Genomic DNA, 57,413 nt, shown 5'->3' with positions numbered 1-57,413 from the left:
GCTGAATTTACTGCAATCCACCGTGTCCCACCAGCTTAGATTTTTGAAAAATCTTCGGCTTGTCAAATCGCGCAGAGAAGGAACATCGATTTATTACTCTCCGGAGGATGAACATGTTTTAGATGTTCTTCAGCAAATGATCCATCATACACAGCATGATTGAAAAAGACATCCTTGCTTAACTCGCTGCTAGCGGGCAAGGATGTCTTTTTCTTTATTGTGTCCGTGCTGTTCGAGTTCGTTTCTGCTGAGCTTGATGACAAAAGAAGAAAAACCGATATAATAAACGGCTATCAGAAAACAGACGCCAATTGTCAGAGGGTCCGTTCCGATTGACTGACTGTATGATCCAAGGCGGTTTAGATCAGGTGAGGTAAGATAAAGCTCCGTTACTCGATACAGAAATCTTGATAGAAATAAAGTTAAGAGAATCACCTCTACCCAAATATGAGTCCGAAAATAGATCTTTCCTCTGCGTTTTTCAAAGGAGATGTTTTTCTTAGCGAAAAAGACAAGGAGCCATCCGCCAAGAATGCCCAAAATGAGATATCCATATAAAAAAGGGTGAATGGCGCTGAAGATTGAAAGGCCAAAAGCAAACAGCGAGAAAAGAATGATACGGGTGAACAGCCAGCGGGGCTTCAGCGGCTGGTATCCGATGGACCTTTTAATTTTTTTATACAGAAAAAAGATGATGATCATGGCAGGATAAACGCTCTGAAGTGTAAGATGCATGATGTGAAATCCCCTCCGTTGAGAAGTGTATGCTTATCCGGTCAGAAATAGTAGCTGAAATAAATACTGAACACAAAAAGAAGGGGAAACCCCTGTTTTCATAGCATATGCAAGGTGTATTCCGCCGCATAATAGATATGCCCAAGCTTTATCAAAATGTTATGATTGTTTTGTTGGAAAATACAAGAAGAAAAGGTGCGCAGAATGAAACTGGAACGTTTGTTAGCGATGGTTGTGTTATTGATCAGCAAAAAACAAGTGCAGGCTGCAGAGCTTGCTGAGCTGTTTGAAGTATCTGTCAGAACAATTTACCGTGATATTGAGACAATCAATAGGGCTGGTATTCCGATTGTGACCTCACAGGGTTCCGGGGGCGGAATTGGCATCATGGAAACGTATCGGCTTGAAAGAGAGTGGCTGAAGGAGGAGGAATTGTTTGCAATTGCTTCCGCTTTGCAGAGCGTTTCATCTATGTATGAACCCGTTTCTCACAGCACAGCCTATCAAAAAATCAAACACCTTATACCTGAGCAATCTGCTCAAGCATTTAAGCACCAAACAGAAAAATGGTTTATTGACATGACGGCTTGGGGCCATACTGAGGATCAAAAGACGCTTCGTGAGAAAATCAGCGCCGCCATCGATCGGTTGTCAACGATATCTTTTACATATACAAGCGCAAGCGGGGAAACTCTTCTTCGTGAAACTGAACCTTATACATTGGTTTGCAAGGCGGGGCACTGGTATTTATACGCTTATTGCTTGGTGAGAAATGATTTTCGTTTTTTTAAACTAAACCGGATGAAAGATCTGGCTATCTTACATCAGACATTTATCAGAAAAGACATTCAGCTGGACACTTTGCCATGGGATAAGAATTGGTACCAGAAGGGCCGTTTAACTGAATTGGTTATTCTTGTTCAGCCGGCAGCACGTCAGCGTATAGGTGAATGGTTCGGATATGATGTCCTTCACTGTGAGGAAGATGAAATCTGCCGGGCAGTGATTTCACTTCCAGAAGATCAATGGCTGATCGGTTTTTTGCTCCAGTTCGGAAAGAATATTGAGGTTCTGCAGCCTCTTCATATACGGGATAGAGTAAAAGAAACCATTCATCACATGCAAAAAATATATGAAACCTGACACACTGCTGTCAGGTTTCTTTGTCTATAATCTTAAAAAAAGGAGGAGATCGTATGGGCTTTTCACATATAACACACTTAGACCGGAAACGATTTGCCGGACTGTCACAACGGACAAGCAACGCACTGGAAATGACGGAAGAAAGGAGGATTCCGGAACTGTGGGACCAATTCTGGAAGCAGGATATGAGCGCTCTTTTAACACAGGCTGAAAAAGACAAGAGCATTATTGCCTTATATTCGAATTATGAACAAGAGACGAATGGGTTTTATACGTTTTCAGTCGGAACGTTTCAGGAATACGACGACATTCTTCCGGGACCATATGAAAACATTGATTTGCCGGCTTCCGCTTACGCCGTTTTCACTTCCAGAATCGGTCCTATTGAAGAGATTGTGCTTGAAACGTGGAAGGAAATTTGGACTTGGGATAAGCGGCATCTGCGCACGTTTACAGGTGATTTTGAGATGTATGATCAAAGTGCCGCAGTGCCACAGCGAGCACAAGTTAACATTTATGTAGCGATAAAAAAATAATAAACTCTTGAAAAACTAATGGTGTTAGTTAATAATAAAACTAACGCCATTAGTTTTTGTTAGGAGGGTAAAAAGATGAGAATTACTCAGTACCAAACGGTTTGGCAGCTGACTTTTTTTCCAGCATTGTTTCCGGTTAATTGCTATTTAGTAGAGGAAGAAAACGAAGTCACCCTTATTGATGCCGCACTGCCAGGCAGCTATAAAGGGATTATTCAAGCTGTGAATCAGCTTGGAAAACCGCTTCAGCATATTTTACTGACTCATGCACATGGGGACCATGTCGGATCACTGGATACATTGGCACAAACATTTCCGCATGCAAAGGTCATGATCTCGGAACGGGATTCATTCTTGCTTCAAGGTGACACATCCTTGCGGCAAGATGAGCCGCAGACGCCTATAAAAGGAGGTATTCCGAAACACATACAAACAAAGCCTCACCAACTGCTGACGGGCGGTGAAACAATTGGTTCTCTGCTTGCCATTCCAACACCGGGCCATACACCGGGCAGCATGTCATTTCTTGATACAAGAAACGGCACTTTAATAGCAGGAGATGCGTTTCAGTTGCGCGGAGGAATCGCTGTATCAGGTCAGATAAAATGGACGTTTCCTTTTCCCGCTTTCGCCACATGGAATAAGGAGGAGGCCATCAAAAGTGCACAATTGCTCGCCGATAAGGCGCCTTCCTGTCTCGCTGTCGGACATGGAAATTTCCTGAGATCACCCGCAGAGCGGATGAGACAGGCGATCCAAAAAGCAAAGAAAGGATGATGAGCATGTCACCGAGAATAGGTTTGACCCAAAAAATGATTGTAGACGCTGCAGCGGAGATTGCCGATCAGGAAGGGGTAAATGGTGTCTCACTTGCGGCACTTTCTAAAAAAATGAATGTGCGCCCCCCGTCATTGTATAACCATATCAACGGGCTGCAAGCGATCAGAACAGAACTTGCTGTCAGAGGACTGACAAAGCTTTTTGATCAAATGGCGGACTCCGTAACCGAACGAAAGGGAGATTCCGCTATGCTTTCTTTAGCACATGCATATGTTGATTTTGCAATTGAAAATCCCGGATATTATGAAGCGGCTCTGCTTAAGGTTCAGGACAAACGGACGGAAATCGTCTCTGACCAAATTGTCTGTCTTGTGACGAAGCTGCTCATTGAAAACGGCTATGCAAGTGAAAAGACTGCCATTCATGCGACAAGGGGGCTTAGAAGCCTGCTGCATGGCTTTACTGCTTTAATCGCAAAAGAAGCATTTGAACGTGAAGAGGACATTTTAGAAAGCCTGTCATTTTCAATTCGGACATTTTTGTCGGGATTATTAATAAACAATAAAAATATTATGTAAACAAATAAATGGATGTCTTATATTTCTGAATATTGTATAATATCAAGGGAGTATACATAGGGGAGAGGCATTATGCAATGGATGACATTCACAAGATTGAACGGTTAGCGGCAGCTTCATGGCCGGCTTATTTTCAAAAAAGCATAGGGCAATGGCTTCTCAGAGCGAATTTTGGCGTAACCAAAAGGGCAAATAGCGTATGGACGTCTGCGGATATGCCTGAAGGGGATTTTCAGCTAGAGGCCGAACTTTTTTATCAAAGTTTAGGCTTACCTGTTTGTTTTCATATTAGCAACGCATCACCGAAAGGGCTTGATGACGCATTGGCAGACAGCCGTTATGAAAAGGTAGACGAGTGCTTCCAGATGACAGCGTTGTGCCGGTCAATTATGAGCCGAACAAATGATAACAGCCGATTTACATACAAGTGGGAACAAGAGCCATCATCTGTTTGGATAGATGAATTTATTCAATTAGAAGGGTTTTCACCCGAGCGTCACAAAGGTTACAAACACATTTTCGAACGCATGCCGCCGTGTAAAACTTTTTTCAAGATGTATGACAAAGAAAGCCTGACAGCGCTTGGCACGGTTTCTGTCATTGATGGTTATGGCGGACTTAGTAATATCGTTGTAGCTGAGGAGCACAGAGGAAAAGGGGCAGGAACCCAAGTGATCAGGGTGTTGACTGAATGGGCAAAAAACAACGGAGCGGAACGCATGTTTTTACAAGTGATGAAAGACAATCTGGCGGCAGTTTCTTTATATGAAAAGATCGGATTTTCGCCTATATCGGAACACCATTACCGGATTAAAAGATGACCATAGGAAGGGGTTTGCTGATGGACTCGCTTCAAGAGATGATTTGCGAAAAACGGACATACACACGCCTTTATCATTCACATAATCACGCATACAGCCAATTTCTTTTTCCGCTTGAAGGGAGTATTGATCTTGAGACTGAAGAGCGCCAGGTGAAATTAAAGCCAGATCATTTTTTATATATTCCGCCGGAGTGTGAGCATCGTTTCCGTTCTATCGGAAGAAATGAATGTCTTGTACTGGATGTTCCGCTTCATGCAATGAAAATTGATGAGTATCGTGCAGGATCGGGAATTGAAGCTGCACTCGATCCTTTCTGGTCTTCGATCAGGTACTTGCTGACAGAGGAAGCAAAGGCCGGAACAGCCAACTCGCTTCATATGCTAGTACAATACATAAAAGAAAAGCTTCAATCCCATAACTATGCCTCAATTGCATACATTCACAGCCATTTATTTGAGCGGCTGACGATTAAGAAGCTGGCAGAAATCGAGCATTATCACCCAGCTTACTATTCAAGCTGGTTCAAAAAACAGACAGGGAAGTCCCCGCAGAACTATATTGCCGACCTTCGCCTTGAGGAAGCAAAACGAATGCTGATGGAGAGAAATGAAACCCTTACCGTCGTGAGCGAGGCGCTGGGCTTTCAAAACCTTTCTTCTTTTACAAGATGGTTCACGAAAAGCACAGGAATGCCGCCCCGCCTGTATCGAAACACCTTATATTCGGATAAAAAATGATGGCTCTTTAGTTAAAAGAATATTGTATATCTCCTTTACAATAGGAGAAAAAGGAGTTATTGATATGGCAGTTAATGAAGACTTTGAGAAATTGGATATCAGAACGGGAACAATTGTAAAAGCGGAAGAATTTCCTGAAGCAAGAGTACCGGCAATCAAGCTTGTGATAGATTTTGGGACTGAAATCGGCATAAAACAATCGAGCGCACAAATCACGAAGCGTTACAAGCCGGAAGGTCTCATCAACAAGCAAGTCATAGCAGTCGTGAACTTTCCGCCCCGCCGAATCGCCGGATTTAAATCGGAAGTCTTGGTCCTCGGCGGCATACCCGGCCAGGGCGACGTCGTCCTTTTGCAGCCGGATCAGCCTGTCCCAAACGGCACAAAAATCGGATAACGCAAAAAAAGACGTTTGCCTAAGGCAAACGTCTTTTGCGTATTGAGGCGATGCACCACACGCCACATTCGTGTGTGCCGTAAAGGCATGTACATCGGCTTACACAATTCAGCTCATCGCTATATGAATATAGCATGGAGGGCGAAGGAATGCAAGGATTACTTTGTTTTTGTGATTGAATTTGTCCGTCTAATCAAGATCTTATTATATGAAATGTAATAATCTTTTAGTACAGAAGGTGAGCATGATCTAAGGTAAGCGATTGACCTCATAAGCAACACGTATTCCAGATTCAATCGCGCCTTGCATCCACGCATGAGTGAGTGAGGCGTGTTCTCCGGCGAAATGAACTCTGCCCTCAGGGACAGGAATATAGGGATACAGCTCTAATTCTTGTCCTGGTTCGAAAGCTGTAAAACCTCCCGCAGAATACGGGTACTGGCTCCAGCTAAAAGAAGTGCCAGACACAAATTCAGACCACACAATATCACCATAGATTTCAGATAAATTCAGTAAAGTATACTGGATTCGCTCTCCTTCTGAAAGACTGTCCCATATCAGTGCCTCATCAGCCCAAGTATAACTTGCCAGAATGACGGCATGTCCATTTGCTCCAATATTTCTGCTTGGATAATACGAAAAACGAATCGGTAGATCAGTAATAGATTTGCCGCCGCGCTGCCCGGCTTTTTCCCAAAATCGGCTTTTAAACTCTATGCCGATTTTTGTTGCACTGATATAGTTTAGCTCACGGATTGCCCTTCGTTTATAGTACGAGAATGAATGGTATGGTTCGACTTTTACAAATCGCAATGTTGAAAAAGGAATGGTTACAATAGCGAGATCAGCTGTGAATGATGTGAATTCTGCCGTTTGTTGATGCTGACAATGGATCGTAACACGATTTTCCCCCTGAGAAATTTTCATCATTTTTTGATGGTATAGAATGTTTGTTTTTAATTGAGGAAGAAACGCGTGAGGCAGCAGATCCATGCCGCCAGTTATCTCATAGAAGTGAGCGGGCGATGAAAAAAAGATAGATTCCCGCAATACTTCAACAAGGGACATCCCCATATACGCTTCCATATCCAAAAGTACACCAATCATATCGATCGCGCCATATGAAAAATACGTGTTTAAAAAAGAGCTTAACGAATGATTTTTGTATTGTTCTTCGACAATCCGCCAATTTCTCGCTGGATTTTGATTGATAAAATTTAGAATAGGCTGCAGTAAAGAAAGCATCAGCTCTTCAGATGTTTTCCCTTGTTCATTTGGTGCAACTGGGTATCTCAATATTCCAGGAGCTCGTTCAAAAACTTGGAGACGTGTTTTGATTCCATTTGCATAAATGATGTCCATCGGGGTTCTGTTGAGAAATACATTTGTTGGCAATTTGAATTTTTTTATATATTCTAAGGTTAACGAATGGTTATTCGGTATGCGCATCGGGCCAGCGTTAAAATACAAATCATCACTAAAGGGAGCTCTCAAAGTGCAGACACGGCCGCCCGCTCTGCCGCTCGCTTCGAGAATCGTTACTTTGTGACCGGCATTTTTCAGCAATGATGCTGATACAAGCCCGGACAATCCAGCTCCTACAACAAGAATATGCTTTGGATGCTGGGATGCGCTAAGGCCATTTCTAATGATCTTTACCATGTCATCATTCATTAGAGAATTCAATTTTTGGAGGCACCTCTTTTTAGAATTTATTGCATTATATTCGCTGAAAAGAGCACCTATCACGATCTGTTCACATCTTTTGGAATTTGAAAGGTTATTGTTAAAAGGAAATAAAGGGGTGATGTATGTGACTAACTTTGTTCATAAGACGGTAAATGGCTTGAAAAGTCTTTTGGATGAAAAAGGAGCCATTCAATTGTTTTGTTCTGAAGGGGATATCATGGAGTTCCTTGTTACATTTTCACAGGACAAAGCAACCCTGAATGACATTCAAAGCCTTGAAGCTAAACATCAGATTACCCTTCCAGAAGATTATCAGAAGTTCATGACACTGCATAACGGCGCGAAAATTTTTGAGATTCTTTCTGATGGGGAGAATATAGGTGGAGGACTTCAGCTATTTAGCCTTGAAGTGATTGAAGAGGAGTTAAAATATGAGGATTTGTTTGAAGATATCAATGGTATTCCAATTGGCTACTTATTGGAAGAATGCCATTTAATGATTGATAAAGATAAAGTGAACCAAGGTGATCCCAACTATCTCTATATATTTGAAAGTGGTTTAGAATATAATCCATTAAATGTAAACTTTGAAATATTTTTAGACCGGTATATATTGGCCAATGGAGAACCTTTTTGGGATTGGCGCTACTATACCGCAGAAAATTATTATAGAACAAGATAGTGTGTGATGTATAAGACAGTCATTTGGGCTGTCTTTTTCTGTTATTCAAATAGATTACTGTGGTAAAATTTACATAGAGTAGTCTAGGAAGGAGAATGATATGAAGGTATTTGAGGCTGATTCATTACTCTTTGAGGCCGATAAAAGAACCAAAGAGTTTAAGGAACTAAGGTCGCAAATGGTGAAGCTAAGAAAAGCTTTTCAAAACGTAGCTAACCTAGATGACAGTGAATTTTCAGGCAAGGGTGCTGACAACATTAAAGCATTTTATCATGGTCATGTCGGTGTTACCGATCAATGGATTGATTTAATTGACATGAAGATTGCTTTCTTAAGCAGCATGTCTGCAAAACTTGAAGATGCTAAGATGTCTGATGCTTACATAGAAGAATCCTTTTTAGAACACGAGTTGGCTAACGCCTATACAAAATCAAAATCCATTATGTCTAAACAGAAAAAAGCAATGAAAGACATATTAAACGACATCAATGATATTCTTCCCCTTGAAATATTCTCAACAGAAGACTTCAAAGACAAACTTTCTTCTGCAGATGACAAACGTGAAAAAACAATCGATAAGCTAAACAAGCTTGATGAGGATTTTAAAACAGAATACGCTGAAACAGAGCCTAACGAACAGTTCATCCAGCAAGATTTTAAAAAGCTGCAGGAATCAACAGGCAAAGGGAAGAACGCCACTCCGATTCACTATAACGCCAAAGCGTATAGAGAAAGTGACATACATAAGAAAAAAGGCGACATAGAGAAGCATTCTGAAGCTTACTTAAGCGTGAAGAAAGAAGAAGCAAAGGAACGTGAAATCAAGGAATTAAAGAAAAAACTTAATGACGGTGTCTAAGACCCTGATGAATATTTAGAGATTGCTAAGAAAGTAGGGTACGAGAATCTGGAGCCAGCTCAAGTACAGCTTGCAATGCAAATTGAACAAGCGAAGCAACTAGAAGGAGCAGGAGAAATCACTTGGGATATCGTAAAAGGTGTAGGAGTAGGCTTATATGATGTAGGAAAAGACACTGTAACCGGCATATGGGACTTCATCACCGATCCAGGAGAAACACTCTTAGCGCTGGGCAATGCAGTTATTCATCCAGTGAAAACATATGATGCCATTTCAGTAGCCATAGAAGAGTCATATCAAAAGGATATGGTGAATGGAGATGCCTATTCTAGATCAAGATGGGTTACCTATGCTATTGGTTCAGTGGCTGTAGCTGTTGTTGGTACAAAAGGTGCAGGAGCCATTAACAAAGCAGATGCAACGGGGAAGGTCATAAACAAAGCAAGTCAGGCAGGGAAGAAAATAAAAGACGTCAAGATTCCAGATTTGCTGCCTTATAATCCTAAGTACGACTTTGCTATGGCAGGGGGCGTGCCATACAATGTGGTTGATAGCCAAAGCCTTATGAATGAACTTTTGACTAATGCGAAGAAAATACCGGATGGAACAAGAAAACCGTTTACTGGCCAAAAGATAAGCCCCCCTTGGCTAAATAAAGAAAAGTATGAAGCATATGAAATAGAGGGGAAGGTAAAGGCGAAGGGGAAAGTTAAAGATGTAAGCCGTAGAGTGTATACTATGAAAGATATTGATATTAATCAAAAAACAGAATTCGGTGTTACAAATCTTCAGCTTATGAAAAACGGGAATGCCCCTTATGCAAAAGACGGTACACAGATTAATTTACATCACTTGATTCAAGAAGAACCTGGCCCAATGCTTGAAATCCCGAATAGCTTACATACAAAATATAGTGATGTCATTCATCAGCTAAAGTCTGATGGTGAAAGTTTTAGAAATGATAAGGTTTTAAAAGCACAATACGAGAGTTTTAGAAAGAGATATTGGAAGTGGAGAGCGAAACAATTTGAAAATGAGAATTGAGGTGTTTATATGATTTATTCGAAGGTTGAGAACTTTATTAATGAAAATAAACAAAATGCTATATTTACAGAAGGCGCAAGTCATGAAAACATTGGTCGCATTGAAGAAAACCTCCAATGCGATCTCCCCAACAGTTATAAATGGTTTTTAGAAAAATACGGTGCTGGTGGTTTATTCGGTGTTTTAGTTTTAGGCTACAACTTTGATCATGCATCAGTTGTAAATAGGACTAATGAATATAAAGAACACTATGGCCTTACTGATGGACTTGTGGTTATTGAAGATGTTGATTACTTTGCTTACTGTCTAGATACAAATAAAATGAAAGACGGAGAATGCCCTGTAGTTGAATGGGATAGGGTAGTTGGTTATCAAGATACTGTTGCAGAAAGCTTTATTGAATTTTTTTATAATAAGATTCAGGAAGCGAAAGATGATTGGGAAGAGGATGAAGACTGGGACGATTAAGTAAAAATATTGCAATTGCTCAATAGATACACTTGAGTTGCACATCCTCAATCTAAATAAAATAATGGTTTTATCCATAAAGCAATTGTATTCAAATAACATTTCTATATGGTTATAATTAGGATAAGGATTATGCTTTTTAAGGTATAAAAAATGCATAAAATAAAAAGACTAGGGTGCTATCAACACCCTGTCTCTGTACTAAAGATACCCACTAAAGGGCTTGCTCGATGTGATTTCTTGGTAGACCTATCCCTTCAGGTTCTTAGGCTCAAGGGAGGTCTATTTTTTATTTATATATGTCAACAGGGCAATTACAAATGACCCGAATGCAAGCATTAGCATTAATGCCTGGATGTTGACATAGCCTCACCCTCTTTCATAGGGGATGAGCAAGACTCCCTTGAGTGAGCAAACTTAATGTACAGGAAATATTATACTATACTAAATCCCCTTGACGTTGTAAATTCAAACAATATATTGACAACAGCATTTAATAGAATTTCTATTAACATCAATTACATTTGAAATGACAGACACATATGGTAGTTTGCGACTCGCAAAATTCAAGGCGTAATCCTAATTCAGCTATTGAGTAGGATTGTTAAAAAGTGTTGATTTGTTATTTTCAAAATGAAAAGTGAGGATTGTATATGAAGATTGTTAGCCAAGAAATTCAAGATTTGTCCATTAAATCCTTGGAATCAACTTTTAGTAAACTTTCAAATGCTTATAAAAGTACGACAGAAAAAGGTTCAAACACAACTCTTGTCAAAAAGAGACTAAACGCAGTAAAAATTGGCTTAGAAAGCCTAAAAGGTACCTGGAATGGTGAAAATTTTTGCTATGAGCAAGAAATCATATTGACTTCTAAAGAAGTTCTACAAGATATCATTCCATTTATTGAAAAACAAATAGCAAAAGCAAAAGAAGGCAGGTCTCAAAAAACATTAAATGAGCGTCGCTTAACTGCACTAAAACTGGCAATCGAATCTTTAGAGAACCGTCTTATTTGAGAAAATTAATTGTTCCAGAATCGGGTGCGTTACATAAACAAGATTGAAGGAAACCCTATCTACTATGGTTTCTTTTTATTTTTGCGTATTTATCAATATTAAAATTTGACAGAACCTTATTAAATCATTTAAGGGATTGTCGATATTTAACATGTGTAAAAATGGAAAAGGCAATACGATTATAAAAAGCTCTGAGAGGATCGTGATTATCGGTGGTAAATGTAAACTCAAGCGATCTTATTTATAATCCAAAATTCTTAGCATTTTGCAGCTTGGCTACAGAAGGATACGGGGGAAATAACTCAGCTCCCAGTAGATCCATTGGTTTTAGTGAATTCTGTGAAAAACTTGAGAAAAATGAAGTAGTTAAACCCGAGAACAAAAAAAGCTCACCTGACCTAAATAAGTCTTTAGATTATTGGAAATCAAGATTTAATCCAGGAGGCAAACTTTCTGCGCTAGATTCGCAGGTATTAGATATTATCAAAAAAGCTTATAACTTTAATAAAGATAATATGCTGTTGCGAAATGAAGCAGTTAATGCGTATAAAAATTCAAATTAATTATGAGACAGAGCCCAGCTTAATAAAATGCTGGGCGTTTTACTTATTGGGGTTATTTGCTTGCGAATACTCTCGATGTTCTTTCTCCAATTTTAGTATTATCAATAAAGGAGTGAGTCGATATGTTTAGGGATCGGGGAACAATCAATGGATATCAATGATGCTTCCAGAGCATTTAATACAGCTTAAACAAGATTTGATTGATGGATCAAAAATTGAGATGATCAACAAATTGAAGAGATGGGCGTTTTCGTTTCTGAAGCACTTGAATTTTGAAATTCAAACTTTTCAACTATGGATTTGTTTGAAAATGCCGTTGGCAGAGTTCATTCCATTAATTTTGAACAACATAAGCTTTACGTTAAAGATCAACATAACAACACAGTATATATCAACATGAATAACATCATAGGAGTTACATACAATGATTGATTACTCACAATTTCTACGTAAGAATATACTTTGTGTTTTTATACTTCTGGATCGGCTGTTGCAATGGGGCTTAATCCTTGAACATAGTATCTTGCTGTTGTAGGAAATATGGAGAGACAGGGAAGTGTAGTGTCAGCTGCGTCTCCTGCGTTTAAAAAAGAAAAACAGGATCGAGACTTTTTGAGATGCCTGAAGATCAAGAGTGCACATTTACAGTTCCCGAAAAACCATTGTCCACTGCAATATCATAAGCTGATTTCTTTTCTTTGGCCAGATTAAAGTAAGCTAATTCGTTTCCTTGCAGGCCTTCAATAACAAATACATTATCATGGTCAAGGTTGAGATCTAAAAGCATATTTTTGCGTTCACTGAGTGGCTTATTAGCGATTGAATACCCATCAAATTACATCAAAGACACAGTAAACTACCTTATGGACTGATTTTTTGGACATGAAACGTTGCACTGCAGCTTCAAAGTCAAGAGCACCACCTGGGTCAGCTACAATGATTTCACAATCTCTACTGAATATCTCCTTTATACGCAATGGTTCAATGGGGATTAATTACAGATATTACTCCATCTGAATTAGAAACAAGAATTGTGATCCTACGAAAAAAGGATCAGGATATGGTGGAAGAAGACCACTTATAATGTGTTTCTAGGTATTTGTAATTAAATTACAAATACTTTTAATATTTGCTCATGAATTCGTGGTATTATACTGAAGGGGACGATCAAAAGCTTTGGCGTTAGTAATTAAAAATGTTTTAAATGTATACGAGTGCTACCTCAAAGTCGGAAAAAATATTATAGGAGGTAACATATGTTTAAGTTTAAAAAGAATTTCTTAGTTGGATTATCGGCAGCTTTAATGAGTATTAGCTTGTTTTCGGCAACCGCCTCTGCAGCTAGCACAGACTACTGGCAAAATTGGACTGATGGGGGCGGTATAGTAAACGCTGTCAATGGGTCTGGCGGGAACTACAGTGTTAATTGGTCTAATACCGGAAATTTTGTTGTTGGTAAAGGTTGGACTACAGGTTCGCCATTTAGGACGATAAACTATAATGCCGGAGTTTGGGCACCGAATGGCAATGGATATTTAACTTTATATGGTTGGACGAGATCACCTCTCATAGAATATTATGTAGTGGATTCATGGGGTACTTATAGACCTACTGGAACGTATAAAGGTACTGTAAAAAGTGATGGGGGTACATATGACATATATACAACTACACGTTATAACGCACCTTCCATTGATGGCGATCGCACTACTTTTACGCAGTACTGGAGTGTTCGTCAGACGAAGAGACCAACTGGAAGCAACGCTACAATCACTTTCAGTAATCATGTGAACGCATGGAAGAGCCATGGAATGAATCTGGGCAGTAATTGGGCTTACCAAGTCATGGCGACAGAAGGATATCAAAGTAGTGGAAGTTCTAACGTAACAGTGTGGTAACAGATCATCTTTAATTAGGGGTAGCTAACGGGCTGCTGATCGTTCCTTGAGAAGTTTTATAATCAATGATTATTAAAATCGTTAGTAATGGTTAAAGGTTGTTTTCTACTAGGTGAACGGCCTTGCAATTGCTGGAGGTAGGGTATTCTCCATCTGGTTTTATAACTTTTCCTATAGGTTAATAGAATGGTATTTAAATGAGAATGTTATCAATTTTTTGTAGTCAGCGCTTGCTCACAACAGACACCTTTACATAACCCTTCTTTATCAAACATAAGCCTTATTCAAAATAAAAATATCTAGTAGTTAACCAGATCCTCATAACTTTACACTAGTTAAAGGTGGGACTGTTAAGAACAAAAAGTCTAATTTATGAATGGGGACTCTACGAACAAAGCAAGTAAGTTCAAAAAGAACCCAACTTTAGGATTTCCTTAGAGGATTGAATCAGCTCAAACCAAGTTTTTTAATGCGACTAGCTATGGAAATTAAGAAAAGAACCTGGGCAATTTCACCAGGTTCTTTTTATATTGCACAAAAACAGACACGGTGATATAATCACACTACGTGCGCTTTCTAGTTAAAAGGTTATAGATATCCATCTTATAATTTTATTATATCCTGCTAGGAAGCTCTTGTCAATATTTTTTTGAAGGGGAGATGTAGAATGAGTTCTTTGGTTCTCGGTTTACATGAAATTGAAAAAACACAGCTTTCGCTCGTTGGAGGAAAAGGGTTACATTTAGGGGAATTATCAAAAATTCAAGGTATACAAGTACCAGAAGGATTTTGTGTCACAACAGTAGGATATCAAAAAGCCATCGAACAAAACGAAACGTTACAAGTGTTGTTGGATCAATTGACCATGCTAAAAGTTGAGGACCGAGATCAAGTTGGTAACATCAGCAGAAAGATTCGGCAAATCATTATGGAAGTAGACATCCCTTCCGATGTTGTGAAAGCAGTGGCTCAATATCTCTCCCAGTTTGGCGAGGAACATGCCTATGCCGTGCGTTCTAGTGCGACTGCTGAAGATTTACCTCATGCTTCTTTTGCCGGTCAACAAGACACCTATTTAAATATTATCGGCGTCGATGCAATCTTGCAGCATATCAGTAAATGCTGGGCGTCCCTATTTACGGATCGCGCGGTTATTTACCGTATGCAAAATGGATTTGACCACAGCCAAGTCTATTTATCCGTTATCGTTCAAAGGATGGTTTTCCCTCAGGCTTCGGGGATTTTATTTACCGCTGATCCGATTACCTCAAGCCGAAAGGTGTTATCCATCGATGCCGGTTTTGGACTTGGTGAAGCACTGGTTTCCGGCTTGGTATCTGCCGATTGTTATAAAGTACAGGATGGGCAAATCATCGATAAGAGAATAGCAACTAAAAAATTGGCTATCTACGGACGAAAAGAAGGCGGAACAGAAACACAGCAGATCGATTCTGATCAGCAAAAGGCTCAAACACTGACTGATGAACAAATTTTACAGCTGGCACGCATTGGAAGAGAAATCGAAGCTCATTTCGGCCAGCCGCAAGATATCGAATGGTGTTTGGCCCGCGATACTTTTTATATTGTACAGAGTCGTCCAATCACTACTTTATTCCCCATCCCTGAAGCGAGTGACCAAGAAAATCACGTCTATATTTCTGTTGGTCATCAACAAATGATGACGGATCCCATAAAACCACTGGGATTGTCTTTTTTTCTGTTGACGACTGCTGCACCCATGCGTAAAGCCGGTGGAAGGCTATTTGTTGATGTCACACATCATCTGGCATCCCCTGACAGCAGAGAAGTTTTCTTAAAAGGCATGGGGCAGCACGATCAGCTCTTAAAAGACGCACTTATGACCATAATAAAGCGACGAGATTTCATAAAGTCGATACCAAATGATAAAACAGCACCAAATCCCAGCAGAGGCAATGCAGATATGCCGGCTCAAGTTGAAAACGATCCGACAATCGTGTCTGATTTGATTGAGAGCAGTCAAACATCGATAGAAGAGTTAAAACAAAACATCCAAACGAAATCAGGATCAGATTTATTTCGTTTTATTCTGGAAGATATCCAGGAATTAAAGAAGATTTTATTTAACCCAGAAAGTTCGGTTGTGATTCGAACTGCTATGAATGCTTCATTATGGATTAACGAAAAAATGAACAAGTGGTTAGGTGAAAAAAACGCAGCAGATACGCTTTCTCAATCTGTACCCCATAATATTACTTCAGAAATGGGTCTTGCGCTATTAGACGTCGCAGATGTGATTCGTCCTTATCCAGAGGTAATTGATTACTTACAACATGTAAAAGATGATAACTTTTTGGATGAACTGGCTAAGTTTGATGGCGGAAGCAAAACCCGAGACGCGATCTATGATTATCTCAGCAAATACGGAATGCGATGTACCGGAGAAATTGATATTACAAGAACTCGATGGAGCGAAAAACCAACTACACTTATCCCAATGATTCTTAATAATATCAATAACAGTGAGCCAAATGCCAGCCATCGGAAATTTGAGCAAGGGCGACAGGAAGCTTTGAAGAAAGAGCAAGAGTTATTAGATCGATTAAAGCAATTACCGGATGGTGAACAAAAAGCCAAAGAAACAAAACGAATGATAGATATCATCCGAAATTTCAGCGGGTTTAGGGAATATCCAAAATACGGCATGATTAATCGATACTTCGTTTATAAGCAGGCTTTACTGGAAGAAGCCGAACGACTCGTAGAAGCGGGCGTTATTCGTGAAAAAGAAGATATATACTATCTCACTTTTGAAGAACTTCACGAAGTCGTACGCACACATAAACTGGATTATCAAATCATCAGTACACGAAAAGACGAGTACACATTATATGAAAAACTATCTCCACCACGTGTTATCACGTCTGATGGTGAAATCGTTACAGGTGAGTATAAACGAGAAAATCTCCCAGCCGGAGCGATTGTAGGTCTACCTGTTTCCTCCGGAGTGATAGAGGGGCGAGCGCGTGTCATTTTAAACATGGAAGATGCTGATTTAGAAGATGGAGATATATTAGTTACCGCCTTTACCGATCCAAGCTGGACACCATTGTTTGTATCCATAAAAGGCCTAGTCACCGAAGTTGGGGGACTGATGACACATGGAGCTGTTATAGCCCGTGAATATGGCTTACCTGCAGTTGTTGGCGTTGAAAATGCTGCCAAGCTGATAAAAGATGGGCAACGAATTCGCGTTCATGGTACAGAAGGCTACATTGAAATCTTATAATGTCTGATGGGTGTAGAGAGCCATCAGATATTCCCCACCAGCCCTAACTAGAAGTTGGGAGGCTGCAATTGTACCGAATGATAAAGTTCCCGTTGAACTAACGAAGATCGATAGCACATTAAGAAAAGCTGGAACCTCTTGGGGGAGGTCTGGCTTTTCTATATAAAATTGGCGTAGTGTGCAAAAGCCGCATTTTGCGGGCGGCGCTTCTTTAAAGTGAATTGTTTATTACCTGCATTTAAACTTGTATTTGTGCTTAAAACAAGAGAAAAAGGAGCTAAAAAGCTCCTTTATAAATTTAAACAACTTTTGTATAAATAGCCGTGTAAAACCCGATTGAGTAATCAAAATAATGACGTGTAAGCGTATAAGTATAACCGTTGTATTCTATTGTTGGCTGGAAGTCCATTGGCAGAGGACTAATGCGGTATATAGTGTCATAATCATATTCATCACTTTTTACTGCAACCTCAGACGAAGTGCCAGCAGCCATTGCGGGAACCGCGGATATGAGCATGCCAAAGGATAAAGCAGAACTCGATAAGATTTTCCTAATCTTCAATTATACCAACTCCGTTTACAATTTATACATATATTATGTTGTAATTGGAAGTTATTTTGAAAGTGAATAATGGATCATAAAAAGTAAAAATCTCGATTTTAAAGGGAGCAAATATATGTATAGTAGACGACAGTAATGATAAGTATATTTATGCTGGAACCCAAAAAGAAGCAGCATGCAATAATGAGTTTGAAAGCGGAATAAGAGTAAGGGTATGGTTCGAAGGCAACCACATACAAACATTTGAGAAAGAACAAAAAGAAGTAGATCCGTTTGGTGAATGTCCCTGTTGTTTATTTTAAAGATCAAAAAGAGTTTAAAATGGGCGGTATTACATTAATGACACGCCACAATGTTGCTATTTACGAAGACAAAGATCGGAAGAAAAAATTGGTTCAGATAGTTTTATCATTATAGATAGAGGTGGCCCAAAAGCACTTAGAAATAAGCTTAAACAAAAAATCCTCCCACAAAGGGAGGATTACTATTACATATTAACTAAAGTGTAAGTCAATGAAACAATGAATAAAAAATACGAAATATAAGATATTGCTTTTGAAGAACTTGTTTTATGTTTTTGGAATGTATAGATAAGTGCAAAACCCAGGAAGAACTGTTACAAACCAAGAAGTGTATTGTGGAAAGAGGGCGACCACCAATACCATGATTGTTGAAAAAATAAATGAAGAGTAATGAGTTACTTTATGATCATCATTCAATGAAATCACCTCTACGAATTTTTACCCGATTTAGTCTGTGTATTAACAGCTTGTAAAAGATTCAATATGAGAAAATGAAGAAGTTTCTGGATAGGTTTACACTACAGTTTATTGATATGTAGTTATGGAGTGAGATTGTTAAACATGACGGGAGGGAGAAAGGTTGCCGAAAATTGGAGTAAGCTTGATAGTGCTCATTATTTTTCTTGCAGGCTGCAATAAAAGTGAACAAAACGGTGACGAAACAAAGATGCAGAGCCTAGTAGGCTATGTCGTGCTTAAAGACAATGAAAGGGCAATTCTCATTACCGATACAAAAGCTCCAGTAAAAGAAGATTACGATCTTTCTGAAGGACAACTTATGAACAAGTTTAAAAATAACATAGTAATTGTAGGATTAAGTGAGATTGATAACACAGATGATCTCAAAAGAGGTGAAAAAATAAAAGTGTGGTTCCATACACTTAAAGAGTCAAATCCACCAAGTGCAACGATACAAAAATATGAATTATTATAAAAAAAATTGTTGAATTCTCATATAGATAACCTCTGAGACAACAAATGTTGTTCTATTGCATTGAAACTGCCAGTGACCAATATCAAGTTCAGTTATGTTAATTCAAGTGGTTTGATATGTTAGTGTCTTCGAACGAGACGAAATATTGGGAAGAGAGTCCGAATATCAATGAGTATTACAAATTGGTCACAGAATAAGAGACTTAAGAGAGTTGTCTGCATTGTATGTTTACTTGAAGGAGAAGAAAATGGATTTTAGGGTGCTTAATCTTAATTCTTGTCAGGTCAAACTTTACTTGTTCCATAGAATGAAAACTTGCCGTTAATTATAATAACGTTTAATTTTGTGGTGTTTAAATATCTGATTCTAGAGGTCTTATGAAAGAACCGTTCATCAAAAAATGAACGGTAGGAGTTAAAAAAGTAATGTCTTTTCCTTTGTGGCAAAAGGCTAAACACTTTATTTGAGATCGTTAAGGACGACTTTTGCAGCCTCAGCGATAAGAGCATTATCATAATTAGCATCTTTCATAAAGCGGTTTGACAGAATTGCCACAACAATAGGAGCTCTGTTTGGCGGCCAAACGATAGCAATGTCGTTTCGTGTCCCGTAACTTCCGGCTCCGGATTTATCGCCGACTTCCCATCCTATTGGAGCGCCTGCCCGAATCAGTTCGTCACCAGTAGCATTGCCTCGCATCCAATCGGTTAAGATCGTGCGTTTGTCAGTCGTGAGCGTGTTATCTAAAGTGAAGGCTTTAAGATCGGTTGCCAGTGCTTTTGCGGTGCTGGTGTCACGAATATCACCAGGAATCGCAGAGTTTAGATCCGTCTCGAATCGTTTAGCTTTCGTTACATGATCCCCAATCTGTTTCAGTGACTTTTCAAAACCTTTAGGGCCGCCAAGCTGTTGCAACAAGATGTTCCCAGCGGTATTATCGCTGTAACGGATAGCCGCTTCCGAGATTTCTTTTAGGCTCATGCCTGTATCTAGGTGTTTCTCTGTGATTGGAGAATATGTAACAAGATCGTCCTTGCTGTAGTGGATGACTTCATTAAGTTTTTCAATTGAGTTTTTCTTCAGGACAGCAGCTGCGGCTAGAACTTTATAGGTTGATGCGTAAGCAAATCGTTCATTCGGCCGATAGGCGATTGTCTTGTTTGAACCTGTATCAATTGCATAAACACCAAGCCTGGCATCAAATTTTTTCTCAAGTTGAACAAATTTTTTATTCGTTATACAGCTTGCCATGTTTGTGTCTTCTATGGATTTTGCTTCGGCATGTGTTGAGGTGAAAAAAGGTGTGAAACCAGTAATGCTTAAACATAAAAGCCCAACACATATTCCGAATTTTATTGACGCTTTATTTTTCAACTTCATCAGGCCTCCTCATTCAAATGATTTTGTATTACCTTTGAAATGTTTCCCATGACAGTTAGTGTAACAAACCCCTTTGCGGTAGTAAACATAGAATCAATTTATCTTATATTTTTATAAGTTGGGAGAACAAGGGCATAAGAATAGAATCAACAAAAAAGCTGACAATGGCTGTCAGCAAAGTCATCTATTAGAAAGCTTTATCAATTGTGATTGGAGTTTATTGGATGCAAACGAGAAAAGTTTATCTCTACGTATTTCACACAATGTCAGACTGGGAATATGGATATTTAATTGCGGAACTAAACTCAGGGAGATACTTTAAACAAGATGCAGCATCTTTAAAAGTAGTTACAGTAGGGGTTAATAAAGAAATGATAACTACGTTGGGAGGATTAAGCATAAAACCAGATATTTCTCTTGACGAATGTACTCTTGGGAGTCAAGATCTTATCATTTTACCCGGAGGAAACACTTGGGGAGAAGATATTCATCAGCCGATCTTGAAAAAAGTTGGCGACGCTTTAAAGCTCGGCACGACTATTGCTGCAATTTGTGGGGCAACCTTGGGCCTCGCGAATGAAGGATACTTAGATTCGAGAAAGCACACAAGCAATGACCTAGAGTATATGAAAATGGTCTGCCCTAATTACAAAGGAGAAACACTATATGAAAAGGAACCAGCAGTATCTGATAAAAATTTGGTTACTGCATCAGGAATTGCTCCTCTGGAATTTGCAGTAGAAGTATTGAAAAAATTAGATGTATTTGCACCAGATACATTGCGTTCATGGTATAAGCTGAATAAGACTCAAAAGCCTGAATACTTCTTTGAGCTAATGAATACAATAAATCGATAGAAAACACTTTAGCAGTTTTTTGTAGTGCTCCTGAACTTATGGGAGCATTTTTTATATGTGTCTAGGAGCTATATAAAGAAATGCAGAAACTTTTAAAAAGAATATAGATTGGTAAGCCTTATTTCGAATAGAGTTTGATTTGGGTTAAAACTGTTCTTATTAAGGCTCATTTCATGGTGCTAAAGATTCATTTGGAGAAGACTGTCTTGATCAGAAAAGACCCTTCCAATATATTGAAGTAAAAGATATCGGGAGGAACTCTTTTGAAAAAGATGTTGATGTTAGCTTTTACATTTCTTTTGGCTTTGACTATCCATGTAGGGGAAGCTTCGGCCGTTATCGTGAAAGATGAGGAGAAAGTGAGTTTTACAATGACAGAGAATGAAAAATGGTTTATGAAGTCTGATAACCTAAATTCAAACCATTGGACATCTCACTTTGGGTACAGATTCACCATTTTCGATACTGGAGGATGTACAATTAACGCAAGAATCATGCGAATGACTTTGTCAGGATATGAAATAACCGTTAGTGAAAAAAACTTCTCGGGGGATCATTTTGATTTTAGTGCAACTGATCGAGTTGAGACGATGCCTTATAAGACTCATTATTTGATTTTGACAAAAGATCCAGATTGCGGAGATGTTAAAGTAAAAGGTCTATACGGTTTTCAGTTTGATCAGCCAGAATGGTAATAAAAAAGTATCTGGATTCTCACCAGCCTAAACGCCAGCCAAGCTAATGTCTACATGCAGACATTAGCTTTTTTCATTGTTTAATAGGCTGTCGTCAGGATTCTAGAAGACTTTCTCGTAATAGTCGTCTCCTGTCACATGAAGCCCAAATGACAGGGGAAATGTATATCATTCACACTTTCCGTCGTGAAAATGTAAATGTATTCATAAAAATCCCGCAGCATATCAGCAGTGCGCCGAGGATAATATTGATGGTGATCTGTTCGTGCAATTGCAGCCATCCAAAGAATAGGGCCAATACGGGAACAAACATTAATGCCATGGATGCTTTTGACGCTTGGATTTGATTGAGCACCCAAAACCATACGACAAAGGTAAAGCCGGTGGAAAGCAAGCCATTAAACAGCAATGACCACACCGCCTGATATGTCCACTCGGCTGAAGGGACCGCCTCAAATATAAAGGAAAACACCAATAACATGACGGCTCCCATCATAAGGTGCCAGGCATTCATGTGAATAATATCGATATGCTTGAATTGTAGCTTGCTGAACACATTCGCGATTCCCCAGCTAAGCGCTGCCGCAAGTACGCACAGCTCCCCAAATAAAGCGCTTTGATCGATATTGAGCATTTCCTTTCCAAATATAAATAACAGTCCGAAGAGGCCGCAGACCAGTCCCATCGTTTTATACACATTCATTTTCTCGTTTAATGAAAAATGGCTGATCACCGTAACAAATATAGGCATTGTATATACCAAAACAGAGGTTTTCCCTGAATCGACAAACTGCATTCCATACGTCAAAATCCCCATATAGCCCAGCCCCATCAACAGGCTCATGATGATATAGCTTTTGAGATGTTCTTTTTGAATTGAAAGCTTTTTTCTTTGGATGAAGAGAATGAGAAATAAAGGAACTGCTCCGATGAACAGGCGCAAACCCGAAAATAAAAGCGGGGGGATGTCATGAATTCCTACTTTCATCGCAACCCAAGTATAACCCCAAATAAGTGTGACAGATATGATTCCCAGCATAACTTTTACCATAATGAAGCCGCCTTTCTTGTTAAAATATCGTGCTGGTTTCTATCATATGTTACATTTATGTATAACTGAAATACATTTTTATTATTGGGGGTATAACCAAATGGTTATGAACATGAACCATCTTCACATATTTGTAAAAGTCGGGGAGAAATTAAATATTACAGAAGCGGCAAAAGAATTGTTCATCTCTCAGCCGGCGGTAAGTAAAGCGATAAAAAACCTGGAGAGCTCACTGCAGCTCAAATTATTGATCAGGGATAAACATCATGGTTTAATGCTGACTGACATCGGAAAAGAAATATTGCTGCTGGCGAGGCAAATGAAGGGAATTGAAAGCAAAATATATCAAGTAGCCAACCGGGAAAACAAGCTGTTAAACGGGAAGGTGAAAATTGGTTCATTTCCTGCAGTTTCAACAAATATCATGCCACAGGCGATTGCGGCATTCAGATCAAACTACCCGCTGATCCGCATAGAATTGATCGAAGGAACCTCTGACCAAATAAAAGGATGGGTTGAAGATCGGACGGTTGATATCGGGATCGCAGCATCTCCATTTGAACCGTTTGAAAATCAGCTATTGTGTAACGACTATATGGTGGCCGTCATCCCGCCGCAGCGTGACGAATTAAAACTTGAAAAGCATGTCGACCTTGAAACATATCAAGATGACCTCATTTTTTGTAAAGGCGGTCATGAAATCGCGATGTCAAACGCATTTTCGCAATACAACATCGAATTAAAGGAAAACTTAACTGTGCAAAATGCCGAAACCTTGATTAATATGGTCAAAAATAACTTGGGTATCGGCATCATTTCAAACTTTACACTTTCATCCGTCCCGCATCAATTGATTAAAAAGGACATCTTTCCTAGGGTTACACGCGATATTGGCGTCATCGTACATTCATTTGAAGAGATAACGCCGGCGGCGCATGAGTTTGTCAAAGTGTTGAAAGCAGTTGTAATCTGAATCAGTTATCGTGTTGCGATGAAATTTGAAGAAGATGAATACTCACCGGCAGAGTTACATAAAAGAAAAAAGCAACCATTTGAACGTTGCTTTTCACTCTATTTGGGACCTTGTATGCGTATGCTAAGAAAAAGATTCATCCATCTCTGCCTTTGTGGGACTCTGCTCCTTAACTTGTTTTAATGATGCTACTATAAGAAAGCTAACAATCACTAGCAAGAGCCATGAACTTACCTTTCCAAGGTGTACGAGACTCCATGTATCGATTTGGTTTGGATATTTCCAAGCTCCAAAAAACGTAGCGATATTTTCCGCTATCCATATAAAAAATCCGATGAGTACAAAAGAAAGTGCGAGCGGCATACGGTAACGAGCTCCATTCACCTCGTATGTAACCCATGTTTGCCAAAAGACAATGATGACAAGCCCTGATAACCACCATCGAATGTCTATAGAAAAATGGTGGGTGAAAAAATTCAAATAAATCGCTGCGGCAAGCGGAACAACTGCAAAAAAAGACGGCCACTTAACCAGTTCAACCTTAAGCCTTCTCCATGCCTGGCACAAATAACTGGCTACACTTGCGTACATAAAGCCGCTATACAAAGGTACTCCAAATATTTTGGAGTATCCTTCTTCTGGATAAGACCAGGAGCCCATATGGACTTTAAAAAGTTCCAGAGCAAGCCCAATAAGGTGGAATAATGTGATCACTTTTAATTCATCCCGTGTTTCAAGACCGGAACGCACCATCCACAATTGCATGAGAACGCAGATAATGAGCAGCCAGTCATATCGCGGCAAGAAGGGCAGTGGGATGATTTGCGTAATAGCCAAAGAGGCAAAAATAACGGCAGGAAACAAACATGAAAGGGCTTGTTCCCAGCCAAAAAGAACGATTTGTTTTATTGCTCTCATGATGTATGCCTCCTCCATAGTTGTGTTCTTCGTGTATGGAAGGGACGCTTAGTATAGCAGCTAGATGGATATAAGTTTATGTCCATAAGCTCACCGCCAATCACTTTATTTTTCTGTTGATCTTACATATTTTTTACGAATCCTGTGTGTCTTCATCACTTCGGTATTCCAATATATCCCCGGGCTGACATTCTAAAGCCTTGCAAATCGCTTCTAAAGTTAATAATCGAATAGCCTTTGCTTTTCCGTTTTTCAATATCGAAAGATTAGCCATGGTGATGCCAACTCTCTCTGAAAGCTCTGTTACGCTCATTTTCCTCTTAGCAAGCATCACATCAATGTTGATAATAATCGCCATGTCATCACCTCAGACCGTTAAGTCATTTTCTGATTTTATATCTATCGCTTCTTTTAACAGTTTTTGAAGAACAGCAGCAAAGACCGCAATCACCATTGAAGCAAAAATAATAACCAATCCGATCACAATGATACCCGGGGCGTCGTCTATCTCGGCCATCAGATAAAAGACAGGCATGCCTGCTGCGTAAAAGATACTGATAGTGACTGCGCAGTATTTTATATTCTTCAAAGCTCTTACAGACAAACCCGAGAAAGCTTTGTTTTTGTCAATATAGCTTAAAAGTTTGAACGCTTGATAAAGAGCAAAGTAAAAAGGTATCGCCGTTACATACAAATAGATGAAAACGAGATATTTTATATAAGCGATATTTGGAAATAATTCTGCTGAATAGTTGGCTATCTTAGGCACTAAAAAAATGCATAAAGCAAGAATTGGAATTCCAATAAGAACCAAAGCTATCTTTAAAAAAATTGTCGACATTCGATTCATAACAAGCACCTCATTTATTTGTTGTCTAATTGAATGTAACAAAAAATTTATCGTTTCTCAATAAAAAAATATTGATATGGATTGATTTGCTGTTGTTATAGGAGACCCTTTTCATTTTTGACAAGACAAAAAAGCATCCCTCATCACTGGGAGATGCTGAACTACTTCAAACTTGCCGACTGAATGAACCGTTTGCCTCAGTGAGCTCAGGGATCGGTGTGAACATAAAGCTAAGCTCTTTTATGAAGGTTTTTATCAACGTCTAAAGATTCAAACAAACGATGGGAAGAAATACATCAAAGGATAAGCGGCTGTTCATACTAATGATCGGGAGGTAAACCGACTTATGATACAAATTTTGATACAAATTTTGATCACTGGTCTTTTTTTATTGGCTCAGCCGAGTGAGCCGCAGGACAGTTTAACGGTCACACAGCAAGGACGGACGATTGCCACTGTTAACCGTGAAGACTTTACAATGCCTCTTCCCGGCACTCCAATGGTTGACTATGAAAAATACAGTAAATTCATCAAACAGCTTGATCAGAAAGTGTACCGTGAGCCGATAAATGCTGTCCTTAACGATCATGGAAGCATCGTCCCGGGCAGGGTTGGCTACAAACTGTATCAACAGGCGTTTATGGAAAAGTTTTATGCGTATTTTTATGGGCAAGGTCCCTCCAAGATAGAAGTGCCGGAAATGAACATTTATCCGAAAGTTGACAGCGAGCTGCTAGCTCACATCAGTACGCAGCAGCTTGGTCAGTACGTGACGTATTTTAACTCAAGCAATAAAAGCCGTTCACACAATATTTCTCTTTCTGCAAAAGCAATCGACAATCACGTTGTTTTCCCTAATGAGACGTTTTCGTTTAACCAAGTTGTGGGAATGAGAACTCGGAACAAAGGATATAAAAGTGCACCCATTATTGTAAAAGGGGAGTTGTCTGAAGGTGTAGGAGGAGGAATTTGTCAGGTGTCCTCAACTCTATTTAATGCCGTTGATCGTGCAGGACTGCAGATCGTTCAGCGCTATTCTCATACTAGAAGTGTACCATATGTACCGCCCGGACGGGATGCGACGGTAAGCTGGGGAGGTCCTGACTTTCGCTTTCAAAACCAATATAACCAACCAATCTTAATTCGGGCAAAAAGGTATGGGGGAAGTATGATTATTACGCTATACTCTTCTGATGTGATAAACAGCAAATTGAGAAAAATCCCCAAGGCTCCATCTCGGATACCGAAAGAAATAAATGCAGAGCAGTAAAAGACAAAACCTCAGGTAAGGTTTTGGTTAAGAGAGCTTGTAGATTGCTCAAAATCAATTCTTTAAGGAGCAGCCAGTGAAAGGAAGGAGGGATAAATGAAGTGAAAAGGGTATTATTTTCTGTAATTGTTTTTACAGCAGTTGGATTTACGTTTTGCCAATCAAAAGCGCATGCCCTGACTTTTACGGTGTTGCCTATTACACAAAAAACAGACCAGTGGTCAGTAAAAGTAAGTGAAGCAAAAAATGTAAAGGAATTTGCGAGACCTCAAAAAGGAGAATATCAAGTATATTCCTTGGAAGTCAAAAATATAGGGGAAAAAGCAGCTACAGTGGATGTGCAATTGTATAGAAATGACCCTGATTCAATCACAAGGTTTTCACTTTTTGGATGTCCCGATGAAAATTGTGTCAAACCAAAAGAAGATTCTAAAATGTTAGCTGAAAGTTTAAATGATGGCTCACCGCTGAAGTTCAATCATTTTATGCTGGCAGATAAAGCCTCTGAATTAGAAGTTGTTATAATTTGGACACAGAAGGGGCAAGAAGGACGCAATTTAAAACAGACCTTTAAATTCACTGAAGATGGCGTTAATTAGACAGTAAAGATAGAATGGCTTTGATGATTCGATCTCTTACTTTGCCTGAGGAAAAAACGAAAATAATTGTTGGAAAACCATCGTAGCTGAGTCAAATGTCAAAGTGACTGTGATTTATGACTATAGAGAAGAACCAGAGGAGGCTTTTTGGATACACTTATCCGATGGGAGTGAAATGTTTGTCGATGATCACAAAGTCTTTATGGAATACGAATAGAGACTTTGTGACTGACTGCGCATTTCAGCGTAACATTTTACTGATAATGACAGTGACACCTAAACAAGTGCAGCCCGTTTCGTTATTAAAAATCTTTAATTTCGAAATTTTCAGAGTTCAATTTCAGTCAATTCAGTTATCATCGAAAGAAGAGGAACAAAAGTCACCAGCTATTTGGACAACTTTTAGCGTTTTTTTGATGGGAGATTTGTGACTCACGAGATCATGAGTATAAATAAATTTGAAAAATCACTTAATAAACTCTTGTTAGCTTGATTTTTCAAAATAAAAAGCCCATTTTAAAACAAAATTGTATGTAAGGCGTGATATACGGTTAAATTTTGTCTCTGAAAGAGCTTTAATTTAAATTCGAAGTTTTTAATTTTCCTTTTAGTAACATTTTGATCATATTTTCCTACTAAAGAGTTAGGGAAGTGGGGAAAAGCATGAGAAAAAAGAACAATATTAAGAAATGGCTATTGATCATTGCTGGATTCTTGATCATCTGCATCATCACATTATTTGTAATGGTATCAGGAAACAAAGTGAAATATGAGGGCAGCGGGAAAAGCGGACTGTGGATGTCTAACCTTGAAAAATCAGACAAAACTTCAATTGGACCTAATTATTTTCTAAATCTATATTGGCAGGGGAGTAAGAAGGACGAAAAGAGGACTGTCATAGAAAAAATCACCTTATACATAGATGGTAAAATGTATGATGACAGGGAAAATTATGATTTGTCAGAATACACAGGTGATGAAATGCCAGGTGGGGGACGCATGGAGGACCATATTGCCACCTTTGATTATATGCCTGAAGATGAAGTGATAGGACATGATGTATTAGTGAAAGTGGAGTGGAAGACAGGCCAGAAAAAACAGACAGAAGAAATCAAATTACATAAGAAGCCATGGTATAAAAAATAGCTTATTTGATGTATTTGTGATCACATTGGTGGTCACTTTTTTATTTGCGGATTCCTAGGCACAGCAATCTAAGATTCTGCATAGGCTGAAATAAAATCTTGTTCATTTCTAAAACGAGGTGCATGCTGTTGGAACAACAACCAATCAATCATGATGACAGAAACGTGCCGCAGCCTATTCGAAGTGATGGAGCTGGAGCTATTGATGCAGGCCCGCGAAATATAATACGGGATATTCAAAATCCGAATATACTTGTTCCGCCTGTTACAGATGAGGGTATGATTCCTAACTTGAGATTTTCATTCTCAGACGCTCCCATGAAATTAGATCACGGCGGATGGTCAAGAGAAATCACCGTAAGACAGCTTCCGATTTCGACTGCGATTGCAGGTGTAAACATGAGCTTAACTGCGGGAGGCGTCCGCGAGCTTCATTGGCATAAGCAAGCGGAGTGGGCTTATATGCTTTTGGGACGGGCACGTATCACCGCTGTTGACCAAGACGGACGAAATTTCATTGCTGATGTTGGTCCCGGCGACCTTTGGTACTTCCCAGCAGGAATTCCGCATTCCATACAGGGATTGGAACACTGCGAGTTTCTGCTCGTATTCGATGATGGAAACTTTTCTGAGTTTTCAACGTTAACCATTTCAGATTGGCTTGCACACACACCAAAAGACGTTCTATCTGCAAATTTCGGTGTCCCGGTGAATGCTTTCAACTCTCTTCCGTCTGAGCAAGTCTATATCTACCAAGGGAATGTGCCGGGATCAGTCGCGAGTGAAGACATTCAGTCACCATATGGAAAAGTCCCCATGACCTTTAAACACGAGTTGTTAAATCAACCCCCAATTCAAATGCCAGGGGGGAGTGTACGAATTGTGGATTCTTCTAACTTCCCAATTTCAAAAACGATAGCCGCTGCACTTGTTCAGATTGAGCCTGGCGCGATGAGAGAGCTTCATTGGCATCCCAATAGCGATGAGTGGCAATATTATCTAACAGGACAGGGACGAATGACGGTATTTATCGGAAATGGGACTGCCCGCACATTTGATTATAGAGCAGGCGACGTGGGATACGTGCCTTCTAATGCTGGCCACTATATACAGAATACTGGTACAGAAACATTATGGTTTTTAGAAATGTTCAAAAGTGACCGTTATGCAGATGTGTCACTCAATCAGTGGATGGCATTGACGCCTAAAGAATTAGTGCAAAGCAACTTGAATGCTGGATCAGTCATGCTTGATTCTCTGCGTAAGAAGAAAGTGCCTGTTGTGAAATATCCCGGTACGTAAAGACTGAACCGATCACACAGTGGTCTTAAAGTAACTAGAGCTGAATTTTGGCCTGTGTTTTATCAAATCCCTATATATACGTTATGTAGGGTTTTTCTGCTTGAATCGTATTGTAATGAGCTTTAAAATGTTAATGTGGAAATGATAACCACCCGCTAATGGAAATTCAATGGCCGATTTCTACCAGTTTGATTGGCTTTAAAGGAGGACAAGAATGAAAGCATTCATATTTTTATCCAGTTTGACTGCTATTGGGAGCTCTATAATGGGGCGATGGTTAGGGATGCTGGATGATTCTTATGCTGTTGGCGATGCTTGGTTTATAGGTGTTTTAGCTGGATTGATTTCACTTCTAATATTGATTGATAGTCAAACGATGACAAAGAATTACATAGTAAGTTTAAGTACGATACTAGGCATTCTTGGAGTGGGATTTATATATTTTCCAGCTGCATTCATCAACATATTATTAAGTATTACACTGGATAAACAAAAGAAAGAAGACCTTCATGTAAGATGAAAGAAATTTCATTTAATTCTTAGGAGGGAAAGTGTATGGATGTACCTCTATGGGCTTATATCATATTTGCAATCACAGGTGCGGCAGGTTTCATAAGTTTAATGTGGTTCAGTTTTTTTGCTGACAAAATAGAAAAGTGAAGCGATTTTATAAAAATGTAAACTATTTTATATGAAAGGGATAACATTGCTTATTTAAGTTTACATAATAAAATTATTTCAAACTGATGATAAAATAACTAATTGATCTATGTACTAAATATACATAATTACTAGAGGGATTGGCACCTAAGGAACACAGCTATTTGACAAGTTCTTGCTAGAGAATTTCAATCACTACATATGATTTTCTGCATCAAGAAGCTCAGCTGAATTATTTTTGGGTGAATTTACTAATGATGAAACCTGGTATGCTTCCATGTCATCAGCATCATAAGGCAGCAGCAAACTTTGCAGATAATCAGGGCTTGTATTTTTGGGGTTAAGCCACTCCTTTTCATGATCATGGGCCAATATAACCGGCATTCGGTCGTGTATATCTTTCATGAACTCATTAGGCTCAGTTGTTATGATAGTGCAGGTATAAAGAGGGTCTCCTTGATGTGTGCTCCACTTTTCATATAAGCCAGCAAACGCAAAAAGAGCAGATGATTTCAATTTGATCCGCATTGGGATTTTGGTTTTGGAATCAAGCCGTTTCCATTCATAAAAACTGTCTGCTGGTATGATGCAGCGTTTGCTGACAAGCGGTCTTCGAAAGGCCGGTTTCTCGGTAATTGTTTCGGCTCGAGCATTGATCATTTTATAACCGATCTTTTCATCTTTTGCCCAAGGTGGAATAAGTCCCCATCTAAGCTTGCCTAAGCGATTATTTGATCCATCATTGATGATTGCAAGGATGTTTTGTGATGGTGCGACATTATAGCTTGGCTGGTATTCACCTTTAGGAAAAAATTGATCGATGTCAAATTGGTCAATAATATCATCAAATGCAGAGTACAAAGTAAACCTGCCGCACATATCCATCATCCTTTTTAGGGGTTTTTGAATAGTTTGTCGGACGAACGTTCATTTAATACAGGTTCAGAACAATGATTTCTTTTCACTTGCGATATACTGGTATAATAAGAAAGCCAGTTAAGAAGTTATTGTGGAAAAGAACATATGCTTTTTGGTTGGACCGACGCTGGATCTTGATGGAGTTACAAGGATCGCTTAAAAATAGCCTATAAGTCTAAAATGAGGCACAGCGTTTTTAACGCATGGCCTCTTTTATATCAGTAGCCAAATACCAGAGTTGTACTTTGTGATCCGGCATATTTCGTGACAAATTCTTTTGTATATTCCGGCGTTTGGACACGATAGCTATAGTTTGACCCGGGATTCCAAGAAGTCAGCGGAGAGGTTTGCTTGTTGAGTGATGGATAGCTGCCTATGTCTTTGAAATAACCAGTGCCCTTGTCGTCAAGGATGCCGCCTTTTTCACTGCCTTTCCCAAAGTAATTATATTCGGAATATATTTTTGCTTTTGTAGCAATTGTAATCGCCTGGTTAAAATTATTGCTGTAATTGTTTTTAACATGAAAGTAACCGTATCTCATCAGACCTGGGCCTCTAACATACAAGTTCTCAAAATAATTATTGGCGATTGTCATGTGGGGGTAGCCGTCATATTGATGCTGAGAATCATCCGGGTATCCTAAAATCAAACCGTATTTATGATTCGCAAATTTTGAGTTGCTGATCGTGATATAATCTGCGGATTTTCCGATATACACGAGTTTATCCAAATCGCTTCCGCTTGCATTATAGCTATGACCTGAGAATGTGACGTGATCAATCCAATAGTTCATACCGGAATCTAAATAAAGCTGGATATCATTATTTCCGTTAATCTGCGGACTGTGTTCAAACGTTAAATTTTGAAAAATGACATTTCCAGAAGCTGATGAAGTTGTTAAATAAATATTTTTCAGCGTTTTTTTCGCGTAAGAGCCCACGAGTGTTTTATTTGAGCCAATGGTAACTGTTGTTTTCGCAGATGCGGAAAGATCATTTTGAAGCACTAAAATTTTCGGAGTGGATCCTCCTAGATGGGTTTTTAAATCATTTACGCTTTGAATGTAAACAATCTGCCCGTTTTTTCCACCCGTTGTGCCCGTTTTAGAGATGCCTTTTTCATTTTTGGCATTTCCGGCAAAACCTAAAAGGCCATTTGTTGAGGTATTCGGAAAATCGACTGCACCTAATGCTTTTCCAGGCAAGAGAACCAAAAACAAGCTAAAGACGGTGAACCATAAACAAAGTCGTTTCATCACAATATGCTTCCTTTCAATTTTAATCATTTCCTTGCGGGATTATTATTACAGTTAATGGAAAGGAATGATAGGTTCTATCTTCCTAATTAATGTTGGGTTACTTAAAAAATAGAGATTGCGCCAAAAGACATACTAACAATTGAAATAGAAGAAAGGATTGATACACCGTTGACTGCAGCAGCTTATCGAAACACCTTGCTATCACTTTTATGTTTAACAGCTGGAATCGTGGATGTAATCGGGTATTTAAGCCTGGGACATGTGTTCACAGCTAATATGACTGGAAACATTGTATTATTGGGGTTAGCTATCGGCAAATCCATTCAGGTCACTGTTTTTAATTCCTTGACTGCGCTAATCGGATTTATATGCGGCGTGATCATTGCTACATTGATGGTCGGAAAGGCGGAAAATACCCTTTGGCCTTCTGCTGTGACAAAAGCCCTCGCACTTGAAGCATTCATTTTGTTTGTCTTTGCTTGTCTTTCTTTTTACCGGGCATTTGTTCCTGTGCACATTCTAATTATACTCATGAGCATTTCTATGGGGATTCAAACTACAGCAGCAAAAAAACTGGGGATCGCAGGTATTTCTTCAACTGTGTTGACCGGCACTTTGGCTTCTCTTTTAGAGGATATATCCGGCCGTTTGTTTTTTAAGAAGCAAAAGAAGACTTTCTTAAGAGATACTGTGTTAAGAGCACTGGCTATTATTTTGTATTGTGTAGGGGCTATTATTGTTGCTCTGGCTGAGCCTGATTTTTATCACTTCATTATTTGGGTTCCGATTGTGCTGATCTTTGGCATCATGATGACAGCTAAGTTGAAACTGAGCGGGGAAAAATAGCTTTTCCTGTATAGCTGTTATCAGGCCAACAGCCTGTTTCATTTCGTTATTGAAGTGCGAATTTTGAGAGGGAAAAATAAGACATTTGGCTGAAGTGCACATTCGTTCATTTGTATTGGCTTTTTCATAAGTACCTACATTTGATATATGAATGATAGTGAATTTGCCTTAAAATCATCTATGAATCTATTTCCTCTTTCAAACCAGATGGATTGAGTCTTATAATGATAATGATTCTCATTTGAAGTCTGGTTTGAGGAGGACCAAATATGAAAAAGATTATGAGTGCATTTGTTGGTATGGTTTTGTTGACGATCTTCTGTTTTTCCCCGCAAGCTTCGGCAGCATATGACGACCTGCATGAAGGTTATGCAACGTATACAGGGTCAGGTTATTCAGGAGGAGCTTTCCTGCTGGATCCCATTCCTTCCGATATGGAGATTACTGCAATAAATCCGGCGGATCTCAATTACGGAGGAGTAAAAGCAGCACTTGCCGGCTCTTATTTGGAAGTTGAAGGGCCAAAAGGGAAAACAACCGTATATGTTACTGATCTTTATCCCGAAGGCGCTCGGGGAGCTCTTGATCTGTCACCTAATGCCTTCCGTAAAATCGGCAATATGAAAGACGGAAAAATCAATATTAAATGGCGTGTTGTCAAAGCCCCAATCACCGGCAATTTCACCTACCGGATCAAAGAAGGCAGCAGCAGGTGGTGGGCAGCAATCCAAGTCAGAAATCACAAGTATCCTGTTATGAAAATGCAATATGAAAAGGATGGTAAGTGGATCAACATGGAGAAAATGGACTATAACCATTTTGTAAGTACGAATTTAGGGACAGGTTCTCTCAAAGTCAGAATGACTGACATCCGCGGAAACGTTGTGAAAGACACCATTCCAAAGCTGCCTGAAAGCGGAACGTCCAAAGCCTATACAGTACCGGGCCATGTTCAGTTTCCTGAATAAAAAATACGAAACAGCGGATCTTTTCCCGCTGTTTTTTCATTGTTCTGCATCTGCATGTAAAAATGTTTTAATCATGTTCAACTGCTCCTGCTTTGGATAACTGGTATACAGCCTGCTTGAAATCCGAATAGGATCTCCGAAAAAATATCTTTCGTAGTGAGTTTGTCTAGTTCCGAATGAACTCATTGTTAAATCCCATGCCAAACGGAAAATTTTCACACGTTCTTCAGCATTTGTATTGGTTGCTTGAAGATATTGGTCAAGATCTTCCCGTATCTCTGAGTCAAATGCATTTTCGGTAGGCAGTGTCACCATTCCGCTAGCTCCAATTAATTGTATGATTTCAGTAAATCGAGGATATAGCTTAGGAATGATCGTACTGATGACTTGAAGAGGAATTAAACAGGGGCGCATATAGCCGAATTCATCTAACTGAGCATCATTTTCCGATTTGTCAATGAGGGCTTTGATTGTTTCCAATCCCACAATGATTTCTGAGAGCTTTTCTTGGATGTGCTGATATTCGGAAACATTAATGGTGTCGACAAGAAGCTGTGCAACACCTAATAGAAATTCAATTTTTATCATTTGCCTAATGACAACCTGGTGAAAGGTAAAGGCATGAAAAGAGCTTTTTGTCATAAAATCTTTAGCTGCTTCCACATTATCGTAAAAAAACACACGATTCCACGGCACTAACACATGATCAAAAACCACAATTGAATCCATTTCTTCATACCTTGAGCTTAAGGGATGATTAAAGGAAGAGTCGCTTAATACAAATGATTCTCTTGTGATGAATTTTACGCCTTTTGTATTAGAAGGGATTGAAAAAGCATAAGCTTCATCTGTTTCAAAGAAAAATTTAGGCGCTGAAAAAACCAAGATTTCATCGGTCAATCCGCCTTGTGTTGCAAGCAGTCGTGCGCCATGAATCATTAAACCTTTTTCGGTTCTATCAATGACTTTAGCAGATATCGGTTTTTCACTTAGCCCAAAATAGGACTGTGACCGGTTCACTTGCGGAGTAATGAATGTATGGGTAAAAGAAAGGTCATGCTTAGCAGCTTGTTCATACATATCTAGTATATGTTCAGGAAAGCAATTCTCTTTATCTTTTAGAAGCTCCGCTGACGAAGCAAAGCTCATCATAACCGTATTCATGTAATCCGGACTTCTCCCCATCATTCCGTGAGTATGTCTAGCCCAATGTTCAATCATGGTCCTTCTTTTTTTCAAATCATTTTTGGTTTTAGGCTGGAGATAGGAAAGGCCGATTCGATTATGATCTCCAGGAAGGCAATAAGTCATTTCATGTATTAACTCATCCTTTGTTTGCAATTCATAAAGTGAGCTTTTTGTTTTGATTATTCCTTTAAATGCAGGATGCTCAGAAATGTTACCCTTTATTTTTTCGCCATCATACCATATTTCGTTTTCTAGTTTATTCAATCGGTCAATGAATTCTTTACCATTGATGATCCCCATTTAAGTTTCGCTCCTTCATATTATGCTGCGTATTGTATTATATTTTCGAGAAAACAGCCGGTTCAGCCAATTTGAGGTGGGAAAAGCCTTTTTTGTATGCCTAATAGAAAATGAGAATAAGAGTGACTTATACGACAAAAGACAGTCAATTTTTCGTGAAGCCTTTCTGAAGATTTAGAGCCGTAAAGAATTTGCTTATTCATATGAAAATAGCACTATAAAACTTGATAACACGTGTCGATATTATGGACATGAGCGTAAGCGAATTGGATTCAAACGCGCTTGAACATATTTTATTTCAGCCATTACATTGTGCGGAAAGGGAAAACGACACATGAAAGTGAAAACAAAATTGCTGGGGATTATATCAATATTAGTTGTTTCAATTATTGGAATTGGAGGCTCCTCAGTATTTATGATTTCTTCTACTGTGAAAAAGAATGAAGAACTTAAAGACAAAATGGAATTCCAAAAAGAGATAAAACACATCCAATATGAATTGACCGGGTTATCAAATGATGAAAGAGGCTTCTTGATTACCGGAGACAAAGAATACGACGAGGGTATGAAGGAAAAAGCAGACGATGTCTTAAAGAGCCTTGACCGGGTTAATGACTTGATTGATGAAGAGAAGTATCAATCCAATATTGAAGACATTAAGACAAGTTTTACTCAGTATAGAGCTTTGAATCAGCAGGTAGTAACAGCCTACTCTTCAAATCCTAAAAAAGCAGAAACCATCCATTTTGGAGAAGAAAGAACATTAAGAAAAGAAGTCGTAGATCCGGCTGTCAATAAGCTGTCTGATCGCCTGGATCAAGAGGTAGAGGATCTAAAGGATGAAATACGGGGCAATGGGAAAATGAGTCAATCGCTCATTATCATTGTCACAGGGATATCAGTAATGTTAGGCATTGTTCTAAGCATAATGCTGTTAAAGTCCATTATGGTGCCACTAAGAAGCATAAATAAGCAGCTGGAGGAAATTGCTCATGGCGAGGCTGATTTAACCAAAAAAGTCATAGTGAAAAATAAAGATGAATTTGGCCAGCTTGCCAAATCTTTTAATTCTTTTACTCATTCATTATCTCAAATTGTGAAGCAGATCAGCAGTTCATCTGAACAAGTCGCCGCTTCCTCCGAAGAATTATCGGCAAGCGCAGAAGAATCAAAATCAACATCTGAACATATTTCCCGAGCCATGCAGATGGCTGCCGAAAGCAATGTGAAACAAAGCTCAATGACAGAAAAGAGTGCGGAATTCATTACTGAATTATTAGACAGTATATCATCTGTTGCTTCAAATACAGGGAACATAGCGGATCTTTCTTCTTCGATGAGAGACAAGGCTGAAATAGGCTCTAAGTCCGTCAACAAGATGTTAGATCAGATGAAATTCATTGATAAATCTGTAGATTCAGCCGGCAATGGATTACAGGCATTGGTAGCGAGCACAGCAGAAATCAGTGATATTTCCTCGCTTATCACGACGATTTCAGAGCAGACCAATTTGCTGGCCCTAAACGCAGCGATCGAGGCGGCCAGAGCCGGAGAGCAAGGAAAAGGATTTGCCGTGGTGGCTGAAGAAGTTCGGAAATTAGCGGATGAAACAAATAAATCAGCAAACCACATCCAATCGGTGGTAGCGACCATCCAAAACGAATCGATAGAAACGGTAAATAATATTAAAGTTGTTCAAGAAAATGTGAGCTCAGGTATTGTTCTTTCTCAAGAGACAACAGGAAATTTCAATGAAATACTGAACCTGGTGGAACAGGTCACTTCTCAAATACAAGAAGTTGCAGCAGCAACTCAACAGCTTACTTCAGGCGTTGAAGTGATTCAGCACACAGTTCATACATTGGCTGCTGGTACAAAAGAAACGTCAGCAAATACAGAAGCGGTTGCAAAATCATCAGAGGAACAGCTACATTCAATGGAGGAAATCTCCTATGCCGCAGAATCTCTATCTCAGTTGGCAGAAGAGCTTCAAACCGTCATTAATCGTTTTAAATATTAAACAGGCTACTTACGTGCAACCCCCATCTTATTCGGTGGGGGTTGGCTACTTTTACTGTGGTTGTTTCTACAAACGGAGCTAACTGACTTCTTTTAAGTTAGCTCCGTTTGTATGGCTAGTCCAAATTTTGATCGATCGTTCCTTCAAAATAGTCATCGCTCACCTGTTCATGAGTTTCAGCCAATCCTTTTTCCAATTGCGTGCTTCCTTTATAATCTGAGGGCTCAAAGTATTTCCCGGCTACATCTGTTGTGTCATTTTTGTTTTCTTTGTTATGAGTTTGTGTTTCAGTGTTTACACTTTCTGTCTCAGTATTGCTGCTTATAGATTGCTGAAAATCATATTCCTTGTCTAATGAAGAAAATCTTTTATAATCATCAGGTCTGTCTGCACCGTTTTTTTGAGTCACTTTACTTCCTCCAGATTATTGATATTTTAGTGGGGGTAAGAACTTATTTCGTTCTTTTAGGATCAGAACCATGTTTTTTAGGATCATCTGCTTTAAAAGCTGTTTCAGTCTCATGGTCATTTCTTATTTGTTCAATACTTGAATTTTGAATGCCTTTCTTACTCATTGGTTTCACCCCTTTACGAAAAGTGTTGAAATATCAACTCTTCTTATTCTGTCTGTTAGGCAGGTATTCATTCGCTTTTTTTCGTTGACTCTTCCCCATTAGGAAAAGAGCCAGTTATGCCAGGCGTGCATTTGATTTTTGAAACCTTTTGTTAGTACATTGCGTATATGAAGAGGCTGTATAGAACTGGGAACAAATTTGTTAAGGTGAGTAACATTCTTTCTTATCATAAAGGGGAGATATGGGAGATGAGTCTGGTGAAAAATGGAGATTCGATAAAGGTTGTATTTGTGTTTCAAAAAAACGAACAGATTGAAGAAGTTGAGCTTAACTCAGCGCAGCTGTCTGCTTTATTACACTCAAAACAGGTATGAATCGAAACATTCAGCCAGAACCTCAAAATTGAAAACACCGTTTGGTCTTACGTCAATCGTCATGTATCTTTGCAAGTTTACTTAAAATAGAAAATGGTGTTTTGATTGAGAGGATTAGCAGCGATATTATTTGCTTAATGTGTCTTTATCCGTTAATGGGTTAGATAGGGGCTGGACAAGATATTGCAATGCTTCATAAAGTTAAAAAAGATTATTGAAATCTTCACAGTTATCTTTACAATAGCCTATATAGAGCGCTTTCCAAATCGTGCATTTTTTAGCTGGTTACTTGTATGGAGAAAGAGGTTTTTAGCAAAATGAAAACTACAATCTACGATGTTGCAGAAAAAGCCGGCGTGTCCATTTCAACAGTTTCAAAAGTGATCAATCATCAGCCGGTCGGGATGAAATCGAAACAAAAAGTGCTAGATGCCATGCAAGAGCTGAATTATAAACCAAGTGTGCTCGCTTCAGCATTAACAGGGAAACGGACTTCGACAATAGGATTTCTTTTACCGGACATAGCTAATCCTCTGATTGCAGAAATGGCACGGAGAGTAGAGGATCGGGCACACGAATATGGATTCAATGTCGTCATTTGCAGTACGGATTTCAAGTCAGAGAAGGAAGAGAGATACGTCTCATTATTAAGGCAGAAGCGTGTTGACGGGTTTATTTTAGCTGGGGGGTTTAGGAATAAACAGGTTATTCATGAGTTAATCAGCGATAACATTCCTGTTATCCTTCTTTCGGAATCACAGCCATACTCATCTCTTACAACGGTTACAGTTGATAATTTCTTGGGAGGGTATGAATTAACAGCATATTTAATTTCGCTTGGCCACTCAAGGATTGCGGTGATTGCAGAAGACAATGCAAGCAGCAGAGAACGAATTCGCGGATATTCACAGGCATTACAAGAGTCTGATCTTGATATTCACGAAGATCTGATTGTTGTAACAGATTCAACGGCCGAGTCTGCACAGTCTTTGGCCTCTTCATTATTACAATCTTCAAATCCGCCCACAGCTATGATTTGTTGTAATGATATCTTAGCAATTGGTGCGCTCCTTGCAGCAAGGGAGGAACATGTGTTGGTTCCTGAAGAACTTTCTATCACAGGCTTTGATAATACACTGATATCAAAAAGTAGTGATCCCCCTTTGACAACAGTTGAAGTGCCTGTGCAAAGCATGTGTTCACAGGCAGTGGATTTACTAATTGATGAAATAGAAGGAAAAGCCTCTGAAAAACAAAAAATTTTAGTATTGCCGAAATTAATTGTCCGAAAATCAACAAGCCGTTTTCATTAAAGACGTGTGTTTCAAATCAATAATATTTGTTTAGCAGCTGGAAAGTCCCCGCTGCTTTTTTGTGTTTCACCATAGAATGACAAAAGGGAAGCAAGAAACACTCAAAAAACAACATTGAGAGGTCGGAATATCCTTTTTTAAAGTGGAAGGTGTATATATATTGGTATATTGTTGATTATTTTCTGAAAGGAATTTCAAAAAAACGTTTACAAAATATATTGAATATTATACAATCAACTCACAAAATATAAAGCGCTTTCTATATGCAGGGATATAATTAGTAAAAAAGAAATCTATTTGCTTTTAAAAACGGAGTGTAAAGCGCTTTATATGATTTGTTTCCGGTTTTAGATAAAGTGCACGATTAAGAAGAGAAGATCAACTCGGAGAACCGAAATGAACGTACTTTTAAATCCAGTTAAAAGAAAACGCTTTATTTTTTGGTTGCGATTCATAATTCATTTGATTAGAGGTGTCTTGGATGAGTATTCACATTGCTGGCGCGCCGTGCTGCTGGGGCGTTGACGATCCGAAAAATCCTTATCTTCCTCCATGGGAGAGAGTGCTGCAAGAAGCATCACAAGCTGGTTATAAAGGGATTGAGTTAGGTCCATACGGCTATATTCCGATGGATATCGAACGTGTCCAAGCAGAGCTTTTGAAAAACAATTTATCCATTATTGCCGGTACGATTTTTGATGATTTAGTATCAGAGTCGCACTTAGGAAATTTGCTGGAGCAAGTTGATGAGATTTGTTCTCTGATTACAAAACTACCTTTCTCTTTTCAGGATAAAGAGGAGCGCTTTCGCTTTTCACCTCCTTATTTGGTCCTGATTGACTGGGGGCATGACGAAAGAGATTATAAGGCGGGGCGTCCTGATCAAGCGAAACGGTTATCTAAAAAGGAATGGAACCGTATGATGTCTCATATTCGGACAATTGCGGAACGGGCGTGGAAGCAATATGGCGTACGAGCCGTCATCCATCCTCATGCAGGGGGATATATTGAATTCGAGGATGAGATTCAGCAATTACTAAAAGATATACCATACGATATTGCGGGGCTTTGTCTTGATACAGGACATTTATATTATTCAAAGATGGATCCGGAACAATGGCTGCGGGACTATGCGGACCGTGTAGACTATATCCATTTTAAAGACATTGATGAACATGTTTATCAACAAGTAATGGGTGAGCATATCCGCTTTTTTGATGCTTGCGCAAAGGGAGTCATGTGTCCGATAGGCCAAGGAATTATTGATTATGAAGCGATTTACAAGTTGCTAAAAGACATTCACTATTACGGCTATATTACGATTGAGCAAGAACGTGATCCGAGAAACTCTGATACTAGTTTAAGAGATGTCAGTCAAAGCCTTGCCTATTTAAAAAATGTTGGTTACTAGTGAGGGAGGAATCAAAAATGATTAATGGTGAAAAAAAGGTAGATAGACCGATACGCTGGGCAATGGTAGGAGGCGGCCGGGGAAGTCAAATTGGATACATTCATCGCTCGGCTGCCTTGCGTGATCATCACTTTCAGTTGGTTGCAGGGGCATTTGACATCAATCCGGAACGGGGAAAAGATTTTGGGATGAATCTTCATGTTACTCCGGAACGCTGCTACTTGGATTTCCAGCAAATGTTTGAAGAAGAAGCAAAACGAGAAGACGGTATTGAAGCTGTTTCTATCGCAACTCCAAACGGCACTCATTATGAAATTTGTAAGGCGGCCCTGAATGTCGGTTTGCATGTTGTATGTGAAAAGCCTCTTTGTTTCACGTTTGAAGAAGCAAAAGAGCTTGAGAATTTGGCAAAGAAAAAGAACAGAGTTGTCGGCATTACATATGGTTATTCTGGGCATCAAATGATTGAACAGGCGCGCCAGATGATCGCAAATGGAGAGTTGGGTGACATCAGAATTATTAATATGCAATTTGCACATGGTTTTCACTCAGATCCTGTAGAAATGAATAATCCAAGCACGAAATGGCGTGTAGACCCGAAATTTGCCGGTCCGAGCTACGTGTTAGGAGATTTAGGAACTCATCCGTTATTTTTATCGGAAATCATGATTCCGGAACTGAAAATAAACAAACTGTTATGTACTCGCCAGAGCTTTGTAAAAAGCAGAGCGCCTCTTGAAGATAATGCTTATACGATTATGGAATACGATAATGGGGCGGTCGGCACGGCGTGGTCTTCATGTGTAAATGCCGGATCAATGCATGGCCAGAAAATTCGTGTGATCGGTTCCAAAGCAAGTATTGAATGGTGGGATGAACAGCCTAACCAGCTGCGTTTTGAAATACAGGGAAAACCTGTACAGATTTTAGAGCGCGGAATGGGATATTTATACCCAGAAGCATTACAAGATGACCGTATTGGAGGCGGCCATCCAGAAGGTCTATTTGAAGCGTGGTCGAATCTTTATTCCCGATTCGCTGTTGCTATGGAAGCTGCTGATCGAGGGAAAGAATTGGAGCACATGTGGTATCCAGGAATTGAAGCGGGTGTGGGAGGTGTACGCTGGGTGGAAAACTGCGTTCGATCCGCGGATAAAGGCGCAGTATGGGTGGACTATCAATAACATGTAGCGATTGTAAGTCCTTTTAAAAGGAGGAGAAAAATGGACCAGCGTGAAAAAATGGATACTGCAGGCGGAAATACCTCGTGTAAACATAAAAAATTTTTCCGCAAGATTACCATCATTTCTACATTCGGAGGCCTTCTCTTTGGTTATGACACTGGAGTAATCAATGGAGCGTTGCCTTTTATGGCACAAAGAGATCAGCTTGATCTAACTCCCTTCACCGAAGGTCTCATCACAAGTTCCCTCCTTTTCGGAGCCGCATTTGGCTCCCTGGCTGGAGGACGGTTAGCAGATCGTATTGGCAGGCGGAAAACCATCTTAAATCTAGCTTTCTTGTTTTTAATTGCTACGATTGGTTGTTCGTTCGCACCAAACACATCTGTTATGATAATCTGCCGAAGTTTACTTGGTCTTGCAGTAGGGGCAGCATCTGTCACGGTACCGGCCTTTTTAGCTGAAATGTCGCCAGCGGAACAGCGGGGCAAAACAATTACTCAGAACGATCTGATGATTATTTTAGGTCAGCTTCTTGCATTTACATGTAATGCAGTCATTGGTACATCAATGGGTGAATATGCGCACGTTTGGCGATTTATGCTTATCTTGGCAACACTGCCGGCCATTTTTCTGTGGTTCGGGATGCTTATTGTACCAGAGAGCCCGCGCTGGCTGGCATCGAAAGGGAAGGTGGGGGAGGCGTTCAGAGTTCTTAAGTATGTAAGGGAAGAAAATTGTGCCAAAGCTGAGCTGACTGAAATCAAAGCTTCAATCAATCGAGAGACTGAAATAAATCGGGCGACACTGAAAGACTTGTCAATCCCATGGATTCGCCGACTTGTAGGTCTTGGAATAGGAATCGCTGTAGTGCAGCAAATAACCGGTGTTAACTCCATTATGTTCTATGGCACGCAAATTTTGCAGAAAGCTGGTTTTGCCAGAGACGCAGCACTTGTCGCAAACATTGGAAATGGCGTTATTTCAGTGATAGCCTGTACATTCGGCATCTGGATTGTAGGTAAAGTCGGGAGGCGGCCTCTTCTCCTTACAGGACTTGCAGGCACAACAGCTTCTATTTTGCTTATAGCGATTTGTTCCATCACACTTCAAGGAACTCCCGTGCTGCCGTTTATCGTGATTGGCCTGACAATTACGTTCCTGGCTTTTCAGCAGTCAGCGGTATCCGTGGTTACGTGGCTCATGATTTCAGAAATATTCCCGCTCAGATTGCGAGGGCTCGGAATGGGGATTTCAGTGTTTTTCCTTTGGATGATGAATTTTCTTATCGGCTTAACGTTTCCTGTGTTACTAGATCAATTGGGGATGTCGTCAACGTTCTTCGTCTTCGTTGTTCTGGGGGCTTCTGCGATTCTTTACGTGAAAAAGTATCTGCCGGAAACAAAAGGTCGTACTCTAGAAGAGCTTGAAAACGACTTTAGAAGCAATCAAGGTGTTCGAAAAGCATCATCGGGCAAAGGAGAAATAAATATGTAAACGCTCTCTTTTATTATGATTAAAAAGGCGTTGCTTTTGAAGCAAGCCTTTACTTTCAAATGTTTTCCATTAAACAACTAGCAAATCCCGTTTTTCTTAATACTAACTTCATCCTGTTGCTTTTTGACTAATGCAAATATCCATTCTATTAAACTTTGTTTTTGCACATACTTTTTCCCGTTGATTTTAATGTAAGGCAGGTCTGTCATGTCTCCGGCTAACTGTTTTGCCTCAGTTGTCGTTATTCCTAAAAAATGTCCGATGTAAAAGTAAATATCTCGTTCTTTTATAAGCAAGGTATCACTTTTTTCATATGCTTTTGGATGGTTCATCTGCTTTAAGCCTTCACCGATAAAATAACCAGCCAAAGCAACACCGATTCCTAAAAAAACGTCCATGTGTATGCCTCCATTATGTCGATGTTATGTTATACGGGCTTGGCATACTAGGGGTTTCATTATTTTTTCAAACCTTTTCAATCTGCACGCGTCCTGAAAAAAAGGTGGCGCCGCCGCCCATATCGGACAATCGGTCTGGGGTTAGCGCGTTTACAAGCTGTTTTTTTCCTTGTTCATCCGCCCATAATCCTTGGCTGACAACGACACCTGGCAGCACTTGTTCTCCAACTGCAGCGGTCAGCTGGCATTCTCCCCGGCTGTTCCAAATTCGTACAGGTGCCCCATCAACGATTCCGTGCTCTTTAGCATCTTTTGTGTTGATAAAGAGCTTTGGCGTCTTTTCAAGCTTGATGTGTTTTTCATTATTGGAAAATGTTGAGTTTAAGAAATTATGGTTTGGCCCCGGAACATACATAAACGGATGTTCATTATCGGTTACAAGAGGTGTATATGTCGGTAAAGCAGGGAAGCCGTCTTGTTTCATTTGTTCTGAATATAATTCTATTTTTCCGCTTGGCGTTGGAAGTTCGCCCGGAAACAGTCGCGTTTCGCGTTTCGCTTTCATAAATGAATGCTTAGCAAGTGCATCGTAATCAATCTCTGCCAAATGTGGATTATCTGGATGGTCAAGCGCCTGGCGGATTAATTCTTCATCTGAATCTTTAAGCTCCTGGTCTGTGAATCCCATGGCTTCAGCAAGTAATCGGAAAACCTCAGTGTTAGACTTGCTTTCCCCATATCTCTCAATCACCGGCTGCTGAAGCTGAATGTAATGGTGCCAGTAGGAGGTGTAAAAATCAGTATTTTCAAAAGCGGATGTTGCAGGCAGTACAATGTCCGCATATGCAGCCGTTTCCGTTAAAAACAAATCATGAACCACAGTAAACAAGTCTTCCCGCAGCAAGCCCTGTCTGACTTTGTTTGCTTCGGGCGCGACGACGGCAGGGTTCGTTCCGTAAATAAATAGAGAGCGAATCGGCGGGTCTGTTTCCAAAAGCACCCTGCCAAGCTGATTCATATTAAACGACCTCGGGGTGCGCCCTTTCAATAAGTCGGGCCGCTGCAAGGCATTTGTGTTATATTCTAAAATTCCGCTGTTATGCTTAATTGCGCCGCCCCCTGTGTGCAGCCATTGGCCGGTGATCGCCGGAAGACAGGCAATCGTCCTTACAATCATCCCGCCGTTATCGTGATGCTGGGGTCCGTTTCCGATTCTGATAAAAGAAGGGGAGGTTTCCCCGTACATTTTTGCCAGTCGGTAAATATCTTCGGTACTGACACCGGTGATCGTCGATACCTTTTCAGGATCATATTGTTTCACGTGTTCACGGAGCTCTTCATAGCCAACCGTGTACTCGGACAGAAATGCTTCATCATGAAGGTTTTCTTTAAATAAAATGTGCATGATGCCAAGAGCAAGTGCACTGTCGGTTCCCGGTTTTATTGGGATAAACCAATCTGCAAGACGTCCTGTTTGATTTTTATGCACATCGATCACGACAATTTTGGCACCTTGTTTTCGCGCTTTTTGGGCGATCGTAATTTGGTGCATATTTGTGCTGACCGCGTTGATTCCCCAAAAAATAAATAGTTTTGTATGAACGGTTTCCTCAGGATCGATTCCCGCGCTTATGCCCATTGTATATTTATAGCCTTCAGATCCCGCTTTGCTGCAAATCGTCCGTTCAAGCTGGCTTGACCCCATGCGGTAAAAAAAGCGACGGTCCATTCCTTCAGCTGTCAATTTCCCCATATTTCCGTAAAAGCTGTAAGGAAGTATGCTTTCAGCTCCCTCTGCATCAATCAGCTGTTTCCAGCGGGAGGTGATCGTATCGATTGCCTCTTCCCAGGAAATCGGTTCAAATATCGCTTGGCCTTTCGCACCTGTTCGTTTGAGCGGTGTAGTCAGCCGCTTTTCATCATATATGCGCTCCGTCATATTCCGGACTTTGTTGCATATGTTTCCGGCTGTGACAGGATGATCAGGGTCTCCTTGCATTTTTACGATTTTCCCGTCTTTTTTATGTATTAACAATCCGCACTGATCCGGGCAGTCCAGCGAGCAAACGGATTTGAAAATGCCGTTTTGTTGTGTGGCAAAAGATTTCATGGCCCAGTTCCTCTCTCTAGTTAGATATTTTGTAAGAATTATAACATTTCGGATGATAACGTCAATTCTGAAAAAAGAGATTGACATCAATCTGAGACTTCTTTATGATAAACGTATTCTTCATTCTGAAAATTACATACTCAACATTTTCTATCCAGAGAGGTGGAGGGACTGGCCCTATGAAACCTCGGCAACATTATTGTGCCAATTCCAGCAAGCGTCAGCTTGAAAGATAGGAAAGCAAGGTTTATACCGGCGTCTGCCTGTAACAGAGCGCGCCTATATATGAATCTCTTTCCATCTGCGGAAAGAGATTTTTTTTATGAAAAAATACGATGAAAAGGATGTTTTGCACCATGACGGTTTTGGTTACAGCACCGTACAACGAAGAAGGACGAAAAGAGCTAGAAAACTTGTTTGACTCAGTTGCTTATCAATCATGGAAGGAACAAGGCCGGGCATATCGGGAGGATGAACTTATTCAGCTGCTAAAAGCAACAAATGCGACAGGCTTGATTACTGAGCTTGATCAGGTAACAGACAGCGTATTTGCTTCTGTTCCCGAACTTTCATTTGTCGGTGTTTGCAGGGGAATGCCCTCCAATGTGGATGTGGCAGCTGCCTCAAAAAGAGGCATACCTGTTTTTTATACACCAGGGCGGAATGCACAAGCCGTTGCTGAAATGTTTATTGGAAATGTGATTTCCTTTCTGCGCCATACCAGCGCCTCGAATCAATGGCTGAAGGATGGAAAGTGGAACAGTGATTACCTGCAGGCTTATGTCAAATTTAAAGGAAATGAATTAACAGGAAAAACGGTTGGCATGATTGGGTTCGGGGCGGTTGGTCAAAGGATTGCAAAACTGCTGACTGCGTTTGACTGTAAAATAAAGTATTACGATCCATTCATTCAAGACGATCATCCGCTGTATGAAAAAGTATCTCTTAAAACGGTGTTTTCAGACAGTGATATCGTTTCTGTCCATCTGCCTCGTACTGAGGAAACACTTGGACTTATTGATCGGAAGTATTTTGATCTGATGAAACAGAGTGCGATTTTCGTCAATACTTCAAGAGCAGTTGTTGTAAACCGTGAAGATCTTTTATCTGTATTAAAAGAACACAAAATCAGAGGTGCGATATTAGACGTTTTTTATCATGAACCTCCAGAGGAATCAGATTATGAATTGATTTCATTGCCTAATGTTCTGGCAACACCGCATCTCGCTGGAGCAACATTTGAAGTGGAGGATCATCACGTGACGATACTGAATAAAGCCCTCAAAAAGTGGAAGGGTGAAAAAACTCTTAATATTCTGACAATGTATAACAAGGACGAACTGAAAACAGGGGTATAAGAAAGGAGGCTAACAGAATGAAAAAACAAAAAGGCTATCTCGTTTTTGATATTGGCACAGGCAATGCGAGGGTAGCGGTCGTGAGTGTAACCGGCAGTGTTTTAACAGTTGAACGGGAGGACATCGTGTATTCCACAGAGACGCTTTACCCGGACAGCCGTTATTTTTCTCCTCAGGTGCTGTGGAAGCAGGTGATGAATTTGGCAAAACGTGTGCTATCCCGTTCGTGTGATATTGACATCATTGGTTTGACATCGACGAGTCAAAGGCAGGGAATTGTTCTGATCGATCAAAACGGCGATTCTTTTCTCGGGCTGCCGAACATCGATAACCGCGGTCGAGAGTGGGAGGCGAGCATTCCCGATCGGGAAGAGATATACAGCCGCACAGGCCGCCTGCCAACCGCACTTTTTTCCGCGCTCAAGCTTTATGGATTAAAACAGCGCCAGCCCTCTTTATGGGAAAAGACTGCAAGCTTTACTAGCATCAGTGATTGGGTGACGTACCAACTGAGCGGAATATTAACATATGAACCATCACAGGCAACAGAAACCCTGCTGTTTGATGTGAAGCAAAACACTTGGTCAGAAGAGATGTGCGACATATTCGGCTTTTCTCCATCTATCCTCCCGCCTCTTGTAAGAGCGGGAACAGCAATTGGAACGATAGCAAATGAATATGCATCCGAATTAGGCCTTTCAATAAATGCTAAGGTTATAGCAGGGGGCGGGGATACACAGCTAGCTGTCAAAAGCACCGGAGCTGGACTTGAGGACATTGTCATTGTATCAGGGACAACAACGCCAATAACCAAAATTACTGCGGATCATGGCGACACAAAACATAAAGCCTGGCTGAACTGTCATACGGATCAAGGGCATTGGCTTGTGGAAACAAATCCGGGAATTACCGGCTTGAATTATCAAAAATTAAAACAGATTTTTTATCCGAATGAAACGTACGAAGTAATGGAGGAGGAGATTTCTGCACTTGCAAAAGAAGACCATGCATGTGTAGCGGCTCTCGGCTCTTATTTATCGGCTGAAAAGAATGCGTTAACGAGAGGCGGTTTTCTTTTTGATGCCCCGCTGTCAGCACATTTAAAGAGGGCACATTTTGTACGTGCAGCGCTAGAAGAGATCGCATTTTCAATTAAATGGAACTTTGACATTTTAACAGAGGTTACTCCGTTTGAACGTGACTATGTTTGGGTGTGCGGAGGGGGATTCCAAAGCAAAGCGCTCACTCAATATATCGCGGATCTTCTTCAAAAAAAGGTCTATGTCCAAGAGGGATATCATCAGGCATCTGTGGTTGGTGCTGCAGTCATTTGCAATGAAACCTTTCAATTAACGGAGGAGATGTCAGCAAATGTCCGGGTGATTGAACCGAAGGACTGTCAGACAGAATTGGCTTTATATGAGAAATGGAAGCAAACACAGCGCTTTTTTTCAGGTTCAGAAAGCAAAGTATTGATTTAAGGCGGCAGCATTTTTGCTGTTTTGAGGGATCATTTAATTTTCAACTTTAATAAGGTAATACGGTAATGGATATAAGCATCTAAGGAGGAGACAGATATGTTGGATAAAATAGGAATACCGAAGCGGCTTGCCTGGGGATTTTTAGGGGTTGTTTTGTTTATGATGGGAGATGGTCTTGAACAAGGCTGGCTCAGTCCTTTTTTGATCGAAAACGGGCTCACCGTTCAGCAGTCCGCTTCTATTTTTAGTATATACGGAATTGCGCTTGCCATAGCTTCCTGGTTTTCGGGTGTATGTCTCGAAGCATTTGGCGCAAAACGAACGATGTTTATGGGGCTGTTGTTTTATGTGATCGGTACAGCTGCTTTTATCGTATTTGGATTTGAACAGCTGAACCTGCCTGTGATGTATGTGACTTACTTCGTAAAAGGGTTAGGTTACCCGCTTTTTGCTTATTCTTTCTTGACATGGGTCATTTACAGAACACCGCAAAGCAAACTGAGCACTGCTGTCGGCTGGTTTTGGATAGCATATTGCCTCGGCATGTTTGTGTTCGGCGCTTGGTACTCAAGCTACGCGATCAAAGCGTTCGGTTATTTGAATACGCTTTGGAGCTCTATTTTCTGGGTATGTCTCGGTGCATTCTTTGCATTGTTTATCAATAAAGACCGTTTTGTAAAGAAGAAAAGAAAAAGATCAGAAACAGCCGAGGAGCTTTTAAAAGGGGTTACGATTTTATTTACAAATCCGCGCGTGCTTACAGGCGGAATCATCAGAATCATCAACAGCATTGGTACATATGGTTTTCCAGTCTTTTTGCCGATGCACATGGCCCAGCATGGAATTTCAACCAATGTGTGGCTGCAAATTTGGGGAACGATTTTTCTGGGGAACATTGTGTTTAACCTTATCTTTGGTATTGTCGGCGATAAATTCGGCTGGAAAAATACTGTTATTTGGTTCGGCGGAGTCGGCTGCGGCATTTTCACCCTCTTATTATACTACGCACCTGTTTTCTCCGGCGGGAGCTTAGCGGTTGTCAGCGTGATCGGCTTTATTTGGGGCGGTTTGCTGGCAGGCTATGTGCCGATTGGTGCAATTGTGCCGACGGTGGCAGGAAAAGATAAAGGGGCAGCCATGTCTGTATTGAATTTGGCTGCAGGTTTATCAGCGTTTGTCGGCCCTGCACTCGCTTGGCTGTTCATCGGTCTCGTCGGCGCGCAAGGTGTCGTCTGGATCTTTGCGGTCCTTTACCTTGCAAGTGCGGTCTTGACAAAATGTATTCATATACCTGAGGAAAAAGCAGTTAAGGAGGAATCATCTCCTCAATATGCATCTTAATTAGAAAGCGCCCAATTTCCGGGGCGCTTTTTATCATTTGTTCAGCAATGTAAGGATTTCCGATACGGAATGACGCAAAAATGATTGATCTGGACGGGATTTCACCATCACAGTCAGCCGATAAGAAACAGAATATAAGTCTGAACCGTTTGTTCCACGTTAATTTCACGTCTTAACTCGCCCGAATGTTCTCTCAAAACAGATTCATAACGCTTTATTCTTCATTGAATTCTCGTTGACGAGCCATCAACATTATCTCTTTCTGAATCGATCAGTATATTACTATTCTATGAATTATCGAGGGATTCTAAAGAAAAATAGACAACATATTGACAATACAGTGAGAAATGTTATGATGAATAGACAATAAGTTGTCTATTCAAGGAGGGAACATTGTGGATTATTCTAAGGAACTGAAAGATTTATTTTTAATGCAACAGTCTTACGCTACACTTTTTTCCACATTAAACAAAATCCAATCACGCGGAGACGATTATTATGAAAGCTTAACGTCGAGGCAATTTATGACGATGGTTGCCATACTGCATTTACCGGAAGAGGAAACGACATTCAACAACATTGCAAAAAAATTAGGCACTTCAAAACAAAACATCAACAGACTTGTCAGCGGTATTGAAAAAAGAGGTTATGTCATCACTGTACCAAGTAAACACGACAAGCGTGCAGTTAATGTGAAGATTACTGATTCAGGAAAGCGTGTCATGGAGGAATGCGGTGAAAAAGCGGTGTATTTTATGGCCGATCTATTTAAAGGCTTTTCGACGGAAGAGCTGGAAACATTGTGGATTTTATTGAAGAAACTGTACAGTTTTGATGGAGAAGAACAGGATGGTTTTGAAGAAGACGCTGCTGATTTTGACATTGAACAAAATCGAGACAATTTGAAAACAAATTTATTGCAGGAATTCGCAAAACGGAGAAAGTAAAAAGGAGAACCAACTATGAACAACGTAGCAATAGTAGAAAACTTGAAAATGCAGTATGAAAACAAAACGGCAGTAGATGGGATTTCGTTCGAATTGAGAGAGGGGGAAGTGCTTGGCTTACTAGGTCCAAATGGTGCAGGAAAAAGCACAACCATTCATATTTTATCAGGAGTATTGTCGGCCAGTTCCGGAAACGTTTCGATATTGGGCCATAGTGTGAAAAAAGGGTCAAAGGAAATGAAGAAAGGCATCGGGATTGTGCCTCAAGATATCGCGATTTATGAGGAGATTTCAGCTGAGAAAAATGTTCGTTTTTTTGCCAGTCTTTATTCTCTTAAAGGAGAAGAACTGAAAGCCCGAGTCAAAGAGGCTTTGGAGCTCGTACAGCTATATGAACGGAAAGATGACAAGCCAAAGACGTTTTCAGGCGGGATGAAAAGAAGATTAAACATTGCGTGCGCCATTGCCCATCAGCCGAAACTGATTATCATGGATGAGCCCACGGTAGGAATCGATCCGCAATCCCGGCATCACATTTTGGAATCGATAAAAGAGCTGAAAACAAAAGGCGCAAGCATCATTTACTCTACACATTATATGGAAGAAGTCGAGGCGATTTCAGATCGTATTATGATCATGAATGAAGGAAGAATTATTGCCAATGGAACAAAAGAAGAGCTGTACAGAGAAGTCAATAAAGAAATAACATACGCTTTTCAACTGGCGCATGTTCAGCGATTAAATAAAAACTCGATTAGAGAAATCATAGGAGTGACAGGAGTTGATTTCTCTGACCATCAACTAAATGTTACCGTTCAAAAGAACCAAGATCACCTGAGTGAAATCATATTAGAATTGAGTGCCCAAGGCTGCAGCATCCTAAACATGAACAAAAAAGAGGCATCGTTAGAAACGGTATTTTTAGAGCTGACGGGAAGAAATTTAAGAGATTAGGAGAGCAAAATGAGTTTGTTAAAATTGATAACATTTGATTTTATGAATATTTTAAGGAATCCGGTTCTTGTAATAGCCAATACGGCCTTTCCTTTCGTTCTCATTCTGGTCATGGGCTTTGTTACGAAAAGCAGCTTTGGAGCAGGCGGGGTAAGTTCTTATGATTATTACGGAGTGAATATGATGATTTTCACTGCAGCTCTGATTGCTATGACGACCTCTAATACGTTTATGGAGGAAAAGGTGAAGAAAGCGAACCTTCGTATTGTGTATGCGCCGGTTTCGACAACTAGTATTTATCTTTCTAAATTACTATCAACCTTTATATTCAGTGTCATTATGTACAGCATGAATGTGTTGATAGCCCAAACGATTTTTCATTTGAACTTTGGAGGACAATATCTTACGTATTTCATGCTTTTATTGTATGTATTTTTATTTTTCGGTTGCTGTTTAGGCACAATGTTCTGCAGTTTGTTCAAGAATGAAGAACAGGCGAATGGGATTATGCAAATTCCGATAGCTTTTTTTGTTTTCTTTGGTGGCGTATTTTTCGGAATTCATAGATTTGGAGATACCGTCAATCAGATATCGATTCTTTCTCCGATTAAATGGGTAACAGAATGTTCATTTCGTCTCATTTATGATCATGATTTCAGTATGCTGCAGCCTGTTATGTCAGGACTAATATTGGCTTCAATCATTTGTATTGCCGTTTCTCATGTTGTATTTAAGCCGGAGGGATATATATGCTGAGTTTATTCCAAAACAGGTGGGAGCGAATCCTGACCAAAAAAGACATTATTATCATTGCATTAATCATTATCCCTCTGATGATTGGCGTTGCGATTATGTTTTCCGGGAAGCCGGTTTTCAAAGAAACAATCGCTTTTGTTACAGAACTGGACGAAGTTCATCATTTGCCGAGTGATTCTGCATTTAGAGTGGTAACGGTAGATCAGAAGCCGAAGTTTTCTGATCTGATGTTAGGGAAATATGCAGCCATTGTAGAAAAAAATCAACTTGATTACAAAGTAACCACGTTGAAAAGTAAAGCGGATCAAAAAATGATTCAGCAATTTTTTGAGACTGGAGAAATGCCAGGCAGCTACCGGGGAGAGGATGAATTAAGGACTGAACGGGGAACGGGAACGAATATATTAGGCTTTATCATGATGCTTGTATTGATGCAAGGTGTGGCATTAGCTGCGTTATATCCAGAAGACCGGATGCTCAAAACCTTCAAAAGGATTTTAGTGTCTCCCGTGCATGTGGGGAAATATTTGTTGGTTCAGTTTATCTTTACTTTTTTATGTTTATACATACCCACTTACTTGGCCATCCTAATTACAAATGTACTCTTTCATGCTGAAATTGGTTTCCGTTTAAATATTCTTGCTGGGTTACTGGGTGTTCTTACAGTGCTTGCAACAGCATTCGCTATCTTTATGGCTTCTGTGATGGATCGAAACATCAGTTTGATGACGAGTGGTATCAGTGTGATCACGTGTGTATTGTCAGGCTGTTTTATTTCTTTTGCTCCACATCATCCAATATTAAATGCCCTTTGTGCGATACTGCCACAAAAAGCGTATATGACTTTCATTCACGGGGTAGAAATGGGGAATTCAATGTGGGAATACAAAACTCAGGTTATTTATATTTTGATGTGGTCGGCTGCGTTTTGTTTCCTTGGGGATTTTATCACAAGAAGAAGAACCAATAAAGGGATTTATGAATAGGGGAAAAAAGTTATTAGCATTGTTTTAAGAGATGAAAATCTTGTAGGGATTGATCAAGAATCAAAACGTCATAGCTGATGCAGGTCATGAATCGGACATTTTAAAGGAAAAGGGATGTTGCACAGACCAAGAGAATGCCGTCATTCTCTTGGTTTTACAATAGAATACACATTTGTATCATATGGAGTACCATTTTGATACATGTACTGTCTTAAAACACCTTCTTTTTGAAACCCCATTTTTAGAAGCAGACGATTTGATGCATCATTAGCAGTAAATACAACTGCGCCAATACGCGACAGTCCAAGGGCAGAAAATCCGTAAGATACGACCTTTGAAATGACTTCTGATGCAAAACCGTTTCGCCAATGCTCCGGGATGATTTCATAACCGATTTCCGCGCGCCTATGCTTTTGGGCCAGAGCGTGAAAGCCTATTGTTCCGATCAGTTCTTTAGTGTCCCGTCTTTCAATTCCCCACCGTATACCGCGTTTTTCTTGATAGAGGGCAGCAAACGTTTGAATCATTGAAATGGCCTGTTCTATAGATTCCATGTTTTCAAGCCCATAATAGCGTGTCACCTCATCGTTTGAGAAACAAGCAAAAATGCCTTCCGCGTCCTGATCTGTGATTTGCCTAAGTATAAGCCGATCCGTTTCTAATATAGGAAACATTCAACCACTCCCCACGTTTGTGTTTTTGTTTATCATATCCCTTTTATTTCCTCTTTTCTATAGCGAAATCAACCAATGCAGCAAAGGAACGAATTTGTGTTTCTAGTTGCTCTTTGTTTTTGCTGAATTGTTTCAAACGATGGCCGTTCGCGCCTGATGGATGGGGAAAGCCGTTAAGGCAAATCAAATTCTGGAGGCTGTGCTGTCTGATCAATGTTTCACACACTGTTTCGGCCGCTTTTCCTAACGGAATGAGAAGTGCTGGTCCCGTCACATGATTAAGCTCCGCAGGGAAGTGCCCAAAAGCATAGGTGCTTAGGGTAGGAGAATGAGTGATAGCCGGTTTGTATCCGGTATAGTTTTTTTGCTGGATAAAGACAGGATATTTAATAACGGAAGTTGTATGGAGCATATGCCGTAATTCTCCAAAAAGCTTTGCGGCGCTTTGAATGCCAAAAGCTTGCGACAGCCCGCATAAATCCAGCATGGTGATAAGGTTATGTCTCATCGACCCGGAGAAACCCGCTGCTATTTTTGTATCTACCGCCATTTGCTCAAGAGTGCGGCCTTGCCGCAGACTTTCGACTGCTGTTTCGTACGCTGTTTTCATCTGGGAAAAACCCGGCGTGATCCCGGCAATCACAATCGTAGCAGTCCGATTGATATATTCATTATGAGGTGAATAGTAGATGTCAAGTTCATTTTCTTGATGGAGATGAAATGGAGAAATAAATAAATCCGACTTTGTAAGTGAAGAGGGAAGAGAATGTAGTTTTTCTGCGAACTCCTTTAAGCAACTGTGGTTTACAATCATGCGAAAGCCTCCTCAAAAAATGATATCCCATTGTCCATTCTGATCGAAACAACGGGATATCATTCATCATGACCTGCTATTTAAATGACCAGCCTGCCACACCTCTTTAACAGCTTTAGGAACTTTTTTCACTTCAGCTGCGGTCTGCTGAAACATGTATTTTTTTATTTGGACATCCTGCTGAATCTTCTTTTGTTTTTGCGTCAGCAGCTCTGTTTCTGTTTTTAATCCTTCGATTTGTTTTTGCATAGCCTGCGTAACAGAGGAAAGCTCCTTTAGTGCAGGGTCCATTTTTTTCTTGTTTTGAATCACGTTAACTCCTAAGAAGATAATAGAAACTGCTAATACTGCAAGACTGATATAAACTATAATCATATGTTCACTCCTTTTCTTATGTCATTACCCTGTATCCGTTTTTTTAATCAGAAGAAATGATATTTACACAGTTCGTTTGATTTGCGTATTGGATGTATTGTACTTATAATGTGATATCGTACATATGTAAACAAAGAAAGGGTGCTTCAATTGCAAAATTTACAACATAAAACTGCACTAATCACAGGCGGAGGCAGAGGAATTGGCCGCGCTACTGCTTTGGCGCTTGCCAAAGAAGGCGTGAATATCGGGTTAATTGGCCGGACTTCCGCTAATGTAGAAAAAGTGGCTGAAGAAGTCAAAGCGCTTGGTGTAAAAGCTGCATTTGCTGCTGCAGATGTAAAAGATGCCGATCAGGTTAACCAAGCTGTAGCTCAAGTGAAGGAACAGCTCGGTGATATCGATATTCTCATTAATAATGCCGGCATCAGCAAATTTGGCGGTTTCTTAGATCTGTCAGCCGATGAGTGGGAAAATATTATTCAAGTCAACCTAATGGGTGTGTACCATGTCACGCGCGCGGTGCTTCCGGAAATGATCGAACGCAAAGCCGGAGACATCATTAATATTTCGTCTACAGCGGGTCAAAGAGGAGCTGCTGTAACAAGTGCTTACAGCGCTTCTAAATTTGCCGTTCTCGGGTTAACAGAGTCT

The 57,413-nt window shown here is 40.0% G+C and carries 57 protein-coding genes, 10 pseudogenes and 1 riboswitch (2 of these 68 cut by a window edge); of the genes and pseudogenes, 46 read left to right on the top strand and 21 right to left on the bottom strand.

Going from position 1 to position 57,413, the window contains the following annotated elements; translation table 11 throughout:
* Nucleotides 1-163, top strand: partial view of a Zn(II)-responsive metalloregulatory transcriptional repressor CzrA gene (gene czrA, locus KXZ66_RS11045; protein WP_003231284.1) — the 3' portion only. The gene continues 161 nt to the left of window position 1, outside the view; only the last 163 of its 324 coding nucleotides appear in the window; its start codon lies off the left edge, out of view; it ends in the stop codon at nt 161-163.
* 26 nt (nt 164-189) lie between these two features.
* Here czrA and csk22 read toward each other — a convergent pair whose 3' ends face one another.
* On the bottom strand, nt 190-735 hold the full coding sequence (gene csk22, locus KXZ66_RS11040; RefSeq protein ID WP_015714089.1) for a mother cell-specific sporulation protein Csk22: 546 nt from the start codon (nt 733-735) through the stop codon (nt 190-192).
* 204 nt (nt 736-939) lie between these two features.
* On the opposite strand from csk22, the gene KXZ66_RS11035 reads away from it, so the two are divergent.
* The 7 genes from KXZ66_RS11035 (at nt 940) to csaA (ending at nt 5,730) form a co-directional block, all read left to right on the top strand.
* On the top strand, nt 940-1,878 hold the full coding sequence (locus KXZ66_RS11035; protein WP_128740390.1) for a helix-turn-helix transcriptional regulator: 939 nt from the start codon (nt 940-942) through the stop codon (nt 1,876-1,878).
* A 53-nt stretch (nt 1,879-1,931) separates the two neighbouring features.
* Complete coding sequence (locus tag KXZ66_RS11030) at nt 1,932-2,414, top strand: GyrI-like domain-containing protein (protein ID WP_049141163.1); 483 nt, start codon at nt 1,932-1,934, stop codon at nt 2,412-2,414.
* 75 nt (nt 2,415-2,489) lie between these two features.
* Entirely contained in the window at nt 2,490-3,191 is a 702-nt protein-coding gene (locus KXZ66_RS11025) for an MBL fold metallo-hydrolase (RefSeq protein WP_014480007.1), read from the top strand.
* A 5-nt stretch (nt 3,192-3,196) separates the two neighbouring features.
* Nucleotides 3,197-3,772 (top strand): TetR/AcrR family transcriptional regulator, encoded by a 576-nt coding sequence (locus KXZ66_RS11020; protein ID WP_029318048.1) that lies wholly within the window; start codon nt 3,197-3,199, stop codon nt 3,770-3,772.
* A 77-nt stretch (nt 3,773-3,849) separates the two neighbouring features.
* Nucleotides 3,850-4,593, top strand: a complete 744-nt coding sequence (locus tag KXZ66_RS11015) for a GNAT family N-acetyltransferase (RefSeq protein ID WP_021481454.1) — start codon at nt 3,850-3,852, stop codon at nt 4,591-4,593.
* Nucleotides 4,594-4,607: 14 nt separating this feature from the next.
* A complete protein-coding gene (locus KXZ66_RS11010) occupies nt 4,608-5,333 on the top strand; it encodes a helix-turn-helix domain-containing protein (protein ID WP_080351481.1) in 726 nt (241 codons plus the stop codon).
* 64 nt (nt 5,334-5,397) lie between these two features.
* Nucleotides 5,398-5,730, top strand: a complete 333-nt coding sequence (gene csaA, locus KXZ66_RS11005) for a chaperone CsaA (RefSeq protein WP_128740389.1) — start codon at nt 5,398-5,400, stop codon at nt 5,728-5,730.
* A gap of 249 nt (nt 5,731-5,979) precedes the next feature.
* Here csaA and KXZ66_RS11000 read toward each other — a convergent pair whose 3' ends face one another.
* A complete protein-coding gene (locus KXZ66_RS11000) occupies nt 5,980-7,416 on the bottom strand; it encodes a flavin monoamine oxidase family protein (RefSeq protein WP_128740388.1) in 1,437 nt (478 codons plus the stop codon).
* Nucleotides 7,417-7,543: 127 nt separating this feature from the next.
* Between KXZ66_RS11000 and KXZ66_RS10995 the strand changes: the two genes are divergently transcribed.
* The 3 genes and pseudogenes from KXZ66_RS10995 to yobK all read left to right on the top strand — a co-directional run bounded on the left by KXZ66_RS10995 (nt 7,544) and on the right by yobK (nt 10,472).
* Nucleotides 7,544-8,101, top strand: coding sequence for an SMI1/KNR4 family protein (locus KXZ66_RS10995; RefSeq protein ID WP_049141184.1), 558 nt, complete (start codon nt 7,544-7,546; stop codon nt 8,099-8,101).
* A gap of 100 nt (nt 8,102-8,201) precedes the next feature.
* Nucleotides 8,202-10,004: pseudogene (gene yobL, locus KXZ66_RS10990) on the top strand (LXG family T7SS effector ribonuclease toxin YobL).
* A gap of 9 nt (nt 10,005-10,013) precedes the next feature.
* Nucleotides 10,014-10,472, top strand: a complete 459-nt coding sequence (yobK, locus tag KXZ66_RS10985) for a type VII secretion system immunity protein YobK (protein ID WP_015251924.1) — start codon at nt 10,014-10,016, stop codon at nt 10,470-10,472.
* A gap of 282 nt (nt 10,473-10,754) precedes the next feature.
* Here the strand turns inward: yobK and KXZ66_RS10980 are convergent, their stop codons facing one another.
* A complete protein-coding gene (locus KXZ66_RS10980; protein WP_256683490.1) occupies nt 10,755-10,829 on the bottom strand; it encodes a putative holin-like toxin in 75 nt (24 codons plus the stop codon).
* A gap of 296 nt (nt 10,830-11,125) precedes the next feature.
* On the opposite strand from KXZ66_RS10980, the gene KXZ66_RS10975 reads away from it, so the two are divergent.
* From KXZ66_RS10975 to KXZ66_RS10960, 4 genes and pseudogenes are all read left to right on the top strand, one after another.
* Nucleotides 11,126-11,488 carry a hypothetical protein gene (locus KXZ66_RS10975; protein ID WP_049141160.1) on the top strand — a complete coding sequence of 121 codons (363 nt, stop codon included), beginning with the start codon at nt 11,126-11,128 and terminating at the stop codon, nt 11,486-11,488.
* A 212-nt stretch (nt 11,489-11,700) separates the two neighbouring features.
* Nucleotides 11,701-12,051: a hypothetical protein gene (locus KXZ66_RS10970; protein WP_128740386.1), complete on the top strand. Its 351-nt coding sequence runs from the start codon at nt 11,701-11,703 to the stop codon at nt 12,049-12,051.
* 122 nt (nt 12,052-12,173) lie between these two features.
* Nucleotides 12,174-12,483 (top strand): annotated as a pseudogene (locus KXZ66_RS10965) (YolD-like family protein).
* Nucleotides 12,476-12,731: pseudogene (locus KXZ66_RS10960) on the top strand (UV damage repair protein UvrX); the annotation flags it as partial. The pseudogenes KXZ66_RS10965 and KXZ66_RS10960, both read left to right, overlap by 8 nt.
* Before the next feature lie 11 nt (nt 12,732-12,742).
* On the opposite strand, the pseudogene KXZ66_RS22590 reads toward KXZ66_RS10960, so the two are convergent.
* Nucleotides 12,743-13,001: pseudogene (locus KXZ66_RS22590) on the bottom strand (ATP-dependent DNA ligase); the annotation flags it as partial.
* Nucleotides 13,002-13,307: 306 nt separating this feature from the next.
* Between KXZ66_RS22590 and xynA the strand changes: the two are divergent.
* Complete coding sequence (xynA, locus tag KXZ66_RS10950) at nt 13,308-13,949, top strand: endo-1,4-beta-xylanase XynA (RefSeq protein WP_015251938.1); 642 nt, start codon at nt 13,308-13,310, stop codon at nt 13,947-13,949.
* A gap of 667 nt (nt 13,950-14,616) precedes the next feature.
* Complete coding sequence (ppsA, locus tag KXZ66_RS10945; RefSeq protein WP_049141157.1) at nt 14,617-17,217, top strand: phosphoenolpyruvate synthase; 2,601 nt, start codon at nt 14,617-14,619, stop codon at nt 17,215-17,217.
* Between the two features lie 298 nt (nt 17,218-17,515).
* On the opposite strand, the gene KXZ66_RS10940 is transcribed toward ppsA, so the two are convergent.
* Nucleotides 17,516-17,779, bottom strand: a complete 264-nt coding sequence (locus tag KXZ66_RS10940; RefSeq protein ID WP_049141156.1) for a hypothetical protein — start codon at nt 17,777-17,779, stop codon at nt 17,516-17,518.
* Between the two features lie 95 nt (nt 17,780-17,874).
* On the opposite strand from KXZ66_RS10940, the pseudogene KXZ66_RS22585 reads away from it, so the two are divergent.
* Nucleotides 17,875-18,060: pseudogene (locus KXZ66_RS22585) on the top strand (hypothetical protein); the annotation flags it as partial.
* Nucleotides 18,061-18,266: 206 nt separating this feature from the next.
* Here the strand turns inward: KXZ66_RS22585 and KXZ66_RS22580 are convergent.
* A pseudogene (locus KXZ66_RS22580) lies at nt 18,267-18,498 on the bottom strand (hypothetical protein).
* A gap of 163 nt (nt 18,499-18,661) precedes the next feature.
* Between KXZ66_RS22580 and KXZ66_RS10935 the strand changes: the two are divergent.
* Together KXZ66_RS10935 and KXZ66_RS10930 are read left to right on the top strand one after the other, a co-directional pair.
* Nucleotides 18,662-19,015, top strand: coding sequence for a DUF3221 domain-containing protein (locus KXZ66_RS10935; protein ID WP_049141155.1), 354 nt, complete (start codon nt 18,662-18,664; stop codon nt 19,013-19,015).
* 107 nt (nt 19,016-19,122) lie between these two features.
* Nucleotides 19,123-19,212, top strand: a pseudogene (locus KXZ66_RS10930) (SMI1/KNR4 family protein); the annotation flags it as partial.
* Nucleotides 19,213-19,474: 262 nt separating this feature from the next.
* Here the strand turns inward: KXZ66_RS10930 and bla are convergent.
* Nucleotides 19,475-20,395: a class A beta-lactamase gene (gene bla, locus KXZ66_RS10925; RefSeq protein WP_128740384.1), complete on the bottom strand. Its 921-nt coding sequence runs from the start codon at nt 20,393-20,395 to the stop codon at nt 19,475-19,477.
* Between the two features lie 224 nt (nt 20,396-20,619).
* Between bla and KXZ66_RS10920 the strand changes: the two genes are divergently transcribed.
* Nucleotides 20,620-21,252, top strand: coding sequence for a type 1 glutamine amidotransferase family protein (locus tag KXZ66_RS10920; RefSeq protein WP_038829972.1), 633 nt, complete (start codon nt 20,620-20,622; stop codon nt 21,250-21,252).
* 263 nt (nt 21,253-21,515) lie between these two features.
* Nucleotides 21,516-21,947, top strand: coding sequence for a hypothetical protein (locus tag KXZ66_RS10915; RefSeq protein ID WP_151870199.1), 432 nt, complete (start codon nt 21,516-21,518; stop codon nt 21,945-21,947).
* A 172-nt stretch (nt 21,948-22,119) separates the two neighbouring features.
* Here the strand turns inward: KXZ66_RS10915 and KXZ66_RS10910 are convergent, their stop codons facing one another.
* Complete coding sequence (locus KXZ66_RS10910; RefSeq protein WP_041849917.1) at nt 22,120-22,998, bottom strand: DMT family transporter; 879 nt, start codon at nt 22,996-22,998, stop codon at nt 22,120-22,122.
* A 100-nt stretch (nt 22,999-23,098) separates the two neighbouring features.
* Here KXZ66_RS10910 and KXZ66_RS10905 point away from each other — a divergent pair, with 100 nt between their 5' ends.
* On the top strand, nt 23,099-23,971 hold the full coding sequence (locus tag KXZ66_RS10905; protein ID WP_021481419.1) for a LysR family transcriptional regulator: 873 nt from the start codon (nt 23,099-23,101) through the stop codon (nt 23,969-23,971).
* A 123-nt stretch (nt 23,972-24,094) separates the two neighbouring features.
* Here the strand turns inward: KXZ66_RS10905 and KXZ66_RS10900 are convergent, their stop codons facing one another.
* The 3 genes and pseudogenes from KXZ66_RS10900 to KXZ66_RS10890 form a co-directional block, all read right to left on the bottom strand.
* A complete protein-coding gene (locus KXZ66_RS10900) occupies nt 24,095-24,889 on the bottom strand; it encodes a DUF817 domain-containing protein (protein WP_041849916.1) in 795 nt (264 codons plus the stop codon).
* A 105-nt stretch (nt 24,890-24,994) separates the two neighbouring features.
* Nucleotides 24,995-25,247 (bottom strand): annotated as a pseudogene (locus tag KXZ66_RS10895) (helix-turn-helix domain-containing protein).
* A gap of 9 nt (nt 25,248-25,256) precedes the next feature.
* Complete coding sequence (locus KXZ66_RS10890; RefSeq protein WP_015251949.1) at nt 25,257-25,739, bottom strand: DUF2975 domain-containing protein; 483 nt, start codon at nt 25,737-25,739, stop codon at nt 25,257-25,259.
* 358 nt (nt 25,740-26,097) lie between these two features.
* Between KXZ66_RS10890 and KXZ66_RS10885 the strand changes: the two genes are divergently transcribed.
* The 7 genes and pseudogenes from KXZ66_RS10885 (at nt 26,098) to KXZ66_RS10855 (ending at nt 30,575) form a co-directional block, all read left to right on the top strand.
* Nucleotides 26,098-27,009 (top strand): VanW family protein, encoded by a 912-nt coding sequence (locus KXZ66_RS10885; RefSeq protein WP_015714063.1) that lies wholly within the window; start codon nt 26,098-26,100, stop codon nt 27,007-27,009.
* Nucleotides 27,010-27,110: 101 nt separating this feature from the next.
* Nucleotides 27,111-27,608, top strand: coding sequence for a hypothetical protein (locus KXZ66_RS10880; RefSeq protein WP_015714062.1), 498 nt, complete (start codon nt 27,111-27,113; stop codon nt 27,606-27,608).
* A gap of 103 nt (nt 27,609-27,711) precedes the next feature.
* Nucleotides 27,712-27,946: pseudogene (locus KXZ66_RS10875) on the top strand (hypothetical protein); the annotation flags it as partial.
* Nucleotides 27,941-28,101: pseudogene (locus tag KXZ66_RS10870) on the top strand (YoaP domain-containing protein); the annotation flags it as partial. The pseudogenes KXZ66_RS10875 and KXZ66_RS10870, both read left to right, overlap by 6 nt.
* A 170-nt stretch (nt 28,102-28,271) precedes the next feature.
* Nucleotides 28,272-28,754, top strand: coding sequence for a DUF4944 domain-containing protein (locus tag KXZ66_RS10865; RefSeq protein WP_015714060.1), 483 nt, complete (start codon nt 28,272-28,274; stop codon nt 28,752-28,754).
* A gap of 122 nt (nt 28,755-28,876) precedes the next feature.
* Complete coding sequence (gene oxdD / locus KXZ66_RS10860) at nt 28,877-30,055, top strand: oxalate decarboxylase (protein ID WP_124048221.1); 1,179 nt, start codon at nt 28,877-28,879, stop codon at nt 30,053-30,055.
* A 214-nt stretch (nt 30,056-30,269) separates the two neighbouring features.
* Complete coding sequence (locus KXZ66_RS10855; protein ID WP_151870200.1) at nt 30,270-30,575, top strand: hypothetical protein; 306 nt, start codon at nt 30,270-30,272, stop codon at nt 30,573-30,575.
* A 335-nt stretch (nt 30,576-30,910) separates the two neighbouring features.
* Here KXZ66_RS10855 and KXZ66_RS10850 read toward each other — a convergent pair whose 3' ends face one another.
* Together KXZ66_RS10850 and KXZ66_RS10845 are read right to left on the bottom strand one after the other, a co-directional pair.
* On the bottom strand, nt 30,911-31,594 hold the full coding sequence (locus KXZ66_RS10850) for an SOS response-associated peptidase (protein WP_038829978.1): 684 nt from the start codon (nt 31,592-31,594) through the stop codon (nt 30,911-30,913).
* 257 nt (nt 31,595-31,851) lie between these two features.
* Nucleotides 31,852-32,889 (bottom strand): polysaccharide lyase family 1 protein, encoded by a 1,038-nt coding sequence (locus tag KXZ66_RS10845; RefSeq protein WP_004399365.1) that lies wholly within the window; start codon nt 32,887-32,889, stop codon nt 31,852-31,854.
* A gap of 171 nt (nt 32,890-33,060) precedes the next feature.
* Here KXZ66_RS10845 and KXZ66_RS10840 point away from each other — a divergent pair, with 171 nt between their 5' ends.
* Complete coding sequence (locus tag KXZ66_RS10840) at nt 33,061-33,738, top strand: YoaK family protein (protein ID WP_004399503.1); 678 nt, start codon at nt 33,061-33,063, stop codon at nt 33,736-33,738.
* Between the two features lie 269 nt (nt 33,739-34,007).
* On the top strand, nt 34,008-34,706 hold the full coding sequence (exlX, locus tag KXZ66_RS10835; protein WP_015714055.1) for an expansin ExlX: 699 nt from the start codon (nt 34,008-34,010) through the stop codon (nt 34,704-34,706).
* 36 nt (nt 34,707-34,742) lie between these two features.
* On the opposite strand, the gene hpaB is transcribed toward exlX, so the two are convergent.
* Nucleotides 34,743-36,194, bottom strand: a complete 1,452-nt coding sequence (gene hpaB, locus KXZ66_RS10830; protein ID WP_015714054.1) for a 4-hydroxyphenylacetate 3-monooxygenase, oxygenase component — start codon at nt 36,192-36,194, stop codon at nt 34,743-34,745.
* A gap of 334 nt (nt 36,195-36,528) precedes the next feature.
* Between hpaB and KXZ66_RS10825 the strand changes: the two genes are divergently transcribed.
* On the top strand, nt 36,529-38,214 hold the full coding sequence (locus KXZ66_RS10825) for a methyl-accepting chemotaxis protein (RefSeq protein ID WP_072175719.1): 1,686 nt from the start codon (nt 36,529-36,531) through the stop codon (nt 38,212-38,214).
* 115 nt (nt 38,215-38,329) lie between these two features.
* Here the strand turns inward: KXZ66_RS10825 and KXZ66_RS10820 are convergent, their stop codons facing one another.
* Together KXZ66_RS10820 and KXZ66_RS10815 are read right to left on the bottom strand one after the other, a co-directional pair.
* Nucleotides 38,330-38,623, bottom strand: coding sequence for a YozQ family protein (locus KXZ66_RS10820; protein ID WP_014477001.1), 294 nt, complete (start codon nt 38,621-38,623; stop codon nt 38,330-38,332).
* Between the two features lie 43 nt (nt 38,624-38,666).
* Nucleotides 38,667-38,789, bottom strand: coding sequence for a hypothetical protein (locus tag KXZ66_RS10815; protein ID WP_003241887.1), 123 nt, complete (start codon nt 38,787-38,789; stop codon nt 38,667-38,669).
* A 248-nt stretch (nt 38,790-39,037) separates the two neighbouring features.
* Between KXZ66_RS10815 and KXZ66_RS22575 the strand changes: the two genes are divergently transcribed.
* The 5 genes from KXZ66_RS22575 (at nt 39,038) to KXZ66_RS10790 (ending at nt 44,565) form a co-directional block, all read left to right on the top strand.
* Nucleotides 39,038-39,163, top strand: a complete 126-nt coding sequence (locus tag KXZ66_RS22575; protein ID WP_257475318.1) for a hypothetical protein — start codon at nt 39,038-39,040, stop codon at nt 39,161-39,163.
* A 317-nt stretch (nt 39,164-39,480) separates the two neighbouring features.
* Complete coding sequence (locus KXZ66_RS10805) at nt 39,481-40,476, top strand: LacI family DNA-binding transcriptional regulator (protein WP_038829997.1); 996 nt, start codon at nt 39,481-39,483, stop codon at nt 40,474-40,476.
* Between the two features lie 481 nt (nt 40,477-40,957).
* The gene (locus tag KXZ66_RS10800) at nt 40,958-41,887 is read left to right on the top strand and encodes a sugar phosphate isomerase/epimerase family protein (protein WP_151870201.1); all 930 of its coding nucleotides are present in this window, start codon (nt 40,958-40,960) and stop codon (nt 41,885-41,887) included.
* 17 nt (nt 41,888-41,904) lie between these two features.
* Nucleotides 41,905-43,071 (top strand): Gfo/Idh/MocA family protein, encoded by a 1,167-nt coding sequence (locus KXZ66_RS10795; RefSeq protein WP_151870202.1) that lies wholly within the window; start codon nt 41,905-41,907, stop codon nt 43,069-43,071.
* A gap of 39 nt (nt 43,072-43,110) precedes the next feature.
* Nucleotides 43,111-44,565, top strand: a complete 1,455-nt coding sequence (locus KXZ66_RS10790; RefSeq protein WP_374045768.1) for a sugar porter family MFS transporter — start codon at nt 43,111-43,113, stop codon at nt 44,563-44,565.
* Nucleotides 44,566-44,642: 77 nt separating this feature from the next.
* Here the strand turns inward: KXZ66_RS10790 and KXZ66_RS10785 are convergent, their stop codons facing one another.
* Entirely contained in the window at nt 44,643-44,963 is a 321-nt protein-coding gene (locus KXZ66_RS10785; RefSeq protein WP_038829983.1) for a hypothetical protein, read from the bottom strand.
* 67 nt (nt 44,964-45,030) lie between these two features.
* A complete protein-coding gene (locus tag KXZ66_RS10780; protein ID WP_151870203.1) occupies nt 45,031-47,073 on the bottom strand; it encodes a molybdopterin oxidoreductase family protein in 2,043 nt (680 codons plus the stop codon).
* A 147-nt stretch (nt 47,074-47,220) separates the two neighbouring features.
* A riboswitch (SAM riboswitch) is annotated at nt 47,221-47,312 on the top strand.
* A gap of 96 nt (nt 47,313-47,408) precedes the next feature.
* Between KXZ66_RS10780 and KXZ66_RS10775 the strand changes: the two genes are divergently transcribed.
* The 7 genes from KXZ66_RS10775 (at nt 47,409) to KXZ66_RS10745 (ending at nt 54,896) form a co-directional block, all read left to right on the top strand.
* Nucleotides 47,409-48,431 (top strand): 2-hydroxyacid dehydrogenase, encoded by a 1,023-nt coding sequence (locus tag KXZ66_RS10775; protein ID WP_151870204.1) that lies wholly within the window; start codon nt 47,409-47,411, stop codon nt 48,429-48,431.
* A gap of 17 nt (nt 48,432-48,448) precedes the next feature.
* Entirely contained in the window at nt 48,449-49,912 is a 1,464-nt protein-coding gene (locus KXZ66_RS10770) for an FGGY-family carbohydrate kinase (protein WP_032725875.1), read from the top strand.
* 96 nt (nt 49,913-50,008) lie between these two features.
* Nucleotides 50,009-51,253 (top strand): MFS transporter, encoded by a 1,245-nt coding sequence (locus tag KXZ66_RS10765; protein WP_049141143.1) that lies wholly within the window; start codon nt 50,009-50,011, stop codon nt 51,251-51,253.
* Between the two features lie 395 nt (nt 51,254-51,648).
* Nucleotides 51,649-52,200, top strand: a complete 552-nt coding sequence (locus KXZ66_RS10760) for a MarR family winged helix-turn-helix transcriptional regulator (protein ID WP_041849910.1) — start codon at nt 51,649-51,651, stop codon at nt 52,198-52,200.
* Between the two features lie 15 nt (nt 52,201-52,215).
* Entirely contained in the window at nt 52,216-53,154 is a 939-nt protein-coding gene (locus tag KXZ66_RS10755) for an ABC transporter ATP-binding protein (protein WP_041849909.1), read from the top strand.
* A gap of 9 nt (nt 53,155-53,163) precedes the next feature.
* A complete protein-coding gene (locus tag KXZ66_RS10750; protein ID WP_041849908.1) occupies nt 53,164-53,910 on the top strand; it encodes an ABC transporter permease in 747 nt (248 codons plus the stop codon).
* Nucleotides 53,904-54,896: an ABC transporter permease gene (locus tag KXZ66_RS10745; protein ID WP_128740378.1), complete on the top strand. Its 993-nt coding sequence runs from the start codon at nt 53,904-53,906 to the stop codon at nt 54,894-54,896. Before KXZ66_RS10750 ends, KXZ66_RS10745 begins: the two co-directional genes overlap by 7 nt.
* A gap of 140 nt (nt 54,897-55,036) precedes the next feature.
* Here the strand turns inward: KXZ66_RS10745 and KXZ66_RS10740 are convergent, their stop codons facing one another.
* The 3 genes from KXZ66_RS10740 to KXZ66_RS10730 form a co-directional block, all read right to left on the bottom strand.
* Nucleotides 55,037-55,570, bottom strand: coding sequence for a GNAT family N-acetyltransferase (locus KXZ66_RS10740; protein WP_072174313.1), 534 nt, complete (start codon nt 55,568-55,570; stop codon nt 55,037-55,039).
* 43 nt (nt 55,571-55,613) lie between these two features.
* Nucleotides 55,614-56,384, bottom strand: a complete 771-nt coding sequence (locus KXZ66_RS10735; protein WP_072174314.1) for a hypothetical protein — start codon at nt 56,382-56,384, stop codon at nt 55,614-55,616.
* Between the two features lie 66 nt (nt 56,385-56,450).
* Nucleotides 56,451-56,759, bottom strand: coding sequence for a DUF948 domain-containing protein (locus tag KXZ66_RS10730; RefSeq protein WP_038829988.1), 309 nt, complete (start codon nt 56,757-56,759; stop codon nt 56,451-56,453).
* Nucleotides 56,760-56,909: 150 nt separating this feature from the next.
* On the opposite strand from KXZ66_RS10730, the gene KXZ66_RS10725 reads away from it, so the two are divergent.
* A protein-coding gene (locus tag KXZ66_RS10725; protein WP_015483302.1) for a 3-ketoacyl-ACP reductase crosses the window boundary here: on the top strand, nt 56,910-57,413 show its 5' portion. It continues 213 nt past the right edge of the window; the window shows 504 of its 717 coding nt (coding positions 1-504); the start codon lies at nt 56,910-56,912; its stop codon lies off the right edge, out of view.

The sequence above is a fragment of the Bacillus sp. LJBS17 genome (assembly GCF_019334685.1).
GTDB lineage: Bacteria > Bacillota > Bacilli > Bacillales > Bacillaceae > Bacillus > Bacillus subtilis.
Note: the sequence above shows the minus strand (reverse complement) of the source record. Positions and strands in the feature narration are given on the sequence as shown.

Coding starts and splice junctions, on each gene's coding strand:
- csk22 (WP_015714089.1), bottom strand. CDS start 735: ATGCATCTTACACTTCAGAGCGTTTATCCTGCCATGATCATCATCTTT.
- KXZ66_RS11035 (WP_128740390.1), top strand. CDS start 940: ATGAAACTGGAACGTTTGTTAGCGATGGTTGTGTTATTGATCAGCAAA.
- KXZ66_RS11030 (WP_049141163.1), top strand. CDS start 1,932: ATGGGCTTTTCACATATAACACACTTAGACCGGAAACGATTTGCCGGA.
- KXZ66_RS11025 (WP_014480007.1), top strand. CDS start 2,490: ATGAGAATTACTCAGTACCAAACGGTTTGGCAGCTGACTTTTTTTCCA.
- KXZ66_RS11020 (WP_029318048.1), top strand. CDS start 3,197: ATGTCACCGAGAATAGGTTTGACCCAAAAAATGATTGTAGACGCTGCA.
- KXZ66_RS11015 (WP_021481454.1), top strand. CDS start 3,850: ATGGATGACATTCACAAGATTGAACGGTTAGCGGCAGCTTCATGGCCG.
- csaA (WP_128740389.1), top strand. CDS start 5,398: ATGGCAGTTAATGAAGACTTTGAGAAATTGGATATCAGAACGGGAACA.
- yobK (WP_015251924.1), top strand. CDS start 10,014: ATGATTTATTCGAAGGTTGAGAACTTTATTAATGAAAATAAACAAAAT.
- KXZ66_RS10975 (WP_049141160.1), top strand. CDS start 11,126: ATGAAGATTGTTAGCCAAGAAATTCAAGATTTGTCCATTAAATCCTTG.
- xynA (WP_015251938.1), top strand. CDS start 13,308: ATGTTTAAGTTTAAAAAGAATTTCTTAGTTGGATTATCGGCAGCTTTA.
- ppsA (WP_049141157.1), top strand. CDS start 14,617: ATGAGTTCTTTGGTTCTCGGTTTACATGAAATTGAAAAAACACAGCTT.
- bla (WP_128740384.1), bottom strand. CDS start 20,395: ATGAAGTTGAAAAATAAAGCGTCAATAAAATTCGGAATATGTGTTGGG.
- KXZ66_RS10920 (WP_038829972.1), top strand. CDS start 20,620: ATGCAAACGAGAAAAGTTTATCTCTACGTATTTCACACAATGTCAGAC.
- KXZ66_RS10910 (WP_041849917.1), bottom strand. CDS start 22,998: ATGGTAAAAGTTATGCTGGGAATCATATCTGTCACACTTATTTGGGGT.
- KXZ66_RS10905 (WP_021481419.1), top strand. CDS start 23,099: ATGGTTATGAACATGAACCATCTTCACATATTTGTAAAAGTCGGGGAG.
- KXZ66_RS10900 (WP_041849916.1), bottom strand. CDS start 24,889: ATGAGAGCAATAAAACAAATCGTTCTTTTTGGCTGGGAACAAGCCCTT.
- KXZ66_RS10890 (WP_015251949.1), bottom strand. CDS start 25,739: ATGAATCGAATGTCGACAATTTTTTTAAAGATAGCTTTGGTTCTTATT.
- KXZ66_RS10865 (WP_015714060.1), top strand. CDS start 28,272: ATGAGAAAAAAGAACAATATTAAGAAATGGCTATTGATCATTGCTGGA.
- oxdD (WP_124048221.1), top strand. CDS start 28,877: ATGCTGTTGGAACAACAACCAATCAATCATGATGACAGAAACGTGCCG.
- KXZ66_RS10855 (WP_151870200.1), top strand. CDS start 30,270: ATGAAAGCATTCATATTTTTATCCAGTTTGACTGCTATTGGGAGCTCT.
- KXZ66_RS10850 (WP_038829978.1), bottom strand. CDS start 31,594: ATGTGCGGCAGGTTTACTTTGTACTCTGCATTTGATGATATTATTGAC.
- KXZ66_RS10845 (WP_004399365.1), bottom strand. CDS start 32,889: ATGAAACGACTTTGTTTATGGTTCACCGTCTTTAGCTTGTTTTTGGTT.
- exlX (WP_015714055.1), top strand. CDS start 34,008: ATGAAAAAGATTATGAGTGCATTTGTTGGTATGGTTTTGTTGACGATC.
- hpaB (WP_015714054.1), bottom strand. CDS start 36,194: ATGGGGATCATCAATGGTAAAGAATTCATTGACCGATTGAATAAACTA.
- KXZ66_RS10825 (WP_072175719.1), top strand. CDS start 36,529: ATGAAAGTGAAAACAAAATTGCTGGGGATTATATCAATATTAGTTGTT.
- KXZ66_RS10815 (WP_003241887.1), bottom strand. CDS start 38,789: ATGAGTAAGAAAGGCATTCAAAATTCAAGTATTGAACAAATAAGAAAT.
- KXZ66_RS22575 (WP_257475318.1), top strand. CDS start 39,038: ATGAGTCTGGTGAAAAATGGAGATTCGATAAAGGTTGTATTTGTGTTT.
- KXZ66_RS10805 (WP_038829997.1), top strand. CDS start 39,481: ATGAAAACTACAATCTACGATGTTGCAGAAAAAGCCGGCGTGTCCATT.
- KXZ66_RS10800 (WP_151870201.1), top strand. CDS start 40,958: ATGAGTATTCACATTGCTGGCGCGCCGTGCTGCTGGGGCGTTGACGAT.
- KXZ66_RS10795 (WP_151870202.1), top strand. CDS start 41,905: ATGATTAATGGTGAAAAAAAGGTAGATAGACCGATACGCTGGGCAATG.
- KXZ66_RS10790 (WP_374045768.1), top strand. CDS start 43,111: ATGGACCAGCGTGAAAAAATGGATACTGCAGGCGGAAATACCTCGTGT.
- KXZ66_RS10785 (WP_038829983.1), bottom strand. CDS start 44,963: ATGGACGTTTTTTTAGGAATCGGTGTTGCTTTGGCTGGTTATTTTATC.
- KXZ66_RS10780 (WP_151870203.1), bottom strand. CDS start 47,073: ATGAAATCTTTTGCCACACAACAAAACGGCATTTTCAAATCCGTTTGC.
- KXZ66_RS10775 (WP_151870204.1), top strand. CDS start 47,409: ATGAAAAGGATGTTTTGCACCATGACGGTTTTGGTTACAGCACCGTAC.
- KXZ66_RS10770 (WP_032725875.1), top strand. CDS start 48,449: ATGAAAAAACAAAAAGGCTATCTCGTTTTTGATATTGGCACAGGCAAT.
- KXZ66_RS10765 (WP_049141143.1), top strand. CDS start 50,009: ATGTTGGATAAAATAGGAATACCGAAGCGGCTTGCCTGGGGATTTTTA.
- KXZ66_RS10755 (WP_041849909.1), top strand. CDS start 52,216: ATGAACAACGTAGCAATAGTAGAAAACTTGAAAATGCAGTATGAAAAC.
- KXZ66_RS10750 (WP_041849908.1), top strand. CDS start 53,164: ATGAGTTTGTTAAAATTGATAACATTTGATTTTATGAATATTTTAAGG.
- KXZ66_RS10745 (WP_128740378.1), top strand. CDS start 53,904: ATGCTGAGTTTATTCCAAAACAGGTGGGAGCGAATCCTGACCAAAAAA.
- KXZ66_RS10740 (WP_072174313.1), bottom strand. CDS start 55,570: ATGTTTCCTATATTAGAAACGGATCGGCTTATACTTAGGCAAATCACA.
- KXZ66_RS10735 (WP_072174314.1), bottom strand. CDS start 56,384: ATGATTGTAAACCACAGTTGCTTAAAGGAGTTCGCAGAAAAACTACAT.
- KXZ66_RS10730 (WP_038829988.1), bottom strand. CDS start 56,759: ATGATTATAGTTTATATCAGTCTTGCAGTATTAGCAGTTTCTATTATC.